At 41.8% G+C, this 56919-nt stretch carries 59 protein-coding genes, 1 tRNA gene and 1 pseudogene (1 of these 61 only partly in view); 12 read left to right on the top strand and 49 right to left on the bottom strand.

Annotated features, from left to right (window positions below):
* Positions 1–849, bottom strand: the 5' portion of a protein-coding gene (locus ACKVDP_RS06325; protein WP_409227969.1) for a patatin-like phospholipase family protein. It extends 348 nt beyond the left edge of the window; the window shows 849 of its 1197 coding nt (coding positions 1–849); the start codon lies at positions 847–849; its stop codon lies off the left edge, out of view.
* 127 nt (positions 850–976) lie between these two features.
* Between ACKVDP_RS06325 and ACKVDP_RS06320 the strand changes: the two genes are divergently transcribed.
* Positions 977–1405 carry a deoxycytidylate deaminase gene (locus ACKVDP_RS06320; RefSeq protein WP_409227968.1) on the top strand — a complete coding sequence of 143 codons (429 nt, stop codon included), beginning with the start codon at positions 977–979 and terminating at the stop codon, positions 1403–1405.
* Here the strand turns inward: ACKVDP_RS06320 and ACKVDP_RS06315 are convergent.
* Positions 1402–2004, bottom strand: coding sequence for a ribonuclease H1 domain-containing protein (locus ACKVDP_RS06315; protein ID WP_409227967.1), 603 nt, complete (start codon positions 2002–2004; stop codon positions 1402–1404). The genes ACKVDP_RS06320 and ACKVDP_RS06315 overlap by 4 nt on opposite strands.
* A gap of 417 nt (positions 2005–2421) precedes the next feature.
* On the opposite strand from ACKVDP_RS06315, the gene ACKVDP_RS06310 reads away from it, so the two are divergent.
* The gene (locus ACKVDP_RS06310; RefSeq protein ID WP_409227966.1) at positions 2422–3777 is read left to right on the top strand and encodes an alanine/glycine:cation symporter family protein; all 1356 of its coding nucleotides are present in this window, start codon (positions 2422–2424) and stop codon (positions 3775–3777) included.
* 46 nt (positions 3778–3823) lie between these two features.
* Here the strand turns inward: ACKVDP_RS06310 and ACKVDP_RS06305 are convergent, their stop codons facing one another.
* Entirely contained in the window at positions 3824–4333 is a 510-nt protein-coding gene (locus ACKVDP_RS06305) for a phosphatidylglycerophosphatase A family protein (RefSeq protein WP_409227965.1), read from the bottom strand.
* Between the two features lie 138 nt (positions 4334–4471).
* Here ACKVDP_RS06305 and ACKVDP_RS06300 point away from each other — a divergent pair, with 138 nt between their 5' ends.
* Positions 4472–4828, top strand: coding sequence for an FMN-binding protein (locus ACKVDP_RS06300; RefSeq protein WP_409227964.1), 357 nt, complete (start codon positions 4472–4474; stop codon positions 4826–4828).
* An 83-nt stretch (positions 4829–4911) separates the two neighbouring features.
* Here ACKVDP_RS06300 and tatC read toward each other — a convergent pair whose 3' ends face one another.
* From tatC to ACKVDP_RS06260, 8 genes are all read right to left on the bottom strand, one after another.
* Positions 4912–5646 (bottom strand): twin-arginine translocase subunit TatC, encoded by a 735-nt coding sequence (tatC, locus tag ACKVDP_RS06295; RefSeq protein WP_409227963.1) that lies wholly within the window; start codon positions 5644–5646, stop codon positions 4912–4914.
* Positions 5627–5812 (bottom strand): twin-arginine translocase TatA/TatE family subunit, encoded by a 186-nt coding sequence (gene tatA / locus ACKVDP_RS06290; protein ID WP_409227962.1) that lies wholly within the window; start codon positions 5810–5812, stop codon positions 5627–5629. The genes tatC and tatA overlap by 20 nt, the downstream gene beginning before the upstream one ends.
* 120 nt (positions 5813–5932) lie before the next feature.
* Positions 5933–6601, bottom strand: a complete 669-nt coding sequence (locus ACKVDP_RS06285; RefSeq protein ID WP_409227961.1) for a sortase family protein — start codon at positions 6599–6601, stop codon at positions 5933–5935.
* A gap of 30 nt (positions 6602–6631) precedes the next feature.
* Positions 6632–7336, bottom strand: a complete 705-nt coding sequence (cuyB, locus tag ACKVDP_RS06280) for a cysteate racemase (protein ID WP_409227960.1) — start codon at positions 7334–7336, stop codon at positions 6632–6634.
* Position 7337: 1 nt separating this feature from the next.
* A complete protein-coding gene (gene ndk, locus ACKVDP_RS06275; RefSeq protein WP_409227959.1) occupies positions 7338–7742 on the bottom strand; it encodes a nucleoside-diphosphate kinase in 405 nt (134 codons plus the stop codon).
* Positions 7743–7767: 25 nt separating this feature from the next.
* Positions 7768–8847, bottom strand: coding sequence for an FAD:protein FMN transferase (locus ACKVDP_RS06270; protein ID WP_409227958.1), 1080 nt, complete (start codon positions 8845–8847; stop codon positions 7768–7770).
* A gap of 82 nt (positions 8848–8929) precedes the next feature.
* Entirely contained in the window at positions 8930–10009 is a 1080-nt protein-coding gene (locus ACKVDP_RS06265) for a hypothetical protein (RefSeq protein WP_409227957.1), read from the bottom strand.
* Between the two features lie 147 nt (positions 10010–10156).
* Entirely contained in the window at positions 10157–10354 is a 198-nt protein-coding gene (locus ACKVDP_RS06260) for a helix-turn-helix domain-containing protein (protein ID WP_409227956.1), read from the bottom strand.
* A 118-nt stretch (positions 10355–10472) separates the two neighbouring features.
* On the opposite strand from ACKVDP_RS06260, the gene ACKVDP_RS06255 reads away from it, so the two are divergent.
* Positions 10473–10835: a helix-turn-helix domain-containing protein gene (locus tag ACKVDP_RS06255; RefSeq protein ID WP_409227955.1), complete on the top strand. Its 363-nt coding sequence runs from the start codon at positions 10473–10475 to the stop codon at positions 10833–10835.
* Positions 10836–10982: 147 nt separating this feature from the next.
* Here ACKVDP_RS06255 and glmS read toward each other — a convergent pair whose 3' ends face one another.
* From glmS to ACKVDP_RS06170, 17 genes are all read right to left on the bottom strand, one after another.
* Positions 10983–12812, bottom strand: a complete 1830-nt coding sequence (gene glmS / locus ACKVDP_RS06250; RefSeq protein ID WP_409227954.1) for a glutamine--fructose-6-phosphate transaminase (isomerizing) — start codon at positions 12810–12812, stop codon at positions 10983–10985.
* A gap of 55 nt (positions 12813–12867) precedes the next feature.
* Positions 12868–13380 (bottom strand): adenine phosphoribosyltransferase, encoded by a 513-nt coding sequence (locus tag ACKVDP_RS06245; protein WP_409227953.1) that lies wholly within the window; start codon positions 13378–13380, stop codon positions 12868–12870.
* 80 nt (positions 13381–13460) lie between these two features.
* A complete protein-coding gene (locus ACKVDP_RS06240; RefSeq protein WP_409227952.1) occupies positions 13461–15017 on the bottom strand; it encodes a Mur ligase family protein in 1557 nt (518 codons plus the stop codon).
* A 9-nt stretch (positions 15018–15026) separates the two neighbouring features.
* Complete coding sequence (locus ACKVDP_RS06235) at positions 15027–16208, bottom strand: carboxylate--amine ligase (RefSeq protein WP_409227951.1); 1182 nt, start codon at positions 16206–16208, stop codon at positions 15027–15029.
* A gap of 89 nt (positions 16209–16297) precedes the next feature.
* Positions 16298–16849 carry a DUF5317 domain-containing protein gene (locus ACKVDP_RS06230; RefSeq protein ID WP_409227950.1) on the bottom strand — a complete coding sequence of 184 codons (552 nt, stop codon included), beginning with the start codon at positions 16847–16849 and terminating at the stop codon, positions 16298–16300.
* An 8-nt stretch (positions 16850–16857) separates the two neighbouring features.
* Positions 16858–18099: an HD-GYP domain-containing protein gene (locus ACKVDP_RS06225; protein WP_409227949.1), complete on the bottom strand. Its 1242-nt coding sequence runs from the start codon at positions 18097–18099 to the stop codon at positions 16858–16860.
* A 232-nt stretch (positions 18100–18331) separates the two neighbouring features.
* Positions 18332–18946, bottom strand: coding sequence for a hypothetical protein (locus ACKVDP_RS06220; RefSeq protein WP_409227948.1), 615 nt, complete (start codon positions 18944–18946; stop codon positions 18332–18334).
* Positions 18947–19104: 158 nt separating this feature from the next.
* Positions 19105–20133 carry a LacI family DNA-binding transcriptional regulator gene (locus tag ACKVDP_RS06215; RefSeq protein WP_409227947.1) on the bottom strand — a complete coding sequence of 343 codons (1029 nt, stop codon included), beginning with the start codon at positions 20131–20133 and terminating at the stop codon, positions 19105–19107.
* Positions 20134–20146: 13 nt separating this feature from the next.
* Positions 20147–21235, bottom strand: coding sequence for an ABC transporter ATP-binding protein (locus ACKVDP_RS06210; RefSeq protein ID WP_409227946.1), 1089 nt, complete (start codon positions 21233–21235; stop codon positions 20147–20149).
* Positions 21236–21246: 11 nt separating this feature from the next.
* Positions 21247–22152, bottom strand: coding sequence for a sugar ABC transporter permease (locus ACKVDP_RS06205; protein WP_409227945.1), 906 nt, complete (start codon positions 22150–22152; stop codon positions 21247–21249).
* On the bottom strand, positions 22152–24248 hold the full coding sequence (locus ACKVDP_RS06200) for a carbohydrate ABC transporter permease (protein ID WP_409227944.1): 2097 nt from the start codon (positions 24246–24248) through the stop codon (positions 22152–22154). Before ACKVDP_RS06200 ends, ACKVDP_RS06205 begins: the two co-directional genes overlap by 1 nt.
* Complete coding sequence (locus ACKVDP_RS06195; RefSeq protein ID WP_409227943.1) at positions 24249–24704, bottom strand: hypothetical protein; 456 nt, start codon at positions 24702–24704, stop codon at positions 24249–24251. It abuts the gene before it with no gap.
* Between the two features lie 66 nt (positions 24705–24770).
* Entirely contained in the window at positions 24771–26114 is a 1344-nt protein-coding gene (locus ACKVDP_RS06190) for a sugar ABC transporter substrate-binding protein (RefSeq protein ID WP_409227942.1), read from the bottom strand.
* A 126-nt stretch (positions 26115–26240) separates the two neighbouring features.
* Positions 26241–28604 carry a glycogen/starch/alpha-glucan phosphorylase gene (locus ACKVDP_RS06185; protein ID WP_409227941.1) on the bottom strand — a complete coding sequence of 788 codons (2364 nt, stop codon included), beginning with the start codon at positions 28602–28604 and terminating at the stop codon, positions 26241–26243.
* A gap of 1 nt (position 28605) precedes the next feature.
* Entirely contained in the window at positions 28606–30090 is a 1485-nt protein-coding gene (malQ, locus tag ACKVDP_RS06180) for a 4-alpha-glucanotransferase (protein ID WP_409227940.1), read from the bottom strand.
* Between the two features lie 151 nt (positions 30091–30241).
* Positions 30242–31084: a sulfurtransferase gene (locus ACKVDP_RS06175; RefSeq protein ID WP_409227939.1), complete on the bottom strand. Its 843-nt coding sequence runs from the start codon at positions 31082–31084 to the stop codon at positions 30242–30244.
* Between the two features lie 86 nt (positions 31085–31170).
* Positions 31171–32319 (bottom strand): baeRF7 domain-containing protein, encoded by a 1149-nt coding sequence (locus ACKVDP_RS06170; RefSeq protein WP_409227938.1) that lies wholly within the window; start codon positions 32317–32319, stop codon positions 31171–31173.
* Positions 32320–32612: 293 nt separating this feature from the next.
* On the opposite strand from ACKVDP_RS06170, the gene ACKVDP_RS06165 reads away from it, so the two are divergent.
* A complete protein-coding gene (locus tag ACKVDP_RS06165) occupies positions 32613–32840 on the top strand; it encodes a hypothetical protein (protein WP_409227937.1) in 228 nt (75 codons plus the stop codon).
* A 22-nt stretch (positions 32841–32862) separates the two neighbouring features.
* On the opposite strand, the gene ACKVDP_RS06160 is transcribed toward ACKVDP_RS06165, so the two are convergent.
* A complete protein-coding gene (locus ACKVDP_RS06160) occupies positions 32863–34590 on the bottom strand; it encodes a sigma-54 interaction domain-containing protein (protein WP_409227936.1) in 1728 nt (575 codons plus the stop codon).
* A gap of 225 nt (positions 34591–34815) precedes the next feature.
* On the opposite strand from ACKVDP_RS06160, the gene ACKVDP_RS06155 reads away from it, so the two are divergent.
* The gene (locus ACKVDP_RS06155; protein WP_409227935.1) at positions 34816–36102 is read left to right on the top strand and encodes an L-cysteine desulfidase family protein; all 1287 of its coding nucleotides are present in this window, start codon (positions 34816–34818) and stop codon (positions 36100–36102) included.
* A gap of 16 nt (positions 36103–36118) precedes the next feature.
* Here the strand turns inward: ACKVDP_RS06155 and ACKVDP_RS06150 are convergent, their stop codons facing one another.
* The 3 genes from ACKVDP_RS06150 to ACKVDP_RS06140 form a co-directional block, all read right to left on the bottom strand.
* Positions 36119–36589 carry a methylated-DNA--[protein]-cysteine S-methyltransferase gene (locus ACKVDP_RS06150; RefSeq protein ID WP_409227934.1) on the bottom strand — a complete coding sequence of 157 codons (471 nt, stop codon included), beginning with the start codon at positions 36587–36589 and terminating at the stop codon, positions 36119–36121.
* 39 nt (positions 36590–36628) lie between these two features.
* A complete protein-coding gene (locus ACKVDP_RS06145; protein WP_409227933.1) occupies positions 36629–37405 on the bottom strand; it encodes a J domain-containing protein in 777 nt (258 codons plus the stop codon).
* A 200-nt stretch (positions 37406–37605) separates the two neighbouring features.
* A complete protein-coding gene (locus ACKVDP_RS06140; protein WP_409227932.1) occupies positions 37606–37902 on the bottom strand; it encodes a hypothetical protein in 297 nt (98 codons plus the stop codon).
* A gap of 150 nt (positions 37903–38052) precedes the next feature.
* On the opposite strand from ACKVDP_RS06140, the gene ACKVDP_RS06135 reads away from it, so the two are divergent.
* Complete coding sequence (locus ACKVDP_RS06135; RefSeq protein ID WP_409227931.1) at positions 38053–39579, top strand: hypothetical protein; 1527 nt, start codon at positions 38053–38055, stop codon at positions 39577–39579.
* 39 nt (positions 39580–39618) lie between these two features.
* Here the strand turns inward: ACKVDP_RS06135 and ACKVDP_RS06130 are convergent, their stop codons facing one another.
* From ACKVDP_RS06130 to ACKVDP_RS06085, 10 genes and pseudogenes are all read right to left on the bottom strand, one after another.
* On the bottom strand, positions 39619–40566 hold the full coding sequence (locus ACKVDP_RS06130; protein WP_409227930.1) for a YbgA family protein: 948 nt from the start codon (positions 40564–40566) through the stop codon (positions 39619–39621).
* A gap of 29 nt (positions 40567–40595) precedes the next feature.
* Positions 40596–41366 (bottom strand): DUF1295 domain-containing protein, encoded by a 771-nt coding sequence (locus ACKVDP_RS06125; protein ID WP_409227929.1) that lies wholly within the window; start codon positions 41364–41366, stop codon positions 40596–40598.
* 12 nt (positions 41367–41378) lie between these two features.
* On the bottom strand, positions 41379–43166 hold the full coding sequence (locus ACKVDP_RS06120; protein WP_409227928.1) for a DAK2 domain-containing protein: 1788 nt from the start codon (positions 43164–43166) through the stop codon (positions 41379–41381).
* A 17-nt stretch (positions 43167–43183) separates the two neighbouring features.
* Positions 43184–43565, bottom strand: a pseudogene (locus ACKVDP_RS06115) (DUF2177 family protein).
* A 101-nt stretch (positions 43566–43666) separates the two neighbouring features.
* Complete coding sequence (locus tag ACKVDP_RS06110) at positions 43667–44476, bottom strand: hypothetical protein (RefSeq protein ID WP_409227927.1); 810 nt, start codon at positions 44474–44476, stop codon at positions 43667–43669.
* A 27-nt stretch (positions 44477–44503) separates the two neighbouring features.
* Positions 44504–44962, bottom strand: a complete 459-nt coding sequence (locus tag ACKVDP_RS06105; RefSeq protein WP_409227926.1) for a CBS domain-containing protein — start codon at positions 44960–44962, stop codon at positions 44504–44506.
* 113 nt (positions 44963–45075) lie between these two features.
* The gene (locus ACKVDP_RS06100; RefSeq protein WP_409227925.1) at positions 45076–45399 is read right to left on the bottom strand and encodes a thioredoxin family protein; all 324 of its coding nucleotides are present in this window, start codon (positions 45397–45399) and stop codon (positions 45076–45078) included.
* Positions 45400–45458: 59 nt separating this feature from the next.
* Complete coding sequence (locus tag ACKVDP_RS06095) at positions 45459–46010, bottom strand: isochorismatase family protein (RefSeq protein ID WP_409227924.1); 552 nt, start codon at positions 46008–46010, stop codon at positions 45459–45461.
* Between the two features lie 47 nt (positions 46011–46057).
* Positions 46058–46543, bottom strand: coding sequence for a ferritin-like domain-containing protein (locus tag ACKVDP_RS06090; RefSeq protein WP_409227923.1), 486 nt, complete (start codon positions 46541–46543; stop codon positions 46058–46060).
* A gap of 93 nt (positions 46544–46636) precedes the next feature.
* Complete coding sequence (locus tag ACKVDP_RS06085; protein ID WP_409227922.1) at positions 46637–47686, bottom strand: NADH:flavin oxidoreductase; 1050 nt, start codon at positions 47684–47686, stop codon at positions 46637–46639.
* Positions 47687–47837: 151 nt separating this feature from the next.
* On the opposite strand from ACKVDP_RS06085, the gene ACKVDP_RS06080 reads away from it, so the two are divergent.
* Both ACKVDP_RS06080 and truA read left to right on the top strand, forming a co-directional pair.
* Entirely contained in the window at positions 47838–48680 is an 843-nt protein-coding gene (locus ACKVDP_RS06080) for a YitT family protein (RefSeq protein WP_409227921.1), read from the top strand.
* Between the two features lie 11 nt (positions 48681–48691).
* Complete coding sequence (gene truA / locus ACKVDP_RS06075) at positions 48692–49429, top strand: tRNA pseudouridine(38-40) synthase TruA (protein ID WP_409227920.1); 738 nt, start codon at positions 48692–48694, stop codon at positions 49427–49429.
* Here the strand turns inward: truA and ACKVDP_RS06070 are convergent.
* The 5 genes from ACKVDP_RS06070 to ACKVDP_RS06050 form a co-directional block, all read right to left on the bottom strand.
* Entirely contained in the window at positions 49403–49909 is a 507-nt protein-coding gene (locus tag ACKVDP_RS06070; protein ID WP_409227919.1) for a GNAT family N-acetyltransferase, read from the bottom strand. The genes truA and ACKVDP_RS06070 overlap by 27 nt on opposite strands.
* Before the next feature lie 116 nt (positions 49910–50025).
* Entirely contained in the window at positions 50026–50625 is a 600-nt protein-coding gene (locus ACKVDP_RS06065) for an acetate uptake transporter (protein WP_409227918.1), read from the bottom strand.
* 103 nt (positions 50626–50728) lie between these two features.
* Positions 50729–51790 (bottom strand): AI-2E family transporter, encoded by a 1062-nt coding sequence (locus tag ACKVDP_RS06060; protein ID WP_409227917.1) that lies wholly within the window; start codon positions 51788–51790, stop codon positions 50729–50731.
* A gap of 55 nt (positions 51791–51845) precedes the next feature.
* A complete protein-coding gene (locus ACKVDP_RS06055; protein ID WP_409227916.1) occupies positions 51846–52157 on the bottom strand; it encodes a YbjQ family protein in 312 nt (103 codons plus the stop codon).
* Positions 52138–52359: a hypothetical protein gene (locus tag ACKVDP_RS06050; RefSeq protein WP_409227915.1), complete on the bottom strand. Its 222-nt coding sequence runs from the start codon at positions 52357–52359 to the stop codon at positions 52138–52140. Before ACKVDP_RS06050 ends, ACKVDP_RS06055 begins: the two co-directional genes overlap by 20 nt.
* A gap of 121 nt (positions 52360–52480) precedes the next feature.
* Between ACKVDP_RS06050 and ACKVDP_RS06045 the strand changes: the two genes are divergently transcribed.
* The 3 genes from ACKVDP_RS06045 (at position 52481) to ACKVDP_RS06035 (ending at position 55475) form a co-directional block, all read left to right on the top strand.
* Positions 52481–52556: transfer RNA gene (locus ACKVDP_RS06045), tRNA-Ala, on the top strand.
* Between the two features lie 67 nt (positions 52557–52623).
* Positions 52624–53736 (top strand): tRNA 2-thiouridine(34) synthase MnmA, encoded by a 1113-nt coding sequence (mnmA, locus tag ACKVDP_RS06040; protein ID WP_409227914.1) that lies wholly within the window; start codon positions 52624–52626, stop codon positions 53734–53736.
* 140 nt (positions 53737–53876) lie between these two features.
* On the top strand, positions 53877–55475 hold the full coding sequence (locus ACKVDP_RS06035; protein ID WP_409227913.1) for an amidohydrolase: 1599 nt from the start codon (positions 53877–53879) through the stop codon (positions 55473–55475).
* A 47-nt stretch (positions 55476–55522) separates the two neighbouring features.
* On the opposite strand, the gene ACKVDP_RS06030 is transcribed toward ACKVDP_RS06035, so the two are convergent.
* Together ACKVDP_RS06030 and ACKVDP_RS06025 are read right to left on the bottom strand one after the other, a co-directional pair.
* On the bottom strand, positions 55523–55693 hold the full coding sequence (locus ACKVDP_RS06030; RefSeq protein ID WP_409227912.1) for a hypothetical protein: 171 nt from the start codon (positions 55691–55693) through the stop codon (positions 55523–55525).
* A gap of 467 nt (positions 55694–56160) precedes the next feature.
* Positions 56161–56850 carry a hypothetical protein gene (locus ACKVDP_RS06025; protein WP_409227911.1) on the bottom strand — a complete coding sequence of 230 codons (690 nt, stop codon included), beginning with the start codon at positions 56848–56850 and terminating at the stop codon, positions 56161–56163.
* Between the last annotated feature and the right edge of the window lie 69 nt (positions 56851–56919).

The raw sequence follows: 56919 nt of genomic DNA, 5'->3' as shown, positions 1-56919 counted from the left end.
CTTGTGTTCTCCCATGTCTGCAAGATACTGGAAATAAAAGTCTTCATCTTTAGGAAAAATGTAATATCTTTTACCAACCAGGCCCTTTATTTCTCTTGATGCATCCAGATAGCCCATTTTCATGTTTTTTCTTATTCTCGCGCCATCAAGGTCAAAGGTTCTGCCCAAATCCTCACTAGGTGAAATTATCATTGGGTTAAGGCCACTTAATTCATCCAAATCTCCTGGCTCCATTTGATGTGTCCTAAGTATGATAAGATTTTCATAGCCTCTTTGGAGGAGCATATGATAAGGCAGGTTGTCTGAAAACCATCCATCCAAAAGGGTCTTGCCCCCAATTTTCTCCAGTTTGAAAAATGGCATGTAAGCTGATGCCAGTAGGTAGTCCTTCATTTCTCCCTCTGGTATATCCTCCTTGAAAAGTTCCATGGAGGTCCTGTCCGTAAGGTTGTAGGTTGATATTCCAAATTCAATTGACGAACTTCTAATGGCCTCTTCATTTACATGCTTTGCAATCATCTCCTTGAAGGGGGAAATATCAAAGCCCTTGTTCCATATAACTCCCCGCAACTTATCAGCAACCACCTTGACGGTGTGCCTGTCAGGCCTTGCATGCAGGAGTCTGTTTATCTCCTGGTCATTATCCCGGATAATATCCGAGTATCTAATGTCATTCCACAGATTTATGCAGGTCTCAAACTCACCCTGGACAATCATTGCCCCATTCAAGGCTCCGATGGATGTCCCTGCCACAGCTGATATCCCAAGACCATTTTCACTTATTGCCTTATAGGCACCTGCCTGATAGGATCCCTTTGCTCCACCACCTTCAAGCACAATACCATACATGGACCTCCACCTCCTTGAAGATAGAATAATTGAATTTCACATCTTATTATATACCCAGATATTTGGATGCTCCATCTAATCTCCTTGTGGTATAATAAATCTATCAAACCACACGAGGAGGAATCACATGTCCCGAAGAATGAGTTGGAACAAGTATTTTATGGAAATAACTGAGCTGGTTGCAAGCAGGTCCACCTGCGACAGAGCCTGGGTGGGCTGCGTCATAGTAAATGACAGCAACAGAATTGTATCCACAGGGTACAACGGTTCCGTTTCAGGCAATCCCCATTGCGACGATGTCGGTCATACAATGAGGGACGGACATTGCATTGCAACCATACACGCAGAAATGAATGCGCTTCTATACTGTGCAAAAGAAGGCATCCCTGTTAGCAACTGTGTTGCATATGTCACCCATTTCCCTTGCCTGAATTGTACAAAATCCCTTATACAGGCAGGCATCAAAAAAATTTATTACAAAAATGACTACCGAGTGGATGATTATGCTGTGGAGCTTCTGGAAAGAAACAATATCGGCTATGAAAAAATCACCTAGAGAATGGCATCCTTAGCAAGCTGATCAGCCTCATCATTAAGCTCATTGCCCGAGTGTGCCTTAACCTTGATGAATTTTACCTCCAACCTGTCCTTGATGGAGTCATAATATTTCTTATAGTCCCTTGTACCATCCCTATTGGTTTTCCAATTACCCTTTGCCCAATTTTCTATTCCAGTGTAATCGTAATGGAGGTAAAGGGTTTTCTTCTTTTGTGCAAGAGCCCAGTCCATTGCCACCATGGCTCCCTTTAGCTCGCCTGCAACATTCCTCATTGATGCAAGCTGAGGATTCTCTTCCCTCCCGCTAAACCCATGCTTCTGTCCATCTGATATTATTACGACTCCATAGCTGTAGGTTCCGGTATCCAAATTGTAGCTTCCATCCACATAGGCTACAGCAGCCTCCACATCGTCAATTTCTTCGATTATCCTCTCAGATCTCTCATTGTCACCTAAAAACCCTTCCGCTTCCGACTTGCTATTGAATTTCTTGTAAACTGCTCCTGGAAATCCATGCACCTGATTTTTACATTCCTCCCAGCTATTATAAATTCCTGGAACCAAACCCTTTTTAACTGCATAATAGAATTTTGCCATGATTCACCCCTTAATCCCTTATTCTAAACTGATTATAACATATTTAGGATTATGAAGCTCAAACCGTGAAACTTGATATTGAAGCATCGTTAATTCTTTATCATTTTATCAAGGTCTCCCTTCCAAATTCAACACTCAGATTGACAATTTCTCTATATGTTAACCTGCTTTCTAGTGTATAGTTGTTATATGTTTGCCATTTTGTAACATTTGTCCATAATACTTTGTTATAATTTTATCTATTAATTGTATATTTCAAATTTTCTTTAAATTGTATTGAATTTCCATATTCTTTCTGTTAAAATTAAAGTTGGTTGTTTTTAAACGCATGGGGAAAACGTTTAACCTGCAACCATAGGCAATCCACCAATTGCTGAGTCAAAGGAACATTGAAAAAATAATACTAGGAGGTAATTTATGGATTTTATTATGAATCTTAACAGTGCCGTCAATAGCTTTGTATGGGGACCACCTATGCTATTCCTATTGGTAGGTACAGGCGTTTACTTAACCATTGGAACTAATTTCTTTTCTATTCTTAAGCTTGGTTACGTACTAAAAAACACATTACTTAAAATCTTCTCCAAGGATCAGTCAGGAGAAGGAGAAATCACGCCATTCCAGGCAGTTGCAACTGCACTTGCAGCAACTGTTGGTACTGGTAACATAGCCGGTGTTGCAACAGCGATAGCCCTTGGTGGACCAGGTGCAGTATTCTGGATGTGGGTATCAGCAATATTCGGTATGACAACAAAATTCGGCGAAGTTGTTCTTTCAATCAACTTCAGGGAGAAGACTGAGGACGGACGTTTCGTAGGAGGACCTATGTACTACATAGCAAACGGTCTTAACATGAAGTGGCTTGCTACAATTTTTGCCATATTTGGAGCTCTTGCAGCTTTCGGTATCGGTAATATGGTTCAGTCAAATTCTGTTGCAGCTTCACTTCAGGAATCATTCAACATTTCCCCACTTGTAACAGGTCTTGTTCTTGCAGTTCTTACTGCTCTTGTAATCCTTGGTGGTATCAAGAGAATCGGTTCTGTAACCGAGAAGCTTGTGCCTGGTATGGCAACAATCTATATCCTTGGTGCAATTTTTATTATCATTATGAACGGATCACATATTCCTGAAGCATTTGGTTTGATATTCGGAAATGCATTCACGGGAACAGCTGCCGTAGGTGGATTTGCAGGTTCAACACTTGCAATGGCAGTTAGATTCGGAGTTGCACGTGGAGTATTCTCAAACGAGGCAGGACTTGGTAGTGCACCTATAGCCCATGCCGCTTCAACCACTGACCACCCTGTAAGACAGGGACTTTGGGGAGTATTCGAGGTATTTATGGATACAATTGTAATCTGTACCCTTACAGCTCTTGCAATTCTTGTTTCAGGTCTTTGGAACACTGGAGCCACCGGTGCCGCACTAACAACTCAGGCATTTGACGAAGCGATACTAGGTGGAGGATACATTGTATCAATAGGTATCATGCTATTCGCTTTCTCAACCATACTTGGATGGTCATACTATGGTGAGAGATGTGCTGAGTACCTGTTTGGAGAGAAGGCAATCGTCCCTTACAGAGTAATCTGGATTCCATTTGTAGTTATCGGAGCAATTGGAGGATTGGAGTTTATTTGGGATCTTGCAGATACAATGAACGGTCTTATGGCTATACCAAACCTTATAGGTGTTCTTATGCTTAGTGGAACTATCATAAAGCTTACAAAGGAATTCTTTGCAAGCGAAAAAGAAAAAGGTAATATGTAATCATAACTGAAGCGAGGCATTTGCCTCGCTTCTTTTTTCTTATATTCTATCTTGAATGTGCAATCCTGCTTGCAGAAGCCGCTGCAATTGCAGCCACGATGTCATCAAGAAAAGTGTGGCATGCCTCTCCTTTTTTTGTGTCCAGCTCCTTTATTATGCCAACCTTCTCCTTGTCCAGATAACCGAAATTAGTCAGACCGATTGTTCCATAAACATTTACGATGGATAATGGAAGAATTTCATCTATTCCATACAGACCTTCATCTGCAGCAACTATGCTTTGCAAAGGCTCCGGCAGGAGTTTCTTCTCAGTGAGCTCATCAATTGCTATTCCAGTTATTATGGCATGGATTATCTCCCTCTTGCTAAGTACCGCATCAATATTCTCCAGGCAAATATCAATTGTGAGATCATCGTAATAATCCTTTTGAAGATCCATTACGATCTCTGCAATCTGTTCGAGCTGCACCCCTCTCCTGTTAAGCATCTCGATTGTCATTACCTTCAGCTCATCCATATCATACTTGTGACTGTATTTGTCCTTTCCTTTTGCCATGTGTGTACCCTCCTTTGAATTTACATTTGATGTATACCCATCATTACTCTCTGAACTCACAAGGGGTTTATGAAAACTTGATTTTTTAATAACGAGAGTGTATAATCTATAGGTACATTTAAAGGAAAGGAGATGAAAATGATGAAGAAATTTTTGGTTATCCTTTTGACACTTGCCATGGCAATGAGCCTTGCAGCATGTGGAGGAGGAGAAGAGCCAGCAGCTGAAGGTGGCGAGCCTGTAGTTCTTACTGGTGTAGGAGAAGGCTTTGGTGGAGACATCACCGTTGAGGTTACCCTTGAGGGAGAAGACATCACCAACGTGGTAGTTCTTGAGCACAGTGAGTCAGCCGGAATTAGCGACCCAGCAATAGAAGAGGTTCCTGCGGCAATCGTTGCAGCTGATTCAACTGATGTAGATACAGTATCTGGAGCTACATATACCAGCGATGGTATCATTGAAGCAGTTAACGCCGCTCTTGAAAGCGCTGAGTAATTCAAATAATAGATCTTAAAAAAACCCTTGTCGGTCTATCCGATAAGGGTTTTTTATTGATGATGAATCTTCAGATGCTTTTCTTAATCCTGATCTTCTTTTTTTGCAAATAATCCAGATAGGAATATTCCCAGTTCCATCAGCACCAGCATGGGTAGTCCCAGCAGAAGCTGCGATATAATGTCAGGCGGCGTTATTATTGCAGCCAGAACAAATATGCCTAAAACCATATATTTTCTGTTCTTCTTAATAAAGCTTACCTTAACTATTCCAAATCTCGTTAACAGTATCATCAGTATCGGCAATTCGAAAATTGCCCCAAAAGCAACTACTGTACTAAGTACAAAGCTCATGTAGCTATTGAAGCTTATCATTGGTGAGATTATATCCATCTGGAATCCCATGAAAAACACCAATACTATTGGTATTACCATAAAATATGCAAACAATGCTCCTGCTATGAAAAACAGCCCTCCCATTGATATGGCTGCAGCAACAAGCTTTCTTTCCTTAGCGTTGAGTCCTGGACTTACAAACAGCCATACCTGAATTATCAGGAAGGGTGCTGCTATTATTAGCCCTCCGATCATTGCCAGTTTTACATTTGCCAAAAGAAGCTCCGCAGGGGAAATAAACACAAATTCAATGTCTCCAGCCAAATCCACCATGTCCCTGATTATCCTCTCGGCAAAGCTATAGCATATAAGAGCTGCCGCTATGAAGAACACCGCAGAATAAATCAACCTCTTGCGAAGCTCCTCAAGATGCTCAGTCAATGTAAGGTTTTTACCATCGTTTTCACTTGTCTTCCTTCTCATCAGCTTCTTCCTTCTCTTTAGAATCATTATCTGCTCCAGCCTTGAACTCCTTTAGGGCCTTTCCTAAAGATTTTCCTATTTCAGGTAGCTTTGATGGCCCAAATATAACCAAGGCAATTGCCAAAATCAAAATCAGCTCAGGCATTCCCAATCTTCCAAATCCCATAACTCAACCTCCCATATCGATATATTTTTATCAATCCTCATGGACTGATTCTACCACTTCTCGGCCCATATTACAACTTCATTTTGAATATTATCTATATGTTCCTTAGAAACGGGACCTTTAGTCCACCATTTTTTGTCTGTAGGGATAGGTGTCCACCAGCTCACCCAGCGCAAAAAACCTCTTGCCATTCTTAGATGTGTAGTAGCAGGTCATCAGCGAAATAATTGGCTTTCCCCTTTCCTCGGCCTGCTCATGGTCCAGCATATATAGTGCTGTCTCCGGCACAAGGACAGTCTCATATATTTCGTATTCGTATACATTTATCTTATCGGTAATCCTGACATTCATACCTGGCTCTGCATTAAGGAGATTTCCAAACAGCAAACTTGGATCCTTCATGTAATGGGAAGCAAGGGAATAATTTCCTTCACCCATTGTTAAGTCTGGTACCATTGTTCCAGCTCCAGCCATGAGATTTGCGTCTGAAACACCTTTCAGTATGGGCAGGTTAATACCTAAATCATCTATGGTCAGGATTCCTATAACATTTTCATCCTTGAATTGTCTAACACCAGCAACTGCATTTGTGGTTGAGACATCCTCTATTGCGGTAAAATCATACTCAGCTTCACGTTGGTTATTCTCACGAATCTGCTCCTCAGTGATTTCTTGGACCACTGTTGCTCCTTTTTCAACCTGTCTCTTTATAAGAAGCTCAGGTAAAAACTGATAAGCAATCAGAACTGCTCCCATAATTATCAATAAAGTCGATATCCATCTTCTCATAGCATTCACCTCTAGTTATAGATACCCACGTTAGGTATTAATATCACATCCTGATTGAATAACGGCTTCTCTTGCAAGGACCCGAAGGGCATCCACATAGCTTACTTCCTCAGGCAATCCATACATGTCGTAGGCAACCGAAAGCTCTGTACAGCCTAATATTATTACTTTTGAACCCTGATCCTTCAATTCCCCTATGGCCTTGTTAAAACCTTTAAGGTCATTGTCATACATGCCCTTCTTGATATTGTAGATCAAGTCCATAACCGCATCCTGCTGAGCACCTGTAGGTATTGCATATTCAATACCCTGCTTTTCCAGTTCACTGCTGTAGACACCGGATGAAATCGTTCCGCTGGTGGACAACAGTCCCACCTTCATACCCGGAAAATCTTTTTTTATTGTACTAACTGTCTCACTGATCATATTGATAAAAGGTATATCTGCAGCACTCTTGAGTTCATCATAGAAATAATGCGCTGTGTTGCAAGGCATTACCAAAAAATCCGCTCCTGCCTCCTTAAGCCTTTTTACAGATTTTGTCAACTCCTCCATCGGACTTTCTCCTCCCTGGAGAATGTAGCTTGTCCTGTCAGGAATTTTAGTGTTGCTGTCAATTATTGTGTGAGGGTGATCCTGGTCCAGATCCGCCTTTGTGTAAAGTACAATTTTTTCAAAAAGCTTCGCAGTTGCCAAGGGACCCATTCCACCTATTATACCAATGGTCTTTTTCATGCTACACCTCTCCGAACCAGAGTTTAAGCTCGCGTTTTGCAGCCTCTTCAGAATCGGATGCATGTATCAGATTCTCCGTTTTGGAATTGGCAAAATCGCCTCTTACTGTTCCAGGAGAGGCACATGCGGGGTCTGTTTCCCCAATCAACTTCCTCATTATGCTTATGGAATCCTTTCCTCCCACCTGGATTGCCACCACCTTGCCGCTGGTCATAAATTGGATCAGGTCTTTATAAAACCCCTTCTCACAATGTTCTTTATAGTGCTCTTCCAGCATCTCTATTTCGGGCATTAACATTTCCAGTCTATTAATTAATAAACCTTTTTTTTCAATCCTTGACAGTATTTCACCAATGAGCTTTCTTCTAACTCCATCTGGCTTGATCATAACAAAAGTCTTCTCCATGAATCCTCCCCCTGACATAATCTAGTTAATCTGTGGCGATTGCTCCACCTGATCTTGAAATCGCCTTGAAACCATCCGTCATTTCTATGGTCCCATCTGCAAATACCCAGATGGCTTCAAGACCATCCACTGACTCTACAAAATCCCTGCTTTCCCCATAAGGTAATAGAAATACTTCTGTTGAGTAAAAATCAGCAAGACCTGAGTCCTCAATCACTACATTTACCGCCCTGTAATATGATGCCGGCATCAATGTTCCAGGGTCTATTATATGATGAATCCTTTGGTCATCGACCACATAATACCTCTGATAGTCTCCAGAGCTAACAACTGAAATGTCATTCATAAAAACTGTATCAAGTATGTTAGAGCCATCACCAAAAATATTCTTGTCGGGATTCTGTATTCCTATACCCCATTTATCCTTGGCAGGATCCTTTGGCTTGCCGACAGCCCGAATATTTCCTCCTGCACTCATTATCCATGAGTCAAAGCCTGCCTCCAACAGTTCCTGAACAACGATTTCAGTTGCAAATCCCTTGGCTACAGCTCCCACATCGAGACTCATCTCAGGATCTTCCAGATAGACAGTCATATTTTCCTGGTCTACAATCACCTTGTTGATATCAGTGTGTTTATTGGCTTCTTCCAAAATCCCTATGGGTGGAATCTTTGCATTGTTTGGGTCGAATTCAGCATCATCTCTGTATTCTGACCAGATTGAAAGAACAGCACCAAAAGCTATGTTTGTCTTCTGGTTTGAATTATTGTACATTTCCTTGGAAAAGGTTATAAGGTCAATTATCTCCTTATCAACTTTCACTGGCTCAATTCCAGCATTATCATTTATTGTCTTGATGTTGTTTATACCCTCATAATTGTTGTACTTGTCATACAGCTTATGAAGTTCCAGCATCCTGTCGTGAATCTGGGTCATGTACCCCTTAAATTCGTCCTCTGTCTTCGTATACCCTATTACTTGTGTTACCGTATCGAATGAATCAAAGAAGGTGTCATTATACCTGTTGTATGCGACTCCCTCTGAGCATCCTGACAGAATATTTATCAGGATTCCTATCATCAATATATAACTTATTTTTTTCATCTAAATCACCCTCACTAATCATACCAAAAATGGAGTTGCCAGGCAAACAAAAAAGGCTCCCAAAACGGGAGCCTTGATTACATTATTTTGCTATTTCGTATGCCTCTTCAACAACGTAGATGTAATCCTCTACACCAACTGTTACTGATGAAACCAAATCTTCTTCAGTGGTGTTTCCATCTTCCATTGACATTCCTGCTATTTCATCTACAGTTTTGCCAACCATCCAGTCAGCCAATGCAGCTGCCTGCTCATACCACTCTTTACCGATTTCAGAAGCTCTGATCATACCATAGTCTTCCTTAAGCTCGTTCTTGGTTTCAAGCTCAGCTTCCTTGTCAGTTTCAACTTTGCCTTCAAGGTCATACTGAATCTTAACCTGAGCTGTATCAATTACAGCGCCAGTCACTTTACCTTCTGCATCAAATGCAGTTGCTGCCAATACATTGTCAACTTGAGCCATTGCTCCTGCATCTTCAGTTGCATCCTTTGACTTGGCGATTGAAATCTTAACTCCAAGGCCTACAGTTTCTCCGCCTTCAGTGTCAATAGCCTCTGCCCATGCCTGCTCCAGTGCTGCAAGGTAAGCATCCACTCCAACAGTTACTGATGATACAAGATCTTCTTCAGCTGGAACTCCGTCTTCCAGAGCCATTCCTGTAATTTCTTCTACAGTCTTGCCAACCATCCATGCTTCAAGTGCTTGTGCTTGCTCGAACCATTCTTTGCCAATTTCAGAAGCCCTAATCATTCCATAGTCTTCTCCAAGCTCTTTCTTGGTTTTGAACTCGCCTTCCCTGTCAGTTGAAACTGCCATATTCTCGTCGAATGCAACTCTTGTTTGAGCTACATCAAGCTCAGCGCTTACAACTCTACCTTCTGCGTCAAATCCAACAGCAATAACTGTTACATCTGATTGTGCCTGTGCTGTCTTGTCTGCTTCTGCATCAGTTGACTTGGCAATTGAAATTACATGGCCAAGACCCAACTTTGCAATCGCTCCTGCCTCTGCTGGTTCTTCAGCAGGCTCTTCTGCAGGTTCTTCCACTGCTGGTTCTTCCACTGCTGGCTCTTCAGCAGGCTCCTCAGCAGGCTGTGTACATCCTGCAAGTAGACTCATACTAAGTACAAGTACCAATAATAATGATAATAATTTTTTCATTCTTCACCCTCCATGATTTTTTATAGGTTCAAACAACATGCTAATTATACCACATGGAAGATTTGTAATCAATACATATCGTTAAATTTATATTTATCAATGCGTTATGGGATTATGTCATTTTACTTCACACACCAATCCCTAAAATCAGCTCTTTTCACTTAGGTCAAGCACCTCGTTGATCTTTGGAATATACTTGTCACCAGACCTTTCACCGTACAGGATCATACTGAGGTATACTTCAGACGTTCCTATTTTTTCTGCCAGTTTCTTCTGGGTAAGGTTCATCTGGACAAGTCGCTTCTTGACCTTGTAACCAAAAGGTGTCAGGTTTCTTTTTCTCATTGAGATCACATCCTTAATTTTTTGTAGCATTTATGTATTCAGATATGGTAGAATATATATATTGTGACGTTAATGCGATAATATATTCATACTTATTGGTCAACACGGAGGTGATAATATGTCCACCATCGGACAAAGATTAAGAACTGCAAGAAAGTCAAAAAAACTTTCACTGCTTGATGTACGGGATCTTACAGGTCTTTCTACCGGAAACCTCAGTGATCTTGAAAACGATAAGTTTTCTCCCTCAGCTAATACACTGATCCAGCTGCGGCAGGTATTGAATGTTTCAATAGATTGGATGCTTACAGGCAACCTTCCTAAGGATGTTCCTTCAGAGGAAGTCATCAGAGAGAAAACTCCAGCATACCTTAGCAATGACGAAAAAATGCTGCTGGATATGTACCATAGACTTGACAGTGATGATAGAAAAAACATTATTGGCTATATGAATCTCATTGCAGGAAAAGAAAGAGGTTGATTTTTTTGTTCAAATGATTAATTATTAACCACTGTTACTTCCTAAAATATGGATATTACTTATCTACCCAGAAATTGTAGTAAAATAACATCAATTAAGAAAACAAAGCCGCATTCCAAGGAATGCGGCTTTTAAACTACTATTTTATTATTCAACTGTCACTGATTTTGCAAGATTTCTCGGCTTGTCCACATCATTACCCCTTAACAGTGATGTGTGATAGGACAGTAGCTGAGGGAACAGGACGGCAAGTAAAGGCATAAATATATCAAATGTCTCCTCAAGATAAATCACCTTGTCACATACCTCTTCCAAATCGGTATTGCTGCTTCTTGTAACCCCTATTACGTAAGCTCCACGTGCCTTCACTTCCTTTATGTTTGAGACCATCTTGTCGTAAAGTCTGGATTGTGTCGCCAATGCGATGACAGGAGTACCTTCCTCTATTAGTGCAATTGTTCCATGCTTAAGCTCTCCTGCAGGAAATGCCTCGGTATGGATATATGAAATCTCCTTTAGCTTCAGGGCACCTTCCATGGCAGTGAAGTAATCAAGTCCTCTTCCAAGATAGAAAAGGGAGTTTTTGTCCTTAATGAGCTCTCCAACAACCTTGGCGGTCTCATTGCTTCCCTCAAGGGAATTCTCCACCTTTCCTGACAGGCTCTTTAGCTCTGTAAGAATTTCAGTGTAGCATTCCTCAAGAAGTGTACCCTTCAGTCTACCAAAGTAAAGAGCAAGCATATAGAAGGCAACCAGCTGAGTGGTGTAGGCTTTGGTTGATGCCACTGCAATTTCAGGTCCGGCCCAGGTGTAGAATATGTCATCAGATTCCCTTGCCACTGAGCTACCCACCACATTGGTGATGGAAAGAATTCTTGCTCCTCTTGATTTCGCATCCTTGAGTGCTGCCAGAGTATCTGCCGTCTCACCTGACTGGCTTACAATGACAACAAGTGTCTTCTCGTCTATGAAGTGTTCTCCATATCTAAATTCTGAAGCAATGTCAGCAATAACGTTAATATTCATAAATGTCTGGAATAGGTACTTTCCAACAAGTCCTGCGTGATATGCGGTTCCACAGCCCACTATATATATCTTGTCAATTTCCTTTAGGGTCTTTTCATCTATTGCTATGTTCTCCAGGTAGATCTCACCTTTTTCATCAAGTCTTCTTTCAAGGGTGTCCTTGATGGCTGAAGGTTGCTGATAGATTTCCTTGAGCATGAAATGGTCAAATCCCTCCTTGGTTGCAGACTCAACATCCCACTGGATTTCCTTGATTTCCCTCATTACAGACTTTCTTCCAGTTGTGTAAATTTCATAGCCCTCTTCAGTCAGCCTCACAATGTCCCTATTCTCAAGATAGATAACCTTGTTTGTGTACTTTAGTATCGCAGGGATGTCTGAAGCCACAAAATGCTGATCTGATCCTATTCCCAGTATCAATGGGCTTTCATTTCTTACGGCAATTATTTCGTGGGGATTGCTCTTTGCCACAACCCCAAGTGCATATGCACCCTGAAGCCTCTCCTCAGCCAAGAAAACCGCTTCCAAAAGGTCTCCGCTGTAATAGGAATCTATCAGATGAGCGACTACCTCGGTGTCAGTTTCTGAAACAAAGGTGTAGCCCTTATCACGAAGCTCCTCCTTCAATGCTCTGTAGTTTTCAATGATACCATTGTGAACAACAGCTATGGATCCGTCGCTGTTAGTATGGGGATGGGAGTTCACATCAGATGGTGCTCCATGGGTTGCCCATCTTGTATGACCAATTCCAACATTTCCCCTTATTGGATTTTCCATTAGGCTGTCAACCAGATTGCTCAGCCTTCCAACATGCTTCCTGGTCTTAAGGGACCCCTCTTCTATCAAAGCAACCCCTGCAGAGTCATAGCCCCTGTATTCTAATTTTTCAAGTCCATCAAGCATTACACTTTGGGCATCCTTTCTGCCAATATATCCAACTATTCCACACATATTATTCCTCCTTATGTTTATTCACACCTAAAAAAAGACGCCAGCAAGCCGACGTCTAGTACTTCACCAGTGAATTTATATAGTGGTCCTTCAGCTTGTCTCTTCCATTCAAGAATGTAAGTTCTATTACAAATTCCAGTGCAACCACCTTACCACCCAAAGACTCTATAAGAGCTGTGGCAGCTGATACAGTTCCCGCAGTTGCCAGCAGGTCGTCAACTATCGCAACCCTGTCTCCCTCTTCAATTGACTCAGTGTGCATCTCCAATGTATTTGTACCATACTCCAGTTCGTATTCATAGCTTGTTGTTTCTCCTGGAAGCTTTCCTGGCTTTCTTATTGGCACAAAGCCAACTCCAAGTCCGTAGGCCACCGCAGCGCCAAATAGAAATCCTCTAGCCTCCGGTCCAACTATATAGTCAACATTCTTGTCCTTAAGGTCCTCCACCATAAGTGAAACAGCTGAAGTGAATGCCTCAGCATCTCTTGTCAAGGTTGTAATATCCTTAAAGCTCACACCTTCAATTGGAAAATCTTCAATTTCTCTAATTTTAGACTTAAGATCCAAAATTTTTCCTCCTCTGCAATACAGATTTTTCAACTCACATACTTAGTTTACCATATATGCTGCCATTAAAAAACATTTTTTTACAGCAGAAAGCCTCCCTCGGACACTCTCCTTTTCAAGGGTTTGAAAAGCTCCTCCTCATCTATTTGTGGATTGACTTCATGGATATATCCAAGCGCAACTCCAGCGCCCCTATCCATTCCCTGGCAGCCTGCAAGTAATACTATATCATCTTTCCCTGATTTTTCAAGAACGAGCCTTATTGCCTCCTCCAAGGTATCATAGATTGTATACTCCAGGCCTGCTTCATCCAGAACCTCTCTAAAAACCTTCTCTTCTTCCTCCGTTACCTGATCCTTCCAGGTGACACTTCCAATGCTTCTTGTGGCAACTATATGGTCTATACCCAGCTTATCCTTCCAATTAACCAAGGCCTGAGCATTTTCCCTGTTAACCGTCACCCCTCTGTTTCCTCTTATTGCATAGGCTATATGCACCTCGTTCCTGTGCATATCCGCAATTGTACCAAGGGTACTGTTTATGTTCTTAATATTTGCGAAATGGTCATCGATTATAGTGAACTGGTTTTCATAGATGAATTCAAACCTTCTTTCAACACCACCAAAGTCCTTCAAAGCATTAATTACCGTGGTTGTCTCCACTCCATCAACCATAGCAATGGCAAATGCCATCATGGCATTTTCAACTGAATGATATCCAGGTATTTTAAGCTCCACACGGAAGCTTCCCTTCTTTATGGTCCTTTTGGAAAGGACTATGTCATCAGGTATAACAACGTCAAAGACTCCTCTACCCTTTACAAGCTCAAGATTTGAGCATGATATCATTCCGCCCTCTCCATATACGGATATTGTAACCACCTCAGCATTTGTCCTATCAATTAGGCTGCCAATCCTTTCGTTATCAAGATTAAGGACAGCAACAGCCTCAGGTTTTGCATCTCTTATGAGTGATGACTTCACCTCCCAGTACCTTTCATAGCTTCCGTGCTGGTCAATGTGCTCTCTGCTGAAATTATTGAAGGATACAATGTCATAATCAATATCATTTACCCTGTACAACTCAAGTGCGGACGAGGATACCTCCATAACTGCCCTGTCCACCTTTTCTTCCGCCATCTCAGAGAATATCCTCTGTAGGTCAAGACTCTCCGGGGTGGTAAGACTTGCAAGTTCTGTCCGCCTTCCAGTCTTTGCAATAACACTTCCAATAAGACCGGTCCTGAGACCTGCCATTTCAAATATATGGTCCAGAATAAAGGTGGTTGTTGTTTTGCCATTGGTTGCTGTAACACCTATAACCTTCATCTTCCTTGAAGGATTCCCATAGTAGAGGCACCCAAGTCTTGATAAAGCCCTTCGGCTGTTATCCACCCTGATTTGGCACCCCTTCTCAAAGGCTTCATTGAATTCTTCAACAACAACTGCCACGGCACCCTCCTCCAGGGCCTGTCCAATGTACTTATGACCATCTGTTACATAGCCCTTTATTGCAACGTATACAAATCCAGACTTAACCCTTGCCGAATGATAGGCTATCCCTTGGATCTCCAGCTCTTTATCGAGATTTCTGGCTTCAATGAAATCAAGTGATTTCAATAATTCTTTAAGCTTCATAGTATCCTCCTACCTAAAAACCTTCTTCATTATCTTTCCCATAACAGTTGAAACATAATTAAAGCCTGGACCGGGATCATTGATGCTCCAAACTGCGGGGACCTTTTTCCTGAACAGCGATTTTATCACACCACCTAGGGTAAGCTGACCCTCCCTTATATAATCCCTGATTGCCAGGACATCTTCAAAGAGATATTGAAAGACAAGTCCGGTGCTCCACTCCACTGCCTTTGGCTCCAAAGGTTTGCCTATCATATCCCTGTAGGCTACATAGGTGAAGTTTATACCCGCCCTATACAGTAGTTCATTTAATGATGTGGTCCTTGTATTAATTTCTATAAGATAGAATTTTCCGGTCTCCGAATCCTTCTTGAACTCAATTTCACCAAAGCCTCTGTAGCCAATTTTTTCAACAAACGGAATGCCAATCTCCGCAAGCTCAGGTACGTGAACCTGCTCTGTATATACTGAAGCTCCAAAGTTTATTGGAAACTGTCTTAGCTTTCTGCAGGTCATCCAGTGGGTGACCTTTCCAGATCTGTCCACATAATAGTCAAAGGTGTACATATGATCGTCAAAGCCTGGAATTATCCTCTGCACAAACACCTCAAGGCCTTCCTCATTTGCCTTTTGGAGAGCTGTTTTCAGCTCTTCCTCATTCTGGCAGTAGAATATCTTTCTTCTGAAAACTGATACAAAGGCAGGTGAATCCGTAGGCTTAACAATGCAGGGATAACCCAGTTCCGCATTTACTCTCTCATAGAGGTTCTCTTCATCAGGCATAATTGTCTCTGGGACCAGCACACCATTTTCACGAGCCATCTGGTTCAGTGTTTCCTTTTTCATGACCTTTGTCCAAAGTCCCTGGTCCTCCATTGGTATCAAATAGTATTTCTTTAGGACCTCAAGATTTTCATCGACAAATTCAGCATAGGGATCCGCACTAGGAAAAAGCACTGGCTTTTCCTTTTCCGACATTCCTATCTCAATGAGTTTTTCCAGGTATTCTTTCCTATGCTTCTTGAAATCGGGCGCCATTATATGACTTCCAAGATATTTTGACTTTGACCCGTACAGGTCTTTGTCGGTATAGTCAACCGCTATGGTTTCTACTCCTTCATAACCCAGGGTCCTGATTATACTCAATCCTATGTAATAATTTGTTCCCAGTACAACCGCTTTATTTGCCATTTGACTTTCCTCCTTGAGAGCATTTGATCTTTTTCATTAAAAAAATCCCATTTACCAGTACTGATGACATAGTGATGGGATTTGGTCCGCTACCTGGGCTTCATTTCCTTCTGAAAAAACAGGAAGACTCCCACCATTATGAAAACATCTCCTATACTGAGTATTTTCGGAAGTGGATAAGGCCGTGGTATTAATATGATATCCGCAAGATAAACTAGTTTTGTATTTTGATTTACTCCAATATGCTTAATGTCACTTTCTCTTTCAGGAATTACTGACTCCTGATGCATTCCGGAGATTCCTGTCATGGATACGGGCATCTTCCCCTCATTTGCAGCTATTACAGCTGCGTTGAGCATTACTCCTATAAACAGGACCTTCATATAGTTCTTCTCAATGTTAAGTATGATTGCAATAAGTAAAAGTGTGTAGGATAGGACCATTACATAAATAAAATAGTCCTCAAGGAATATGTACAATCCTTCTATCTCAAATCTCTTGGCCAAAGAAAGGCTCGCCTGGGTCAATGCTGATAAAAACAACAGCACAACGCCTTCAATATGTACGTTCTCCAGGTTTCTTAGCTTGCCACCCCTAAGCTTTGCAATTATGATTGACAGTGTTGCCGGTTCAAGGAACATGGCATCACCTAATGATCCATAATGGAGACAAATACTTTCACAAGCTCGGGATGAAACTGTGTTCCGGCATTATTTTCTAGCTCACTCAGTGCCTCCTCAGGGGTCATGGCCTTTCTGTAGGGCCTGTCAGAGGTCATGGCATCGTAGGAATCAGCTATCATAAGTATGGCAGCCTCTATTGGGATATCCTCCCCAGAAAGTCCGTCTGGGTAGCCTTTGCCATCATATCTTTCGTGATGGTGTCTAACTATTGTGGTTATATCACTAAGGAAATTCACCTTGCTGATTATCTCCGCCCCAATTGCCGGGTGTCTCATGATTTCCTGGTACTCCTCCTGGGTAAGCCTTGATGCCTTGTTTAAAATTTCATCATGTATGCCAATCTTTCCAATATCGTGGAGTATTGATGCGGTCTTAAGGTTCTGGATGCTTTCAAAGGGCAGGTGATAGGCCTTGGCCAGATCCACTGCAAATTTTTCCACCCTGTTGGCGTGACCGCTTGTATAGGGATCCTTTGCCTCTACAGTCTTGTTAAGGGCTTGTATAGTTGAAAGGTAAAGATTTCTCATCTCTATATAGAGCTTGAATGAATATCTTGCCAGAAGCAATGGTCCAAAGAACAGGATAACCGCTCCATAACCATAGCCAATATATGCCAGGGCGATTATTATACCGATAGTTCCCACTGCCAATGCACTAGGTGAAAAACCTTTTATGTTTGATGTCCAAGTATCAACAAAATCAAGGTCATTTGATATTGAGATAAAACCGGAAATTATTGAAGTGTTAATAATTACTCCAACTAGTATAACTAAAATAGTTGTAAATAGAGTAAATTCACCAATTCTTCCCCCTAAGGACAAGTATATTAAACTCATAATTGCTGTAACAATAATACTCTGAGATACATTAAATACTGATTTATGAGGAGGTAAATTAAATATGTGGACATACCCCCTACCTTCAATTTTAGGGGCTCTTAGCAGGAATCCTAGTCCTGCAGTTGTAGTTGCCAACAATGGTCCACCAATAATTATAGTTGCGATATTGATTGCGTAACCAACTGAAACTCCAACTGTATTGTTGGGCATAGGGATTAATAAAGATTCAACTACTATTGCAAGCACAGCCCAGAACAAGAACATACCAATATTTTCTATTGAGAATTTTGATATTATTAAAATATATAGTGAAGATGCCAGAATAACCAAAAACCCTAAGAACAAATTAGTCTTATCCTTTACTCCCATCATTATGCCCCCTTTCTACTTATATTGTAAATGCCGGCTTTTGTTCTTAATTGAACTAGATTAGTGACATGTTAGCGCCTGCTGCTAGAGCTAGTGCCATTACGCTTAGTAGAACGCTTGCGATTTTTTTCATCGAATATAGCCTCCTTTTAGAGTACTATGCCGTTCGCTAGTTTGGCATGCTATATTCGCTTCGCTAAGTAAAAAATTGTGGTTCAGCCGGCATTTATCACTATTTTGTGATAAATCTGTTTACGGCGTCAAGTGTCGCCTTGACAACCGCCTTATCATAATCATTCCTTACTACGCTTGCTCCACAAAGTCTATGTTCCGTTCCGGAAATCACTCCAGTCACGCAAATTACAATTATATTTGTACCTGCAACTGGAACCTGTCTTATATCGTCAAAGAGGAATATGTCTTCAAAGCCGCTTGCTTCCTGAACAACATCCAGGGTGGTCTCTACAAGCATCCTATCTGTATTTCTTGAGGAATTTACACCTGTCCTGGAACTGGTATACTCCTCCCCATCAAGGGATACCGAAACCTTTATTGTAGCTCTTGAATCACGTGACTCCCTAAGTACTCCCTCAAGTCTTACCCTGCTGGACCTTCTCTTCAGGGTATCATCGGGTATCTGCGCTATGCTGATCTTCTTGTGATCTACGTCAATATCGTAGCTAGCTAGAAGAACAGATTGGACATCTCTTGCTATTTGCTTGGGCCCTCTGTGACCGTTAGCTACAAGATGTATTTCATCGATGTTGCCTCCATCGCCGAAAACAATTTTACTTGAAACTACGGATTCAATTTTTTGTAAATTATCCTCCATTAGCTTATGGTCCATAATATCCCTCGCAGTACAGAATTATTTAGCGGACTGATCCACTATAATAAGATATTACCACTATTTGGCTGCTCTTTCAATTAAAAAATAGCTGATTCATCAAAATAAAGCGTCAAATTTCAAAAAATTGAGAAAATCTGACAAGTTAATGCCAGATTCTATTCAAATGTTGATTTTCTCTTGTAGATTGTATGGGGAACTATTCTCTTTTCTTGTCGTTCTCCTTTGATTATATTCTCAAGTATCACATCCACCGCCTGGGCACCAAGAAGGTCTGCATGGATCTCAACGGAGGTTATTGGAACAGTGCATTGTCTGGACAGGAGACTGTTGTTGAAGCCGGCCACCATTATGTCCTGGGGCACCCTTAATCCATCCTCCATGAAAGCAGAAACGACACCATAGGCAACCACATCGTCAGTTGCAACCACTGCGTCGAACTCCTTGCCTGACTGCATTATTCTCCTTGCATACTTTTTGCCCGTCTCCTCGTTGAACTCTCCGACAAAGATAACTCCATCTTCTTTCTTTATTCCATTATCCTTAAGAGCATTTTTAAAGCCTCTTATCCTCTCCTCAGTCACAGTCAGAAATCTCCCACCTGTTATGAGGGCGAATCTTCTGCATCCCTTTTTAACAAGATATGTGGTCAGTTCATAGGACGCTTCCATATTGTCATTGTCAACATGATTGGAATCATCAGAATCTTCATAGGGAGACCCAATAACCGAAAATGGAAACTCCATCTCCCTTAGATATTGTATAGACTTGTTTTCAACCTTACTGGTCATCAGAAGAATTCCATCGACCTTTGCAGTGGATACCAGCTCTTTTACGTTTATTAAGTCATCTGCTCCCGGTGGTGTGGATGAAAGCAGGATGTCGTAGGATGACTTGGTTGCAGCCTTTATGATTCCCCGGAGAGCCTCTGGGAAAAAAGGATTCAAGAGCGCTTCCCCTGGTCTGTTAGGCATGATAAGACCGATTGTCCTGGATGAATTCCTTGCCAGATTTCTGGCTATGGCGTTTGGATGGTAGCCAAGCCTTCTCATGTGAGCCAGGACGTTTTCTGTGGTCTTTCTGCTTATTCTGGGATTGTTGGATATTACCCTGGAAACAGTTGATGGGGAAACTCCTGCTTCCTTGGCCACATCCTTTATTGTTACCCTTTGTCTTTTCTTGACCATATTTACACTCCCATCAGCGGTTTATTCTCTCGCCTGTTTCACTGTCAAAATAATGAATGGCCTTAATATCAAATCCGAAGGTATGAGTTTCCCCTTCCTTATAATCATAATGTCCCGGAGTGGAAATTACAAGGTCAGAACCATCCTTTAATGTTGCAAACAGGGTCTTTTCCTTGCCCAACATCTCGATTACGTCTATGGTTGCTTCAAAGGTGTCACCAAACTCGCCACCGCTTTCAAATCTTTCAGGTCTTATCCCTATTGATATTTCCTTTCCTTCAAAATCCTTCAGGTACTCAGCATCCTCCTTTGACGGAGTCAATGCTATAGTGTCGGTTTCAGAAACAAATTTCCCACCCTTGTATTTCCCCTTAATGATGTTTATTGTTGGAGATCCGATAAACCTTGCAACAAAAATATTTTCAGGCTTGTTGTAGAACTCTTCAGGCTTTCCAACCTGCTGAATCTTACCGTCATCCAACAGGATTATTTTTGTTGCCATTGTCATGGCCTCAGTCTGATCGTGAGTTACATAAATCGAGGTGGTTCCCAGGCTCTTGTGAAGCCTGACAAGCTCAACTCTCATGTGCTCCCTCAGCTTTGCATCAAGGTTTGAAAGGGGCTCATCCATGAGAAATACACTTGGATTCCTTACAATTGCCCTCCCCAGCGCGACTCTCTGTCTCTGCCCACCAGAAATATCCGCAGGCTTTGCATAAAGGTACTCCTCAATCTGCAGCAGCTTAGCCGCCTCCTTGACCCTTTCATCTATCAGCTTCTTCCTTTCCTTTCTCATAACAAGGGAGAATGCCATGTTGTCGTATACTGTCATATGGGGATAAAGTGCATATGACTGAAAAACCATTGCAATGTCCCTGTCCTTTGGGGGGATTGTATTGACCCTTCGTTCATCGAAGTAAAGGTCTCCCTCGGTTATGGAGTTCAAGCCCGCTATCATCCTTAAAAGCGTGGTCTTTCCGCATCCTGATGGACCGAGAATTACACAGAAATCCTGATCGTCGATTTCCAAGTTTATGTTCCTCAAGGTGAAGTTTTCACGTCCTTCATATTTTTCCCCTAGATTCTTCATTATTACCTTCATGGAATTCCCTCCTATCCTTTAACAGATCCACTTGTCAATCCAGACACCAGCTGCTTCTGCAATACTACAAACATTATTACAATCGGTATTGCAGTCAGAAGTCCACCTGCAGCAAAAGCCGGCTGATTCATGGTCCTGAAATCACTTATCAGGGTGAACAGTCCAACAGCCAATGTATATGTGCTTGGGCTTGTGAGTAGAACCTTTGCCAGCAGATAATCCATGAAGGGACCGATAAACGACCAAAGCGCAATAATTGTAAGCATGGGCCTTGCAATTGGCATTATGATGAGCCTGTATATGTCAAAATTTGAACACCCGTCAATCTTTGCCGCATCGTCAAGCTCAGTGGAAACGGAATCGATATATCCTTTTAGTATAAATGTATTGGATGCTATTGCAGGTCCTGCATAAATCAGTATAAGCATCATCTGTCTGCTAAATGCAGGAATCACAGAAGACACAATTGAATGCATCGTAAAGAATGCAGTTATTCCAGCAAATGTTGGAATGGTTTGAATAAGCATTATTGCCATAAGGGATGCCTTTCTTCCCTTGAATCTGTACCTGGAGTAGGCATAACCAGTGAAGGATACCATGACAAGAGTCAAAAGAGCGGTGCTGATGGCTATGAATAGGGTATTCCTTACCCATGTCAGGTAGTAGGTCTCATTATAGAGAAATTCAAAGTGCCTGAGGGAAAACTCAAAGTTTTCATTACCCATTATATATTGCTGCTGCCTTCCGTTAAATGCGGACACCACCATTTGGAATAGTGGCCATACAATTGCCAGAACCCAGGCAAACAGAATGGTGTAGGACATCACAAGCCCTATGATTCCCGCAACTGTCAAGGGAGGCTTGTCAGAGAGGTACAATCCTTTTTCCTTTTTATTTTTTTTGCTGAAAAGTGCCATTATAATCTCCCCTCCTTAAATCCTTTTGACCGCCTGAAGCCCAGGAAGGCAAAGAACATTACACCTAGTGAAATAAATATTGTGATGGCTGCAGCAATGGCCTGGTACTGGTTGACAAAAGCCAGCTTGTAGACATAAGATATCAAAAGGTCTGAAGATCCTGCCAAATTTCCGTACCTTTGGGGATCAAATGGCCCCCCGCTGTTGAACAGGAATATTACAGAGAAGTTGTTGAAGTTAAATGTATACTGGGTTACCAAAAGGGGTGCTATCTGGAACAATACCAGAGGTACAGTAATCCTTCGAAGCTTCTCAAAGGATGATGCTCCATCTATATCTGCCGCCTCGTAAAGATCTCCGGGGATTGCCTGAAGAACTCCAGTGGTTAGAAGGAATACATATGCGCTTCCAAGCCACCCCTGTATAAGAATCAGCGCTGCTCTAGTTAGGACTGTGTCGTTCTTTATCTCTATCCTTGAATTGAAGATGGAGTTTAGAATTTCAGTTATTACCCCACCAGGAGCCACCATTATGCTGAAAAACATTATGGTTATGAATGCTGGGACAGCCCATGGAAGGATATATATTGTTCTGAAAAACTTTTTACCCTTGATTCTGTCGTTGTTTACCAGTAGGGCCAAAAAGAATCCCAAGAGTATGGCCAAAGTGGTTGCAACAAGTGTCCAAATTATGGTCCAGATGAATATCAGCCAGAACACGCTTCCCGCAAGGCCTTCGCCCAGTGCAATCAACTTGTAGTTATCCACCCCCACCCATGTGAACTTTGACTGGTTCTGGGGATTCATATTTGTAAAGGATAATAGAAATGTAGTTATTACAGGCACGAGTACGATGAATATGATTACCAGCATCGCCGGGAAGGATGTCACATATGGAAAGCCCTCCTGGAATATTGTCCTTTTGGTTTCAAACCAGTTTGTTGGACGAATTCCCCTGATCATTCTCCTTTCAGTTTTCAATACATCCCTGAAGGAAGCATAAAAGAGTCCAATTGCAATCAGCACAAGAAATATTGCAACTACGCCCTCTATCATAAATATCAGGGACTTGTCTACCCTTGCTCCTCCTTCTGCCAGGGATATCAGCCCCGCAACTCCCTCACCCTGATAATTCCCATAGCCAAGGGCGTAGGGTATGGCGATGAAATAGCTAAAAAGAGTGGCAAGAATGAAAAACAAGGCCTTTCTTCTTTGACCATTTATGAGCTGCCCTACTCCAGGAAGCAGGATTGTGGCATAGGCAACTACGGGTCTGCTCTTTTCAAACTCGACTGGAATCTTCCTCCTGGTATCTGCCACATCGGCCTTTAGTACCTTTTCACTCCTTCTGATTCCGTTTGCGAGTTCTCTTTTCTTGCTTCTGATAAAATCCTTGTTTTCCTTCGAAGGAATTTTATATTCCTGAAGCTTTACCTGGTTTTTATATTCCCTCTTTACCTCCTTTATTGCATTGGTTTCAGCCTTGCTTGAGATGATACCCTCTTTTCTTCTTTCCTTGACCTTCTGGATTTCCTTGTCTCTCTTCTCCTTGGCTTCCTTCTTGAAGGATTTCAGGTCTTCCTTCATTCTTGCATCATCCTTGGGGTCTAAGTTGTCCTTTGCCTCTATTGCCTGGAACAGTTCCGCTTCTATACCCTCGATGAAATCTATTATCTCTGGTATCTGTTCCACATGGATTTTGCTTTCCCTGTACTTGAAGTCTGCCTCGTAGGTAAGCTCACTATACTCCTTGTAAAAATCGATCCTCTTCTCATGATGATACATTCTGGTTTTAAGATTCTTTACCTGGTTGTTGGTTTTTTCCGAAAGAGTTTTTTTGTATTCAGCCACATTTGATTTAAGGGAATTCAGGAATTCACCTTCCTTTTTCCTGAACTCCTCCAGCCTGATGTTGTGAGGATGCTTTTTCTTGTTGGAAACAAGGCTCTTCCTTTCCTTCAGAAGTTCCGTCTTTTTATTGCTGTCCGCCTCCTGCTTGATTTTTTCGTCAAGCTGGGCAAGCTGGAGGAGATACTTGTTCTTTCTTTCGTACTTGTTCCCAATATCGTCCTTTAAATGCACGCTGTAGGTTGCCATCTAATTCTCACCCCCGATGTTATCTCTTGATATGCCCACCGCGAAATAAATATATAGAATAAGTGCCGTATAGATCAATCCATTCAAATAAAAGAAAACCGATTGGAAGTTCATATCCGCCGTTGTATATGCCAAGCCCCCAAAGGATAATATCACCCAGATATATACAACCAGTGGTGAGAATTCAGCCTTTGTATGAGTAACAAACGCCATAACCGCTATTGTTGAAGGGATTACAACCTTTAGAAAGTATATGGCAAGATTTGAGGATACATATTGAGTGAATAACAGGTTGTCAGGGGTGGTGTCTGGAAAGTTTTCAGCTGCCCACTGAATAAACAGGCTTCCATCCTTGACCACAATTAGAGCTTCCAATGACGCAATCAAGACCAGCATGCTGGTCAAAGCCAATATTATGTAAAATTTCTTTAGTGGCAGATGTCTTTTTTCACTCATCTTATTCTCCTTGCCTATTGGATAATTTTTTTGGGAATAGAGCCTAGGCTCTATTCCCAAAATTATTTAGTAGTTCATCATCATGGCTTCAAATGAAGCTTTCATTGCGTCATAAGCCTCTTCAACCGTTCCTGGGTTTACAGAAGACCATGAAAGAAGTCCGTTCTTCCAAGTATCCCATACTGATCCCCACTCTGTGAAAAGAGGTCTTGCCGGGGCTGCATCATAGGATTCAAGTACTGCGGATATTACTTTCTTGTCAGTCTCTGAAAGGTCTGAATTCAGATATTCATCTGCTGGTACGTTTTCCATGATCTTACCTGTTGCCTTGAAAAAGTCAACAGCATGGTCGGTGTTCATGATTTCTTCAATCATTGCCTGTGATAGTGCCATCTTGTCTGCATCCATCTCATTTCTTGAGTTTATTGCCAGTCCCCAACCACCTTTCCAGTGTGCAAGAGGATATCCCTCAACAAGAACCTGGTTTATTGGGATAATATCAAGGTCTTCGCCATCTCCAGCAAGTGCTGAAAGACTTCCCGTTGACCAAGGGCCTTCAAGTCTTATTACATTCTGTCCACCTGTTGAGAATTCAGTGTCCATGTAGCCCCATGCTGCATTTTCATCCCAAAGTGGTGTTCCTGCATTGTCATGTGCATTCCAATAGTTGTAAAGTGCTGTGAAAACTGCTTGTTGCTGCTCGTTAAGTTCTGAGAAGTCCTTGGTCAAGTCTGAATAAAGTTGACCTGATTCATCATGTCCAAGTAGCTCCATTCCACCTGCATTGGCGAAGGAAACTCCAAACCAAGCATCAAATGCCGGTATTAGCATATCAACATGTCCAAGGTCAGTGAACTCGATCTCACTTTCAAGATCGATTCCTTTGGCTTCAGCATTGGCTGTGTTTACAAAGTTTACAAGGGTTTCAATATTCATAGGAAATGCCAGATAGTCTCCATCAATATTGAAGTTTCCGCCCAGTCCTTCATCATAATTGTCAAATCCGCCAACATTTTCAGCCATTGCCATTGCATCCATAGGTGCAAGTGCTTCATTATTTGACAATCCATAGATCCTGTCTGCTGGAATTGCGAATACGTCAGCTACATCCTCGTTGGTGACATCAGTTGCATCAAGAACGTCCAGATGGTCGAATGAGCCTGTTTCAATCAGCTCAATTGTTGCATCAGGATGCTTCTCCATAACTCTTGCAACTGCATCTTCGTAGTACTCTCTCCAACTTGACTCAACCTGTACTGATATACTAGCTGAAATGCCCTCAGCAGGCGCCTCACCTGATGGTTCCTCTGGTGGAGCTGCAGGCTCTTCTTCTGCTCCAGGTGAACATGCAGTCACTGTCAGTACCAACACAAGGAACATCACCAAGAATAAATTCTTTTTCATTTTCATCTTTTCTTCCCCCTAATCTTTTTTGTGCATACGCTTGCATAGAATGCAAAAATATATAATTTAATCCATCCACTTTTGGAGGAATTAAATTCCAGTTTATTTAGACAAGGGGCTTAGCCCCTTGACCTAAATCTTTTCAATATCCCAAATTTCCTGGGCGTATTGCTCAATAGTTCTGTCTGAACTAAATTTACCCGAATTTGACATATTTAACCAACATTTTCTCGCCCAGCCCAGTCTGTCCACATAATCTGCATCAGCTTTTTCGTGGGCTTTCCTGTACTCATGGAAGTCCTTAAGAACAAAATAATTGTCTGCCCTGTGCCAGTTGGCTCCATACAGAAGTGAATTGTGAAGCTCCCTATAAGAACCGTCCTTGTCTTCGAAGGTTCCATCTATTAGTGTATCAACCACTCTTCTGAGCTTAGGATCTTTTTGGTAAATCTCCTCTGGGTTGTAGGAGTCTCTGATTTTCTCAATCTCCTCAACTTTCAACCCGAAAATATAGTTGTTGGCATCTCCAGCCTCTTCCACTATCTCTATATTGGCTCCATCATAGGTTCCAATTGTCGGTGCTCCGTTTAGCATGAACTTCATGTTTCCAGTACCTGAAGCCTCCTTGCCGGCAGTTGAAATCTGCTCGGATAGGTCAGCTGCCGGGAATAGTTTTTCCCCATAGGATACTCTGTAATTCTGAACAAATACAACCTTAAGTTTGCCCTCCATGGCCGGGTCACCATTAACCAGCTCTGCAATATTGTTGATAAATCTAATGATGGCCTTTGCCCTTACATAGCCCGGAGCGGCCTTTGCTCCAAATATGAATGTTCTTGGCACCCTTTTAAGATCAGGGTTCTCCTTTAGCTCATAATACAGGAACAGTATGTGGAAGGCATTCAGTAGCTGCCTTTTGTATTCATGAAGTCTCTTTATCTGAATGTCAAACAGGGAATCCGGATCTATTTCCTCCCCTTCCTCCTGGAGTATATAGTCTGAAAGCTGTTTCTTTTTAGTCCACTTGATTTGGAGGAACCTCTCCATTATTTCAGGGACATCTGCATAGGATTCAAGGTTCTTGAGCATCTTCAGATCTGTTATCCAATCCTCTGAACCCAAGAGCTCTGTAATCAGCTCCGAAAGCTCAGGATTTGACTGCAGCAGCCATCTTCTCTGTGTAATGCCGTTTGTTTTGTTGTTGAATTTTTCTGGATACAACCTATACCAGTCATTCAGCTCCTGATTAATAAGCAGATCCGTATGAAGCCTTGCTACGCCATTAATTGATTTGGATCCAAAGATTGACATCCAAGCCATTCTGATGTTCCCATTGTGGATTATTTCATATCTGTTAAGGTCGTGATCCTGTATTCCTTTGCCCTTTAGCTCATCAATAAGCATTTGGTGTATCCTCAAGATTACCTTGTACACCTGCGGAATCAGCTCCTGATAGTATCTTTCAGGCCACTGCTCCAAAGCTTCTGCAAGTAGTGTATGGTTTGTATAGGCAAAGGTTGCAGTTGTTATTCTCCACGCCTTGTCCCATTCTACGTCTTCCTTTCTTGTCAACAGCCTCATAAGCTCAGGTATCGCCACCGCTGGGTGGGTGTCATTAAGCTGTATGGAGTGGTACTTGGGGAAATCCTCAAAGTCAAGATTCTTGCTTTTGAATCTCCTTATCATATCCTGAAGGGATGCAGAAACAAAGAAGTACTGCTGCTTCAATCTCAGCTTCTTCCCTTCTTCATAGGAATCATTTGGATACAGGACCTTGGCGATGTTTTCAGCATCGTTTTTGGCCTTGACGGCAAGATCGTAGTTCTGGTCATTGAAGGCTCTGAAATCAAACTCATCAAGTGACTCAGCCTTCCAAAGCCTAAGTGTGTTTATCAGCTTATTGTCATAGCCAATTACAGGATAATCGTAGGGGATGGCATATATCTCACCACCCTTAAAGGTTACCCTTACCTTTTCACTGATTTTTCTGATTCCCCAGGGATCTCCATATTTGGTCCAGTTGTCAGCCACCTCAACCTGCTCTCCATCGACAATCTTCTGCTTGAAAAGGCCAAAATCATATCTGATCCCATATCCGTCCATGGGGTAACCCAGAGTTGCTGCAGAGTCCAGAAAGCATGCTGCAAGCCTTCCCAGACCTCCATTTCCAAGGGCGGGATCTTCTTCGGACTCCTCCACCTGATTATAGTCGACTCCCATGTTCTTAAGGATTTCCTTCACCTCATCCTTAGTGTCCATGGCAATCAGATTGTTTGTAAGAAATCTCCCCATTAGGTATTCCGACGAGAGATAATAAGCTTTTTTCATGGTTTCAGTATTCTTTCTGGATTGGTTCCAGTGCGGCAGAATCGTCTCCATCATTGCCTTGGACAATACTACGTATTTTTCAGAGTCCAGGAGATCCTTGAAATCACCTCCAAAGGTGGTCATGGCATACAAATCTATTCTCTTTTTCAAACTTTCGTGATTCAACAAATTAACCCCTCCTGTAAGTCCTGGTCAGTTCCGCAATTCTTTTGGACAATTTCTGATTCAGTTCTGACTTCTTAACTCTCCATGTCCAGTTGTTCCCCAATGTTGCGGGAGTATTCATTCTGGACTCCTCACCCAAATCCAGAAAATCCTGCATCTGAGCCACTGCCATATAAGCTCCGGAGCACCATGCTCCCCTAATCAGTCCCCAATTATACCCCTCATCCTCATCGTCCAGCTTAAGATACTTGATTGCAAATTTCTTTTCCTTTTCAGGTGCCGTATCTATCCAGTCCCTAACAGTCTTATTGTCATGGGTTCCTGTATATACAACTGAGTTTCTCTCGTGATTATGGGGAAGATAATCGCTGTCACCCTCCGGGTCAAACGCAAACTGGAGTATTTTCATTCCTGGAAAGCCAGTGTCATTTATCAGCTTTACGACCTGTTCTGTCTGAAATCCCAGGTCCTCCGCAATTATGTCCAGCTCTCCCAGTTCTTCTCTTATTTTATTGAAAAGTTTCATTCCAGGTCCCTTTACCCACCTTCCATTTACCGCATTTACAGATCCTGCAGGAACCTCCCAGAATGATTCAAATCCCCTAAAATGATCTATTCTCAGTGTATCGTACAGCCTGAAGCTATGCTTGATTCTTCTTACCCAGAAGCTGTAATTATCCTCCTCCACGGTATCCCAATCATATACGGGGTTGCCCCAAAGCTGACCGGTGGCTGTAAAGTAATCAGGTGGTACTCCTGCAACTGTAGTTGGCTCAAGGTTTTTATCAAGCTTGAAAAGTGATGGATTTGCCCAAAGATCCGAGCTGTCCGCCGATACGTATATGGGCAGGTCACCTATTATCCTTATCCCCTTCCTATTTGCATATTTCTTCAGCTCCTCCCATTGCTTCAGGAAGAAAAATTGTGTGAATATCCAAAAGTAAAACCTTTCCCTTTCAACATTTTCAATCTCATCCACCCTTTTGCCATTGAAGTCCCTTAAAGCTTTATCCCAAAGCTGCCATGCCTTGTTTCCCTGGGTCTCCTTGATGGTCATAAACAGCGAAAATTCCCTTAGCCAGGTTCTGTTCTCCCCGTAGAAGGACTCCAGCTGTGGCCAAAGGTCATGCTTCGCTCTTTCGTAGGCAAGTCTAAGGAGCTTGTATTTGCCGTGATACTGCCTGCCGTAATCCACCTTCTCAGAGTCGGAGTTCAAATTCTCCTGGAGTATCTCTTCCTTTGACAAGTAGCCCTTTTGGACCAGCTCATCAAGATCAATGAAATAGGGGTTCCCTGCGAAGGAAGATATGCATTGGTAGGGTGAATCCCCATAGCCTGTGACTCCCAGAGGGAGGATCTGCCAATACCGTTGTCTCGCGTGATGTAGGAAATCAACAAATTTATATGCTTCCTTTCCAAAATCTCCTATCCCATATTCTCCAGGTAGAGAAGAAATGGAAAGCAATATGCCGCTCTCTCTTTTTTTCAAACTTTCTCACCTTCTTTCATGGTATTGAATTTATTTGTGCAACCGTTTGAACATAGTACTATATTACCCCAAACAGGACTCCTTGTAAACAATCAAGAAACCATACCCTCAATCAGAAATCCCCTTCCTGATGGCATGGTCATAAATCTCTTTATTCCACATCCTCCGCTTCCCTTACTATTTCATTTTCTTCATAACTGATCCAATCACTGTAGCCTCCAAGGTAAAGCACTGGCTGAAGACCAATCTCATCCATAAACATAATATTTACCGTACCGGTAATCCCTGAACCACAGTGTACAAGTATCTTGTCATATTTGCCAAGTCTACTGTAATGAGCGGTGAGTTTTTCACCGTCAACAGCTCCAATGTCATCGACCAAATCTGTCCAAGGATAGTTGACTGCTGAGGGTATGTGTCCTGGTATTCTGTCGATTGGCTCAATCTCTCCTCTGTACCTATCAGGAGTCCTTGAATCCACAATGATCTGATCATCTTTTCCCATGGCTCTTCTTACATCCTCAACATCTGCAATCATTTCATCCTTTATTCTGGTTGTTAGTGCTACTCCCTTGACCGGCTCCACTTCCTTTGTCGACAAGCCAAAGCCTTTTTCCTTCCACTCGGATATGCCACCCTTAAGTATAAAAACATCATCCTTGCCAATGTATCTAAGCATCCACCAAAGTCTACCAGCCATTGCAAGCTCTCCATCGTCATATGCAACTACGATTTTACCATTTTCGACCCCAAGGTTTTTCATATTGGTTGTAAAGTCATTCAGATCAGGCAAGGGATGTCTTCCACCGTGCTCCCTTACCTCTCCAGTCAGGATGTCCTCCATTGGTACAAAAACGGCTCCATCTATGTGCCCCTTCTTATATTCCTCAAGTCCGTAGCCTTCGTTGCCCAACTGGTATCGAACATCAAAGACCACAATGTTTTCACCATTCAAATTGTCCTTCAGCCAATCTGTTGTAACAAAATTTTTCATAATCCATTCCTCCGCATTTTGTATTTTTAATCAAAAATTATAAGGGTACACAAGATTTTCAGTGTACCCCTATTGGTTTCAGGTCTCTAGAATCTCAATACTGCTGCAATGGGTTTTCCAGATGGCATCTTGTCCCTTTGGAGAACATGAACAGTTCCACCACTTGAAAGAGTAAGCATAGCCGCCTTGTCCATTAGATCCACATGCCCGACATCCTCCTTGTTGTTCACATCAAGGCTGTTGTCTTCTTCGTTGAATACTCCCCATTTCTGTACATCCTCAGCAATGAAAAGGGTATCAACTCCACCATTGTTGGACGAAAGCACAATTCTTTCTATGCTATCTGTGCCAAGCTTGGAATCTGTATTTAGCAGAGTCATGAATTTTTCAATTTCCTTCTCAAGTCTCTTCTCAACCCTTGGTTTAAAAACATCCACGGCTTTCTGGTGGATTTCCTTTTCACCTACACCTTCAGGACTTCCCTTTATGGATTCCTCCATTAGATTGGGATATGAGCTTACCTCCCGATACATTGGATAGATGTAATCCACTGAATACACTATCAAGGGGTGCTTTGTATCCTTGAGAACCTTGTTGACTTCCTTGTCTATGCTTCTAAGATGTTTGGATATTTCATTCTTCTCGGTCTTGCTCATTTCATTGTACCCGTGCATTCCTGGTCCGCCTCCAGATGCGGCTCCCTTTGGACTTGTTGCTTCCTGATGCAGCTCGTTGGCAGGTATATAGTTTTCTACCAATTCATCTATTTCAGGAACTTCTATTTTTTTAATTCCATATGGATTTGCTTCAAAAAGCTTCACCTCAGCCTGGCTAAGGGTCAATACATTGAAGTTTTCTATTGAGGTAAACAGCTTAAGCAATGGTCTTATATAAAATCGATTTGAAACGATCGCCAACTCCTCCACCTCAAATGGTAGCTTGTAGTATCTCATTTCTTCAGGCGAAAGAAATATTCCAAGACCCAGCTCTTGGTTTTGCCAGAATATGGTCTCATCCAACAGTTTGGTGGCTGGCTTGAGCAAGGCTAAGGCTACCTTCTCCGAGAATCCATTTTCAACAAGACTTTCCTCGGCATCCCTTATTAGATTCTTTAATCTTATCCTGCTCTGATTTGCCTCTTGCCCTTGTTTGAAAGTAGGTAAGTAAATGGAGACGAGTCCATTTAAATCCATCTGTGACAATTCCTTTAGTACATCAAGGTCTAATTTTTCCATAGATAAACCCCTTTCATTGTTATTTCCACACGACAAGTTAATCGCCGCGTTAAGATCATTCAATCTCTCTGTTACTATACTATTACCACTATTGAATAATTCAAAACAATTGGAAAGGGTATTCTGAAAAATGTATCAAGTAGGATTTGTCCCTTGGACGATTTTATGTTAATATAATATTAAAACTATACCCCCTGTGGGTTTGGAGGTGTCCTATGAAGGAAAAACTCATGAGCGTAACATCCATTTTCTCAGCAGTGGCAGCATCCCTTTGCTGAAGCGGAGGCCTTATTTTGGCATCCCTGGGTCTGGGATCTGTAGGTACTGCATATTTTGCAAACTTAACTAAATACAAGCCAATCTTTGTCATTATCACAGGATTTCTTCTGTATAAATCCTATAGTCTTATAGAAAAAAACAATGCCGGGAAAACCACAAAAATAATATTCTGGATTTCCGCAGCACTGGCAATATTGGCACTATATTATCCAACCATACTTGGATTCTTCTACGCCTCTTAAGAGGCGTATTTTTTTGTCTTGGTCAGTCCATTTTCCTATAAAGTGTAGCAAGACTTATCCCCAGTTTTTTCGCAAGGGTCTTTTTGGATTCAACATCATCCCCCAGCATCTGAATTCTTGACTTTATAAGCTCCCGTTCGTACTCCCTGGTGAGTTCATTTAAGGTTCTGGCTTCCTCAATTAGATTTATTGGAATCTTCTCCTTTAAGTGCTCAGAGGTTACCTTTGATCCCGTGGAGAAGATTACGGCATATTCCATAAGATTTTTGAGCTCCCTGATGTTTCCTGGGAACCTGTATTTAAGCAAGAGATTTTCCGCATCAGAGCTAAAGCCCACCAAATCCTTACCATAGATGCTTCCAAAATGATCAAGAAAGTATTTCCCAAGGATCAATACGTCATAGCCTCTCTCCCTCAAAGGTGGAATTTGTATGGGGACTATATTTAACCTGTAGAAAAGGTCCTCCCTGAAGGTTCCTTCCCTGGCCATTACAGCTATGTTTCTATGGGTGGCTGAGATTATTCTGGGATTCACCTTGATACCCCTACTGCCACCAATTCTTGTTATTTCCTTTTCCTCCAGTGCCCTCAGAAGTTTTACCTGCATCAGATAAGGGAGTTCTCCTATTTCATCCAGAAATAGAGTCCCCTTTGTAGCAACCTCAAAGTACCCCTGCCTTCCGGCTTTGCTTGCTCCAGTAAAGGAGCCCTGCTCGTAGCCGAAAAGCTCACTTTCAATAAGGTTCTCAGGTATAGCTCCGCAATTCAAGGCCATAAACACCTGGTCTCCCCTTTGACCTCCGTGATGAATGGCTCTTGCAAATACTTCCTTTCCAGTTCCCGTTTCACCAATTATCATTACTGAGGCTTCACTGTCAGCAACCTGTACCGCTTGTCTCCTCGCCTGCTTGATTGCTTCACTTTCTCCCAGTATATGGTCAAAGGTAACAACGTCCTTGTCCTTGTGTGACTTGAGAACGGACTTCTTCATCTTGTTGAAGTCGCTGAAAATCAATACATAACCCTGCTTTATACCATTACCCTCTATGGGGTTGCTTTGAATTATGAAGTTACCATCTCCCACCGAGACCGGCCCCACCTCGCCATTGAAGTCCTTTTCGGCCAATTGGTTCAATGTGGTCAGCGGAAGTATTTCCCCTAGCTGGGAAATTTCAAACCTTATGTTGAGCCTATCCCTTATGTAGTTGTTCATCGATGCAATTTCTTTGTTGTTATCAAGGATCAGGACCCCTTCATTCAAAGAGTTTATAAGGGTAAACATTTCATTTGACCTGTATTCAAGAAGCTGTCCATAGTCCTTTTCCTTCAGCATCGTATTGATTATTCCCGTCAGTTGAGTTTCAAAGGTTCTGTAGCCATCGGTATTTGTCAGGAGATTTGCCCTTGCAGTCTCATCAAAGGCGCAAAGGCCAAGCACTCCTATCCTTTGGTTCCGGTACTCAATGGGCAGGCATATCTCAACAAGCTCACCGCAGTTTTCCTTGTTTTCACAATCCCTGCAAATGGCTTCTTCCCTTGGATTTTCTATGAGATAGTGCTCTCCTGTTGTTATGCACTTGTGGAAGGCGGAGTTCAAGGGTGCCATCATTCCTATGGCGTTTCCGTGAACCCCTGTTCCAACAACCCTTTTAAGGTCATGATCCACTATTGTTATATCCACATTTGTAACTGAATACATTGCTTCCACAATATGCTGCAGCTCCGGTCTTATGCTGTTCAATAAACTCATGACATCACCTTTCTCATTTTTGATAATCTATTCTTATTTATGAGAATAAACGTACTTGCCAATATATCTTATTTTAACCTATTCCATAATAAAAGATTATCATTATTGAGAAATTATTACAATCTGTATTTTTATATCAAAACAAACAAATGCCTAAAATGGCCATCTAAGCTACAGGTGCTTTTTGGCACAGAAATTGCAACTGTAAAATTCAGAGGTGATATGATGATAAAGGATGACATGCTAATTGAAATTTTAAAGGATCAGGTTAAACCGGCTCTGGGATGTACCGAGCCTGCAGCGGTAGCTTTGGCTGTGGCCCGAGCTAAGGAGTTGATGACGGAACAGGTGACTAACCTACATATAAAAGTTAACAACAACATACTTAAGAATGGTATGAGTGTTGGAATTCCAGGAACAGAGGAGAGGGGACTGGATTTTGCGGCTGCCCTTGCAATCTATGCAGGCAAGTCCGAGTATGGTCTTGAGGTGTTCAAGGATGTGGACCAGAAAAGCATTTCAGAGGCATTGAGCCTTGTTAAGAGCGGCAGGATAAGGGTTGAACTTGATAAGTCAAAATCTGCCCTGTTTATTCAGGTGACGGCCAAGGGAGAAACGGAAATCTCGACTGTTATTATTGAAAATGCACACACAAACATTGTATTGGAATCCCTAAATGATGAAATAATTCTGGATTCGAGAAATGGCTTGAAATCAGTTGAAGAAAACAGTAATGGCTCCAGTGATCTGAAGTTAAAAATTTTGGACTATACAGTCAGGGAACTTGTCGATTTTGTAGATAAAGTCCCTGCAGAGAATCTTGAGTTCATACAGACTGGTATCGATATGAACCTTAAGCTGGCCCAGGTTGGATTGTTTGAGGATTTGGGCCTTGGTATGGGTAAGCACTACATGGAAAAGGCAAATGACATTGACAAGAAAGCAAAGGCCTATACAGTGGCAGCGTCAGAAGCAAGGATGACAGGCTATCCATTGCCAGTGATGAGCAGTGCTGGATCTGGAAACCATGGTCTGGTTGCAATAATTCCACTTTCCATCATGGGTTCGGAGCTTGGTTACACAAGTGAAAAAATCAGGCGTGCGGTGGCTTTGAGTCATCTTATTACAATATTTGTTAAGGTTCAATTAGGAGCCTTGAGTCCTGTTTGCGGATGCGCTGTGGCTGCAGGCCTGGGATGTAGCGCTGGTATAACATACCTTAAGGACGGTACTGTTGAACAGATAGAAAGCTCTATTGTAAACATGATAGCAGGAGTATCAGGCATGTTCTGTGATGGAGCAAAAATAGGCTGTGCCTACAAGCTGGGCATTTCCGTTGACGCAGCGGTTGACGCATCCTCCATGGCAATGCAGGGAATGAGATTCCCTGCTGACAATGGTATACTGGGAGGCTCTGCCGAGAAATCAATTGAAAATCTTGCCAGGGTTTCCACCGAGGGTATGAGCAATACTGATCCGGTTATACTGGATATAATGATGAACAAATGCTAAATAAGACGACCACCTCTTAAAGTAGGTGGTCGTTGTTTTTCTCCAATTCTATCAGGCTTCTCTTTATGTCCAATCCTCCGCCAAATCCCGCCAAATCACCATTGGCCGCAATAACCCTATGTCAGGGTATAATTATCGAAATGGGATTTTTGTTGTTGGCATTGCCGACTGCCCTGTAGGATTTAGGATTATCAATCATCTCAGCAATGTCCTTGTAGCTTCTTGTCTCACCATAGGGTACTTCCTTCAATGCGTTCCATACCTTCATCTGGAATTCGGTGCCGGATATATGTAAGGGAAGCTGAAAATCCTTTCTGCCACCACCAAGATATTCCCTTATCTGCCGTATGGCCTCACTGATCAAAGGCGTCTCCTCCTCCAGCCCTTCTGAATGAGGCACCTTTCCAAATTCAACTCCTGTAATAGTCTCCTCGTTTTCAGATATGGTCAGATAACCAACCTGGCTCATGTAGCTGAAATATTTCAAGCGACTCATCCTCCTTTTATGTATTATATAGACGTACTATCAGCTCATACTTTTGTATCTTTCTATATTTTCCTCGCTTAAGAACTCATATGCATCATTGATCTCCTGGAATTTTCTTGTTGCATCAGGTGACTTGTTTATATCCGGATGATATTCCTTTGCCTTTTTCCTATATCCCAGCTTAACCTGGTACTTGTCTGTATCATAAGGTAAATCCAGTATGTCACAGCTTTTCTTGTATTTCTGCTTGAACTCTGTCATTGGGTTTGCATAGGTTTGCTGGCCTGTGTAGCCTCCTTGCCCCTGCCACTGCTGTCCACCCTGTCTTTGGTAGCTCTGCCACTGTCTGAATCTTTCTTCCCATTCCTTTTGCTGTTGCTGCTGCCTTCTTTCCCTTTCCTGTCTGATCCTTTCCTCCTCCATCTTCTGATACTTATGTCCGTACTCAGAGAAGGATTTATGTTCTCCTTTTCCATCCATCAGATAGCTTCCCAGGTCAAACAGGTATTCAGTTATTATGTACCTCCAATATTTCAGAAAGGATATGAACTTTTGCCCAAGAATCGGAAATATGATGAAAAAAAGAATCACCAATATTGTAACGGGGTTTAACAATACAACCAGTCCAAAGGGGCCAAAAAGCAGAAACAGTATCAGACAACCTCCCATTCCAATCAAGGCTGCAAAGCCCCTTGCAATTCCGATTACTAGGCTTACGGTCACCTGAGCTATTCCGATTATCAAATCAAAAACAAAGGACAGGACCTGTCCAGTTCCATATATTACTTTCCCTGCTGCTTTTTTCATCAAGGTCATCTTATTTCTCCAATCATCGACGTTTAGTTTCAAGTAATATTGTAGTTTCTTTTAAGCCTGTTGTCAATTTTGGATACAGACCATACACCTATTCTTATCTTTGAGGAATTCTTTCAACAATCACTTTGTCATATGAAAAAACGAATCCGATCCTTTCCATGTGAAGTAAGAACCTCTGGATTTTTTAATTCCAGAGGTTCTTACTCAACGCTCAATCTTCTCCCAAAGCTTTTTTTCAAGGCTTGAATCAGAACGTCCAAATCAGTTTCAGGAGATATACATCCAAAATAATATGCTCCTGTTGTTATTATTTCAAACTCGATCCTGCCTCCCGGAAACCTTATAAAACCAAGCTCCAGAACATCCTCGTTCTTAATTGCGATTAAATCAAAGCCTTCTGGTAGCTCTGGTCTTAAGATCAGCTGATCCTCCTCAATTGACATTCTATACCTCAGCGTCTTGAAGAAACCTGATTTTAGTTTAACCTGATAGCTCATGAAAAACACCTCTTATAGGTTATATACCACTGTATTGCAAAAACAACTCCAGCCATCCCTATTGTCATTGTCAAATTTTGGTCAATATTCGTGACAAAACATTGCCAATGATCATTCAGCTTGCTATAATCGACTAAAGGGGTGATGAAATTGAAGTTCAACGAAAAACTAGATTTTCTTATGAATCTTACAGGTACAAGCAACAGTGATTTAGCCAAGCAGACTTCGCTTGACCCCTCTTTCATAAGCCGCCTAAGGTCAGGATCCAGAAGGCCTTCAAGAAATGAAAACTACATATCAAAAATGGCAACAATCCTCTCAAAAAGATGCAGGGAGGATTACCAGCTTCAAGGTCTTCTAAGCAAGCTTCAGTCTGAAAATGTCTCCTTCTCAAGGGATTCCTTGAATGTTGAAACAGTTGTTGAGGAATGGCTTAAAAGCAGCCCACCTGAACCCCAAAGCAAAGTTGGGACCTTTGTCAGGGAGCTTGATGATTTCAGCTTCAAGAAGAGGGCAACAGTAAATGGCGAAATGGATAAACCTTACTTTGAGGAGCCCAAGAAGGATGTGTATAATGGCATCCAAGGCAAGAGATCCGCTGTACTTAGATTTCTAAATGAAGTCCTCCATTCCGACAGAAAGCATACCCTTTACCTGTATAGCGACGAAGACCTGTCATGGATAATTGATGACCCGCTTTTCACACTAGAATGGTCCAAGGTTTTTCTTCAGGTTCTTCAAAAGGGAAACAAGGTTAAGATAGTCCATACGATAAACAGGTCACTGGATGAGATGTTCTCTGCAATTAAGGAATGGATGCCATTTTATCTTACTGGAAACATTGAACCCTTCTACTATCCAAGGACCAGGGATTCCAATTTCAGAAGAACAATTTTTATTGCCCCTGGACTGTGTGCAGTTACTTCCAATTCAATCGGCAGAAACCTAGAGAACAATCTTAACTTCTACCTGACAGAAACGGAAACCATAAAGACATTGCTGATGGAATTTGAGGATTTTCTGAAGCTGTGCAGACCATTGATGAAGATATTCAATCCCTCCTCAAGCAATTCCTTGATGGATACACTAAATGAATTTGAGGAAGAAAAGGGAAATTGCATCCTCAAAACCAGAGCTGTTTCATCAGTGACAATTCCTCTATTTACGTTGGAGAAATTTCTTAAAATCTATCCAAGGGAAGACAGGGAAAAGCTGTTCAATTTCCATAAGAGGAGACAGCGCTCTCTAGTTGAGCTACTTGAAACGGAGAGCTTTACAGAAATCATTCAACTCCCAGATTACAACGAGCTTCTTGAAAGAAAAATCCCTGTGGGCTTTACTGTATTTACTGGTAGTTCAGTATTCTACGATACACACACCTTTAAGGCACAGCTTGAAAATATAATTAGCCTAATGAAGCATTACCCCAACTATAACGTATTGATCCAGGAAGCCAGAAGCGATGAGCTTACCATCTATGGAAAGGAGAATGTAGGCCTTATTATCATGAAATATACCCAGCCCTGCATAAGCTTTGCCATAAACGAGCCCTACATGACCCAGGCCTTCTTGGATTACCTGAAGATTGGTCTCCCACAAGGGACTGCTTCAGCTGCTTCAAGGAATCAAACAATTGAGAGGATAAATGAATACATAAAAGAGCTCAAGGATATCTAGCCTATCCTTGAGCTTTTTTATGTACCCTAATTTTTAGTTTTACTTCCCCGTATCGCTTATATCCAGCATGTCCTCTGGAAATGGCTCCCATATGTACTGGGAAAGAATATATTCCTGCCTGTACTTAATGGCGTAGCTTCTAAGTATCCCCACAGGAACACCCAGATGAGTTTTCCGCTTCTTATACTTTTCAAGGCTACCTAAAAGATACTCCTTCTCCTCTCTAGACAGCTGATCGGAAAAGTATCCCATGATATGCATCAGTGTATTCACATGATTTGTTGGTTTTGGAGGGTTCTCCAAGGCCATTCCTAGATAGTCCCTGTATTCATTGTAAAGGTCTTCGTACTTCTTGTTCTGGTGGTTGGCAACAATCTTACCCATGGCTTTCAGCTCCTTTTGGCTGTAGGCCATAAGTATATACTTGTGACGGGTATGAAAGTCAACCAGATCCCTTAGCTTTCCCTCCCTTATACTTCTAAAGCGAAGATTTGTATATAGCTTGGTCAGAAAATGCTCCCTGATCCCCATGTTTGTCAATCGACCCTCCTCTTCAATGGCCGCAAAGGGAAATTTTTCGAACACCTTTTCTGCAAACCTTCCAACACCTTTTTCAGAGCTGGCACCCTTAACCATGGACTGGTAGTACTTCACATCCTTGATTCCACAAGATGGTGATCTGCCCTTGAGTATGAAGCCATCCACCTGGTCCAGAGAAGACAAAAGTTTTTCAGAGTACTCATCCATTTCCTTTGTCACATATCGGTCCTGCCCTGGCTGATAAAGCTCTGCCTTGCCATTTACTTTCACCAGCTTTACGGAATCCCTTGGCACCCCAAGGCCAATATCCACCTCAGGGCAAACCTTGATATAGTCAACATATGATTCCAGAGCCTTGACAAACTTATCGTTTATTACCTGTCCATCATACCTGCAGTTGCAAAAGCCCAGACAATTACTTACAACAATTACCGGTTTATCCTTCATCCTATCAACCTCCGTCAAAATCTCCATGATCAGTTCTTTGGTGGCATCGGTACGAATTTACTTGTTTTTCTCGCATATTCATCCCATTCCGGGTGATCCTTGTATTTCTTTTCAAGAAGTGGAACTCCTGATACAAACAACAGCAGAAATGTTATGGTAACAGGGCTTATGAGCCCGAGCAACGAACCCGGCACGGAAAGCGAAATAAGGAATATCCCCCACCACATGGTTGCCTCACCAAAATAGTTGGGGTGTCTGGTATATTTCCACAGACCGTACTTCATTAGCTTGCCCTTGTTCTCCGGCTGACTAATGAATCTCTTAAGCTGTGCATCTCCAACAACCTCAAAATAGTACCCTATAATCCATATCCCCATGCCTATGAAATCAAGCGGGCCCAAACCACCTGAGCTGTTGAAGTTGGTAATCATAATGGGGGTGGCAATGATAAAGCAAAGTACCATCTGGGACATGAATACCCTTGTGTAGGCCATGACCGCATGGTTTTTCGATCCCCATCGCTCCCTCATGGCAACGTATCTGTAATCTTCCTTCTTGTTCCAGTTTCTCTTGAATAGATGCCAGGACAGTCTCAAGCCCCACAGGAGAACCAGGATGGTTATGACAGTACCCCTTAATGTGAATTGAGATGAAATCAGGTAGCTGGTTACAGCAACAACCACAAATCCAAAGCCCCATGCAATGTCAATCAAACCATTGTTCCTTTTGGATTGTGCAATTGCAAATACAATATTAAAGTATATGAACAAAACCAATAGGGTTACAAGATAATTTTCCATTATTTCCCCCTTTTAGTTGCTTATAAGAGCAACTGCTACAGTTCCTATTCCAGCACTCATTGCAACAATTGTTGAGATATCCATGATATACTCAGGCTCCATGCCCAGCATTTCCACCAAATGCTTCTCATATTCCTTGGCCCTTTCGAAAGCATTTGCATGGACGATTGCATACCTCTCAATACCCTTTTCCTTGTGAATCTGCTCAATTAGAGAGTAAATCTTCCTGGTGTTTGAATCCACTGAAAAGGACTTCCCTATTATCGAGCCATGGCCTTCCTTGTCAATTGAAACCACCGGCTTAAAGTTCAAGGTGTTCGCCGCAAATCCGACATACTTGCTTATTCTTCCAGACTTAACCATGTATTTCAGGTCAGTTACACTGACAAATATCTCACTTTTTTCAATTATCCCATCCAGTTTCTCAACAATTTCCTCAAAATTCATCCCTTGGTGAATCATTTCAGCTGCCTTCATGACAACAAGACCCTCTGCACCAGAGTTCCTCCGTGAATCTATCAAAGCAACGCTGCCATCTTCTATTCCAAGCTTTTCAAGAGCTTTTCTGAAGGTGTTCAAGGTCCCGCTCATCTTGTCAGATACGGTTATGATTATGATTTTGGAATAATGCTCCCTTAAGAATCGGATGTAATCCTCTGCTACTGCCATGGTAGGCTGAGAGGAGGATGGATATTCATCTATTTCATCCATAAGACTATAGAAGTACTCAGAGGAAATTGTAGTCTTGTCAAGGTAATTGCTTCCATCAGCTATCAGGTTCAATGGAACCATATGAATCTGGTACCTGTCCATTATATCCCTGGGAAGGTCTGCAATGGAGTCTGTTAAAAGTGCGATCGGATATTCCCTGGAATGTGTTGCCTCAAACTGTCGCTTCATGTCATCAGCCTTCTGTTGGATGATTCGACCATGCTTCCGGAGTCTTCTGAAAAGCTCCTCCGGCTGGGCTGCATGAATGTGGACCCTAACCTTCTTTTTGTTGCCTGCTATTACAAGAGAGTTCCCAATGTCCTCAACGTCCTTCTTTATTTCATCGACATCCAGATTATCTCCCTGAATAAGGGCCTCCGTGCAGAATCTGTAATATAGGTCCATATTATCCATGACATGCATGTCTTCAGTCTGGATCAAGATCTCGGAATAATCCTTCTCAAATTTAACCCTTTCATTTGTCTTGATGAACTTTATAAATCCCTCAAGAAAATGCACAAATCCCTTGGCCCCTGAATCAACCACATGAGCGTCCTTGAGAACCTTGAGCATTTCAGGGGTCCTTTTCAGTGATTCTGCTGCAGCCTGGAGAGATTCACCCATAAGCTCTCCGAAATCAGTCGCCTTTTCCCGGTATAGCTGAAGTGATTGGGCCCAGTCCTTGATTACGGTGATCATTGTTCCTTCAACAGGCTGGGATATGGATTTGTAGGCATATTCCACCGCATTGTTTGCAAGATTTGTAAACCCTTCAACTGTAACGTCGTCTTCCTCAGGCATTTCCATGTACATGCCGTTAATATACTGGGCAAAAATTATACCCGAATTTCCTCTTGCACCATTTAAAGCAGCCTCAGCAATGGATTCCATGGTCTCCTTGACTGTGTGCTTGATCCTGGCCTCCTCCACAATGGTATACATCGTGTATGCAAGATTGGACCCTGTATCTCCGTCGGGAACAGGAAAAACATTGATTCTATTCAGTTCATATTTCTGCTTGATCACCTCATTTGCACCTGACAAGAAGGCGTAATAAAGTGCCTCGCCATTTAGCCTGCTGATTGTCATCTACATCCCCTCCAGAATCAGATTCCTATTGCTTTTAGGATTATAAAGCTTATTGAAGCTGTGAGTCCACACAGGACCGTACCCCATATGATGTCAACAACTGTTATGAACACTGGCCAATCCCTCAGGGTTGCCAGGTTTGTCATATCATAGGTAGCATAGGTTATAAACCCAAAAAAAGCACCCACAAATGCTGCATAGACTATCCCTTTCAATTGCCGGTGCCAATGCGAAAAAGATAAGTCCTGCGATATAAAAGATATAAAAACCAATTGCAGCCACCCAGTTTACGCTTGGGCTCATGATGTAGCCCAGATGCTCCCTGTAAAGATTTTTTGCGATAATCCCTAGCCAAAAAAGATCAATGGCAAAAAAAACAGTGAAAGAAACTCCATACATTTTTAAAAGACTCATCTTTTCACCTCTTTTTGTAGTTGTTACATTTGTGTTCTCACTTTAATTCGTTATGAATATTGGTATATCTACCCCCTGTAGCCTCTTTAAAACCCTGAATTAACGTTAAACATGTACTTTTTTCTCCTTGATGCCAAAAAAATTATGGAGATGAATATTCCAATTGATATTCCTGTAGTTACAATGACTGCAGGGTATCTTCCATCAAATCCATCCTGGGATATATGCTTTAAAAGTATCCCCATGTAAGCCCATACCATAACAGCACCATAAGCCTTGTCCTGTAGTCTCCAGATTGTAGTTCCTCCAATCAGAAGACCCACAGCAAGAACAGCGACAGTCCAAATATTTTCTGGAATCCCGAATCCATCCCATCCCATATCCACCAGGAATGCGGTTATATTTGCAATTGTAGCAATTGTTATCCAACCAAAATATACACTGAATGGTAGTCTTGCCCACAGCATCCTATCCCCTGTTGTGGTCATTGACCTTAGTGTCAAAACGATAACAATCAATGATGCCAAAATGACAAGCATAAGTACAAGTGTCAATCCTATGTTTCCATGATGCCAGTTATATATCCATACACTGTTTGCAATTGAAGACAGGATATAGAACTGATTTACCCTCTTCAGGGAAAAGCTGTCCCTATATCCGCGGTTTATATATACAAGCACATATACTGAGTAGACTCCCAGTAATACATATATTACACCCCAAATTGAAAAAGTGATCCCCGCAGGTGCGAAGAGGTTTGGTATGTTGTCGGAAACCTCACCTGTGGTGATTCCATTTATGGGCAAAATATTTGCCAGAGCATTTGTGCCCACCATCACCAGGTACATTGCCAGCGCCATCAATCCAGTCAAAAAACCTTCCCTTTTTCTAACCATCCATATCCCCCTTTACTTGTAGGTTCATTATTTCTGTTCCGGGAAAAGATAACTCATAATATCTCGTCTTGACACGATTCCAACAAGCTCTCCTTTTTTATCTACAACTGGCAGACGCTTGACCTTCTTTTCCACCAACAACGTTGCACCCTCTTCAATTGTCTGCTCAGGATCTATTGTTACTACCTTTTTGGTCATAACATCTCCAGCCTTCTGACCCATTGAGTTCTTAAGCTCGTCCATGAATTTTTTCGGGCTGTCCAGATATATCAGGCCCCCTAAAACTTCAAGAACAGCAGGCCCCTTAATTCTAGAGGCTCTTCTTATAAGGTCTCCCTCGGTTACAATTCCCACAAGCTTACCAGATTCATCCAGTACCGGCAGTCCGCTCAAATTGTGCTTGATCAGCAACGATGCACATTTTTCAACATTATCATCCATTGTAACGGTTATTACATCCTTGGTCATGATATCCTTGATATACATAGAAACTCCTCCAATTCTGTGATTTTCCTTCTATCTGGATGATACCCAATTATTGGATTTCCGAACAAAAAAGGCATCCATCAAGTGAAGATGGAGGCCTTTTTTGTCAATTACTATGATAGGAGGATATTAAGAGTTCTGCCAAGCTTATCGAAGTCAATAAATCTGCTTTCTCTTGCAACTTCCTTTCCCTCGTTGAAAACAAGAATGGTCGGTATTGAAAATATAAGGTGCTGACCGGCCAGCTTCACATTCTTGTTGACATCTATCCTACCGATTTCTATGTCGTATTCCGATGTCATATCCACCAGTCTTGGAAAAACCGAATGACATACATTACAGTTTTCTGAGCTGAAGTAAAGGATGTGGACCTCCTTCTTGGAGAACTCCTCAAGCTCCTCATCCGAGTTTAAATATACTACCTTCTGTGTGTTCAAGCTATTCCTCCTTAAAATATAAATCAACTTAAATCTCTTGCTGCTTCCCACTGTTATGGTTATATTATCCGGACTCCACGTTCCATCAGGTCCTGAAGATTCTTAAGGTGATCTTCAGAATCGACATATCCCAGTCCATCCTTCAGAATCTCCACCATGTGCCCAGCCTCCAGAAGTTCAAGAACAGTTTCCCTAACGCAATACTCACTGGCTATACCTGCTACTATTACCTCATCCTCCAAGGCGTCCTTAAGACTCAACTTCTGGCTATTTTCTGCATTGTAGGCAGAATACTCCTCAACCTCATCATCAATACCCTTATAGAACACATTATCTTCCTTTGGTCTTTTTACATCCTTTTCCACATGCTTGTAAAAGTCCTCATGTAGCCTGGCACCTCTTTCTCCCTGGACACAGTGTACAGGCCAAACTCCACCGTTGTCCTTAAAGCTTCCGTTGTGGATGGAATGCCAGTCCTTTGAATAATGAACCTTGATGTCGTTGCTGTTAATATATTTGATTATACTGTTGACAGCATTTTCTGCATTTTCACAGGCAAGTGTTCCATCTATAAAATCATACTGACAATCTACAACTATCAAACTTTTCATTTTTTCACCCCTGAATCAAGCAAGGCAGCCAACAGGCCGCCTTTAGTCTAATAAGTATCTCTTTTTCCGAATCTGGCATCCTCAACCCATTCCTCAGCTTTTCTAAGGTGATTTACCATGTCATCAAAAATTCTGTAGTGATATTCTTCCTGTCTTACCAGATAATCAAACAGCTTCTTTCCTTTTTCGGAGTCAGCCTCATCCTTCATCTTCTTGTAAAGGTCTATACTTTCCTGCTCCTTCTTAAGGGCCAATCTATATGCATCAAGCTGATTTGGATCAACCTTCACATCAACCTTGAAATCAGATTCATTCTTGAATACATTCTCAAACTCAACAAAAGCATTGTCTTCGTCTAGATTGTAGTCAACAGCCTCAGCATATTTCCTTACCAGGTCAGCATGCTTTTTCTCGTCATCAGCAAGATTCAGGAATACCTTCTCAAGAGCATTTCCCTTGTTCTTCTCTGCCTGTTCTCTGTAGTAATTCTCGCCGTCAACCTCCATTTGGATTGCAAATTCAACGTAGTTCATCAGTCAGCCTCCTTATTAATATTATCTTGAGTTCCTATAATTATATACCCCGTTAGTGGGCCTATAACCTATTAATTCGAACAAATCAACAATTCACATATGTCTTGGGCATTTTGTTCCATCACTAAACCATTTACAGGGGCTGCATTCAAGGCAGGTAACTATTTCACCATCACCAGTCATGTGCTCTATGAAATCATGGTCCGCAAGCTGTGCCCTTCCTATGGCAACCAGGTCAAGGAGTTGGTTTTCCAGAAGATAATCCACCTGCTTTCTGGTGAGGATCTTGTTTACTCCTATTACAGGTATTTCTACATTTTTCTTGATCAGGGTCCCTCCGTATACTATCCAGTTGCAAGGGAATTCCTCTGGAATCTCAGCTTCAATTTGTGTATTGTCAAAGCCTGTAGACACGTGAAGATAGTCGTACCCGTTTTTTTCCAAGTATTTGGCCCTTTCTATGCTCTCTTCAATAGTGTCGTCATTTGAGCCCATCCTTATTCCCAGAATGAAATCCTCTCCTGTCTCTTTTCGTATTTCGTCATGAATTTTTTTAGCAATCCTGTTTCGGTTTTCGTGGCTTCCTCCATATTCATCCGTTCTGGCATTAACCTTTTTGGAAAAAAACTGAGTAAGGAGATATCCGTGGGCTCCGTGGATCTCCACTCCATCAAAGCCTGCCATCTGTGCTCTCTTGGCAGCCTTGGAGAAATCTTCAATTGTCTTTTCCACCTGGTCCTTTGTCATCCCCTTTGATACTCTTCCCTTCTGCTCAAAGTCCCATGAGGTCAGGGGTGTTTCAGTCACATCAGCCTTTGCCCTCAGCCCTGCATGATGGAGCTGGATTATTGCAATTGCACCATTTTTATGTATAACTGAAGAAAGTCTCTTCAGTCCTTCCACATAGGAATCATCCCAGATGGCCAGCTGGTCAATTGAAAGTCTCCCCTCTGGATTTATGCAGGTTGCCTCAACTATTACCAAGCCTGCGCCATTCTTTGATATCCTGTCATAGTGTTCAATGTTTCTTTCTGATACATATCCATTGTCATCTGCAAATCCAAATGCGACCATTGATGGAAGCACCAATGGATTCTTAAGCTTCAGTTTTCCAAAATCTCTTTCTCCATATAGATTTTTCATCTAATCAACCCTTCCAATTTTTATACTGTGCTCTCATCATTATTCTATTTGTATAATGTACCATTGTAAACCGATATTCCAAATTTACCTTGAATTTATTGCTCTTATCTACTATAATATCTTGATTGCTACAATTTAGGAGGAGATAACTATGAAATTCAACATAAAAAGATTTATGCTAATTAATTTAGGGCTACTTGTCATGACAATGGGGATGTATTTTTTCCTTATACCATCCAATCTTGCTGTGGGAGGTGCAACCGGTCTTGCAATGATACTTAGCTATTTAATTCCCTCAATACCAATGGGAGTGATACTTGCAATTCTAAACATCATCCTGTTCATCACAGCATTTATAGTTCTTGGAAGGGAGTTTGGAGGCTATACAGTCTATGCTTCTCTTGCCCTGTCAGGCATGATCGGGCTCTTTGAGCTGATTATACCCATGACAGCCCCCTTTACGGATGACCTGTTCATTAATCTGATATTCGGGATTCTAATAAACGGTGTAGGCATGGGGATAGTCTTCAATCAAAACGCTTCCACAGGCGGTACGGATATAATTGCGAAAATCATAAACAAATATACCCACATGGACATTGGAAAGTCCCTGCTTGCCTCAGATTTTTTCATTACAATATTTGCAGGTCTTGTATTTGGAGCCAGACTTGGTATGTACGCTCTACTTGGAATAGTAATCAACTCTCTTGTAATCGATAAGATGATTGCTGGTTTCAACGTAAAGATCAACATGCTTATAATTTCGTCCGAGCTTGATTCAATAAATGGGTATATACTTTCTGATATAGGAAGAGGAACCACCATTTACCATGGGGAAGGTGGATTTTCAAATGAGGATAAGAGAATCATAAACACCATTGTTTCCAGAAGTGAGTACATCAAGATCAGAGACTTCATCAGAAACATAGATAAAAAGGCTTTTGTATCCGTTTCATACGTAACCGAGGTCGAAGGTGAAGGCTTCACATACTAGGAGATGATACCTTGAGAAACTACAAAATGACCATTCAGTACGACGGGGGTAGATATTTGGGTTGGCAGAAATTGCCAAAGTCAGATAGGACCATCCAGGGAAAGCTTGAAAAAGTAATAGGTGAGATGTGTAAAGGGGATATGAAGATAATCGGATCCGGCAGGACCGATGCAGGTGTACATGCCCTTGGTCAGGTTGCAAACTTTAAAGCTGATTTGGATATGTCTCCTCATGAAATTCAGGAATATATCAATCACTATCTACCCAATGATATAATTGTAGCTGATATAGAACAGGTGGATGATCGGTTTCATAGCAGATACAACGTAAAAACCAAGGATTACGAATACCATATATACACAGGCGAATTCCAGTCTCCCTTCTACAGAAAGTATTCATGGCACATAAAGGAATCCCTGGATATGGATGCCATAGACCTTGCAATAGAGATACTCCAGGGAACACATGACTTTCTGGGCTTTTCGTCAGTAAAAAAATCAAAGAAGTCAACAGTGAGGACCCTCCATTCAATTAGCTACAAGCAGGAAGGTCCATTACTCACCTTTGTCTTTACCGGGGATGGCTTTCTACACAACATGGTACGTATTCTCATGGGTACGCTTGTTGAGGTAGGCCAGCACAAAATGAGCCCCCAGGACGTTAAGAATGTTCTTGGAACAAAGGTACGGGCTGATGCAGGTATTACATGTCCCCCACATGGATTATTCCTCAGCGCCGTCCATTACTAAGTCCCATCTTTCCTCTACCAGATCTTTCCCCCATATCCTGTGGGGGACTTTTTCTTCTATGCTAAAGCCATGCTTGCCATAGAGATGTCTTGCAGCATCCAGGATGCTTACGGTCCACAGAATTATCTTCCCGTAGCCTGCCTTCCTTGAAAAATCCAACGCCATTTCCATAAGCCTGTTTCCAAGTCCCTTCCCCCTCTCCTCCTCCAGGAGAAGAAACCATCTTAACTGAGCCGTATAATCATCCACATATGCTATCGCTATTACCCCTACCTTTTTTTCATCCCTTTCAGCTATCCATATCTGCTCCCTGTTAGCTTTTCTTGAATTGTGAAATTTCTCAAGGGGCTCACTGACATAGCTGGGTAATGTATTGTCAAAACCATATTCTCTCTTGTACATTTCCCCGTGAGTGTCAACAATCCACTTAAGATCATCCTCAGTGTATTCTCTTATTATGTACTCCTTGAATTTCTCCATTAAACACCCTCCTATTTGTCGCTTTAAAGTATTTTATCACAAAGATTCTTTTCTCACAATTGAAAAAAACAACCTCCCCTTGGCTCGCCATGGGGAGGAATTTCTCCTGTAAGTATTTACTTCTTAACTTCACCAAGTGGTAGGATAACCCTTCCATTCACTTCGTTGATGACCTGAGCCAATCCAGTGTATATAGCTGAGAAACCACAGAATATTCCTTCATAGCCTGCTATGTTTATCAAAGCATGGTTACCAGTGAAGTCACCGATTGCAAGTAGCATAAAGAGGACAGTAAGTGTTCCAAAGACCACCTGCAGTGCCCTGCTTATCCTTAAGGTTCCTATGAACATTACAAAGGTGAATAGACCCCACATAAAGAGGTATGCTGCAAGAGCCTTTCCAGTTGGTGCTTCAGCCCATCCAAGTACAGGGAATAGCTTGATTGCTACGAAGGTGCCCCAGAACATTCCATAGGATATAAATGCAGTGCCTGCAAAGGTGTTGTTCTTTTTCCACTCCATTATCCCCGCAATGACCTGAGCAAGTCCACCATAAAAAATTCCCATAGCAAGGATCATTGCACTCATCTCTATTAGCCCCGCATTGTGAAGATTAAGTAGAACAGTGGTCATTCCAAAGCCCAAAAGACCAAGGGGTGCTGGATTTCCAGTTGACTCTTTCAATACCGATGTTACAATTCCATTGTTTTCCGACATATTACCCTCCAAAATATTGTTATTTTATTGTCATTATGTACGATGACTATTATATCCTGAAAATATCTGGAAGGCAATGCACTTGTTAAAATTTCATATTTTACTACGTGTTTTCCGATCTGATCCCCTGCCGAACCTCCTTTAGGTAGCCAAACAGGATTTTAAGGACTCCCATCAAGGGTACACCTATAATCATCCCCGCTATTCCAAACATGCTCCCAAAGAACAAAACCGAAAACATAACCAATAGGGGATGCATTCCCACTGAATGGGACATGATCTGTGGTGAAAGAAAAGCAGCTTCTATCTGCTGGATCACCACTATTAGAATAACAACCCAAAGGGCCATAATGGGCTTTTCCATAAAGCCCAGGACAACCGGCAGAACTCCCCCTAGCCATGGTCCAAAATAGGGAATAATATTTGTTATTCCAGCTACAAGTCCCACAGTTAAGGCATAGGGTACTCCTATGAACCAGCATCCCACCCCTGTAAGTATTCCTACAAAGGCAGCCACCGCGATCTGCCCCTTGATAAATCCCCCTAGTACCTTGTCCATATCCCCGGCTAGCTCCTTTATTTTACTGTAGACAGAATCGGGTATATCCTGAGTAAATGCCTTTATTATCTTGTCCTTATCCTTTAGATAGTAAAATGTTATTATTGGTGTAATTATTATATCCAGAAGCGTACCTGTTGAATTCACAAGAGCATCGAATATACCTCGGAATGCATTCCTCAAATATTCCCCTGCCCTACTCATCTCCTCCTCCACATTTAAGAAGTCACGGAATTCCTCCGGTATGAACGTGATTTCCCCTGCACGCAATTCACTGATAACTCTCTCAACAAATTTAACAATATTTGGGATGTCCTCTATAAATCCACTCAAATCTCCTGTCAATCTTGGAATAATGGTTGCAAATGCAATACCTATTATTGCAAACAGTAATATAAATACCATAAGTATCGCCCATATACGCTTAATTTTTCTTTTTTCAAGCGCTTTGACCAGAGGATTTAAAATATAGGCTAGCACAAGGGCATATACAAATGGATTGATGATATTCCCCAGGGGTTTATATACAATTGCAGCTAGGATAACTGCTAGTAGAACAAGTCCAATATCAAATAGTTTTTTCTTGCCAGGCATGGCAACTTTCATCTAATCACTCCATTCCCTGAATACCCAATCATTTTCTATTGCAAATATGCTATGGCTATTTAAACTTAACAGCCGTTCCATATACCATGACCTCTGCAGCTCCCTGCATGACCGCAGCTGAAACATATCTTATGTTGACTATCCCATCAGCTCCAAGATCCTCAGCCTCCTGTACCATCCTCTTTGTAGCAAGGGCTCTGGCATTGTTCATCATCTCGTTGTAGGCCTTCAGTTCTCCTCCAACAAGGGTTTTAAAGCCTTGGGTTATGTCTCTTCCCACGTTTCTGCTTTGAATGGTGGATCCCTTCACAAGACCCATTGTTTCTAGATTTTTACCGCTGATATAATCAGTATTTACCAAGATCATCCTCATCACCACTCCTTATTTCCTTTATTCTCTCTATCAGTACAAATACACTCACTCCCATAAGACCCAATGGAACTATTAGCCACAGGATTCTTATACCCACTGATTCTGGAATTCTTATTAGGTTAAGCAAAATAAAACCATAATACAATAAAAGTAAAAGCGTTATGAAAATAGGTGCAATCAGCTTCTTGAGATACATACCTGCTCCCTCCAATCCTGTTTATAGTTTAACACGTTGCTCTTCTGTAGCCAACCACTAATTGAGAGCCTTAAAAGTCCTTGCAAAAACGATTTTCAAATGCTATCATATTATTATATTTGGGGGTATGGCGCAGTTGGGAGCGCGTCTGAATGGCATTCAGAAGGCCAGGGGTTCGAATCCCCTTATCTCCACCACCTACAGTCACTTCATCGGTATACACTGAAGTGACTTTTTTATGAGATTTGAAAGGAATTGATATATATGGCAAAAAAAGTGATACTGGGTATGAGCGGAGGGGTGGATTCCTCGGTTTCAGCCGTCCTTCTTAAGAAGGCTGGCTATGATGTTGTCGGTCTATTCATGAAAAACTGGGAAGAAAAAAACGAGGATGGTGTGTGTACATCAGCGCAGGATGCGGAGGATGCAAAGAGGGTTGCAGCTGAGCTGGGTTTTCCCTGCTACACCATAAACTTTGAAAAGGAATACTGGGACAGGGTTTTCAGCTACTTTCTTGATGAATACAAGAAAGGGCGAACACCCAATCCTGATGTAATGTGCAATCAGGAAATCAAATTCAATGCATTTCTTGATTATGCACTTAAGCTTGATGCAGATTACATTGCAATGGGACACTATGCCCAGGTGGAGGAAAGGGATGGAAAGTACCTGCTTCTAAGGGGCAAGGACAACAACAAGGACCAAAGCTACTTCCTGTCAAGAATTGGTCAGAAGGCACTTTCAAGAACCCTATTCCCTATAGGTCATCTTGAAAAATCAGAGGTTAGGGAAATTGCCCAGGAGTATGATCTCTATACAGCTGCAAAAAAAGATTCCACTGGAATATGCTTTATAGGCGAAAGGGACTTTGATGAATTTCTGGACAGGTACCTGCTTTCAAAGCCTGGAGACATAATTGACGTTGACGGTGGTGTTATCGGTGAACATACAGGTCTGATCCACTATACCCTGGGACAGAGAAAGGGAATAGGTATAGGCGGGGTAGGCACTGGTGAGCCTTGGTTTGTGGTTGGCAAGAGCCTAAAAAACAACAAACTCTACGTTGCCCAGGGAGCAAAGCATCCGGCACTATTTTCCACGTCCCTTGTTGGTGAGGACCCTGCATGGATAGTCGAGGAAGAACCTGAGCTTCCCATGAAATGTACAGCAAAGTTCAGGTATAGACAGAAGGATATTCCTGTTACAGTATCAAAAAATGATGATGGTACCCTTCTTGTTGTCTATGATGATCCCGTAAAGGCTGTAACACCTGGTCAGGTGGCGGTTTTCTACCAGGACGAGGTTTGCCTGGGAAGCGCAATCATCAAGTCAATCGAGCAACTTGATAAAAAATACAATTATATAAACATTGACTAGTGATGCCTGGGTTTTAGCCCAGGCATTTTTATCTTCTTGGTGTTGTACTTTGTGTGATATAATTATATCATTGAAAAAGCTGCTCAAGTGATCATTCTTTTGGTGATTTCTGGGTAGAATAATAATCAGGAGGTTTTATTATGAGTAGAATATATAATAACGGTAAAATTTATATTGAAAAGGACCATTTTGCGGAGGCAATCCTCATCTCTGATGGAACAATCAAGGCTGTGGGATCCAATGAAGATATTCTTAAGCACTCTCACGACGAAGTGATCGACCTTGAAGGAAAAACCGTTCTTCCAGGCCTTAACGACAGTCACCTCCACATCAACATGATAGGTTCGAATATGAACTCTTGCATGCTGACATCTGCCAGATCCATAGATGACATAGTCACACTGGGAAGGGAGTTCCTGGCTGAGCATCCAGATACTAAAGTGCTGGTTGGCAAGGGGTGGAACCAGGACAACTTTGTCGAGGGTGAGAAAAGACTTTTGAACAAGCATGACCTTGACAGGATTTCAACTGAAATACCCCTTGTCTTTGACAGGGTGTGCATCCACGTAACAGTTGGTAACAGCAAGGCCCTGGAGGTGCTTGGAGTGACCAGCGACACCAGGGTTGAAGGCGGAGAAATCCAGCTTGGCCCTGATGGGGAACCCAATGGTGTCTTCAACGAGAATGCTGTCAGATACCTTCAGACAATAATACCCCTAAAGACCAAGGAGGATATTGAGAAGGATTTTCTTATGGCCATGGACTATGCCGTAAGCGTAGGACTTACTTCGGTTCAGTCCTGCGACATTATGAGCAAGGACTACAAGAAGGTCTTTGAGACTATCCAGGGAATTGCTGACACTGGCAAGCTTAAGTTCAGGTATGGCCACCAGTTCAATTTCCAGGAGATAGATGATTTCAAGGACTACCTAAATACGGAGCATATACACGGAAGATATAACGAGAAATTCTACTCCAAGGGTGCACTTAAGCTATTTAAAGACGGTTCCCTGGGAGCACGGACAGCCCTGATGCAGAATGAATACAACGATGCACCAGGTGAAAAGGGTGTTGAAGCTTTAAGTGACGACCAGCTCTATGATCTCTGCAGACTGGCTGCAGATAAGGATATCAGGGTTATAACCCACGCAATAGGTGACGGGGCCATACAAAGTGTAATTGATACCTATTCCAGAATTATGGATGACGGAGAGAATACCCTGAGACACGGGATTGTCCACAACCAGATCACCACAAGGGACCAGCTGGAAAGGATCGCTGAGCTTAGAATACCCGTCATGTATCAGCCAATCTTTCTGCAGTCCGATATACCCATAATAAATGACAGGATCGGAGATGAGCTGGCAGAAACATCATATGCCTTCAATACCCTCTACAAGCTGGGAGCACCTGTCAGCCTCAGTACAGACAGCCCTGTGGAGGACTGCAATCCATTCGAGAACATCTATCTTGCAGTAAACAGGAAAAGGCTGGACGGAACGCCTGAGGAAGGCTATTACCCAGAGGAGAACATGTCACTGGAGGATGCCATTGACGGCTATACAATAATGAGCGCCTACAACGAATTCAAGGAGGACTGGAAGGGAAGGTTAAAGCCTGGATTTGTTGCGGATATGATAGTTCTGGACAGGGATATATTCACAATACCCTCCATGGAAATCAAGGATGTGAAGGTGGACCAGACCATTGTGGATGGCAAGGTGGTTTACAGCAGATAAAAAAATTAGGGGGGAAGCTTCAAACTGAAGCTGCCCCCTTAATCAGATTACAGAAATTCATTTATTTTTTTGTAGGAGTTTTTATATGAATCCGTACCTTTGACAACTCCTGTAATCCCTATCCCCAGTTCACTGCATTTCTTGACTATATTCCCGGCGTTCTCTCCAAGATGTTTCAGATTTATTTCCATTACTGGATAACTATTTGATTTTATCATTTTCTAATTATTCCATCCCTTAACAATTGGACAACACTGTCCAAGAACAAAATATCATAATAGACTAACATAGGCAAGACAAATCAGCAGGCTAACTCTTCCTGCTACTTTGTAAGACAGTGTTCCTGTCCCTCGTTTAACACAAACATCCTATCCTGTCTTAAAATAAAAATATTGTATAAGTAATGTATGCAAGATAAATATAATAATCAAAATTCTTTCCCTTTTAATGATTTCCTTTCTCTTTAAAAAAAGTGTAAAAACTGAGGATATGTTTACAATTATGCTGCTTAAGACCATTATCGTAAAAATAGTTGAATTGCTAATTTTATCACCTAGATTAATATGTGTAATTATCGCTGTTACCATCATATAGACTATTACCACTAGATAGTAATTACGATAATTTAACTTTTGAAAAATATATTTCATGTTTCCCATAATTTTGCATTCTATTCGTTTATTCATTACAATACCGCTACATGTTTAACGTTCTTAATTTTTGTTACATAGTAATAATACGTCACCCCACCTCGTACGCTCGATCTTTCTACTTCCCATTCCTCAAATTTAATTCCTCCATTTGGGTAAGCTAAATCAAAAGCTCCAGCTGTCATATATCCTATTCCAGATAAAATGGCTATTATTAATGTTACTCCTGCAGATCCAGGTACATTCTTGTACGCTAATGCAGCAGATGCCATTGTAGCAATTTTCCCAGCTGATCCAACAAGATACACTATAACTTCATATGATACCTCGTGATTATCTATAAATATATCTCCGCCTGATCTTAGGGAATTTATTTCTTTATCTTTCATAGAATAACCAAGATTTACTGTTTTACCTGTAATACTTGAATAGATTGTTCCTTTAACTTCATCTCTTAAAAAGTAATCCTCGCTGCCTGTTTCTAAATCTTTCAAAAATGTTACTGTTTCATTTTTATCTTCTTTCACTTTTACTAAAAGAGTCTCCTCATTTTCAGTAATTATATAACTTGTATCACTAAGAAGTTGAATTCTTATTTGGGAATCGTCCGCTAATGCAACAGTACTTGTCCCAGTATCAGCAAAACTAGGAACTACGCTACTCATAAGCAAAAGCAATACTAAGGAAAACAAACTCAAAAACCTACCACTCCACTTTTTACACATTAATATTCCTCCTCTAAATTATTAGTTAACGTAAACCAACTTGTATTATTTTTTAACTCTGTTTTATCA

The sequence above is a fragment of the Gudongella ferriphila genome (assembly GCF_046224405.1).
GTDB lineage: Bacteria > Bacillota > Clostridia > Tissierellales > Tissierellaceae > Gudongella.
Note: the sequence above shows the minus strand (reverse complement) of the source record. Positions and strands in the feature narration are given on the sequence as shown.

What these genes read in the sequence shown, in the direction of transcription:
- ACKVDP_RS06260 (WP_409227956.1), bottom strand. Translation starts at nt 10,354, where the DNA reads ATGAGAAAAAGAAACCTGACACCTTTTGGTTACAAGGTCAAGAAGCGA.
- ACKVDP_RS06220 (WP_409227948.1), bottom strand. Translation starts at nt 18,946, where the DNA reads ATGGACCATAAGCTAATGGAGGATAATTTACAAAAAATTGAATCCGTA.
- ACKVDP_RS06195 (WP_409227943.1), bottom strand. Translation starts at nt 24,704, where the DNA reads ATGAGTGAAAAAAGACATCTGCCACTAAAGAAATTTTACATAATATTG.
- ACKVDP_RS06055 (WP_409227916.1), bottom strand. Translation starts at nt 52,157, where the DNA reads ATGATCTTGGTAAATACTGATTATATCAGCGGTAAAAATCTAGAAACA.
- ACKVDP_RS06080 (WP_409227921.1), top strand. Translation starts at nt 47,838, where the DNA reads ATGAAATTCAACATAAAAAGATTTATGCTAATTAATTTAGGGCTACTT.
- tatA (WP_409227962.1), bottom strand. Translation starts at nt 5,812, where the DNA reads ATGGGATTTGGAAGATTGGGAATGCCTGAGCTGATTTTGATTTTGGCA.
- cuyB (WP_409227960.1), bottom strand. Translation starts at nt 7,336, where the DNA reads ATGAAAAAGACCATTGGTATAATAGGTGGAATGGGTCCCTTGGCAACT.
- ACKVDP_RS06240 (WP_409227952.1), bottom strand. Translation starts at nt 15,017, where the DNA reads ATGAAGCTTAAAGAATTATTGAAATCACTTGATTTCATTGAAGCCAGA.
- ACKVDP_RS06215 (WP_409227947.1), bottom strand. Translation starts at nt 20,133, where the DNA reads ATGGTCAAGAAAAGACAAAGGGTAACAATAAAGGATGTGGCCAAGGAA.
- ACKVDP_RS06160 (WP_409227936.1), bottom strand. Translation starts at nt 34,590, where the DNA reads ATGAGTTTATTGAACAGCATAAGACCGGAGCTGCAGCATATTGTGGAA.
- ACKVDP_RS06065 (WP_409227918.1), bottom strand. Translation starts at nt 50,625, where the DNA reads ATGTCGGAAAACAATGGAATTGTAACATCGGTATTGAAAGAGTCAACT.
- ACKVDP_RS06110 (WP_409227927.1), bottom strand. Translation starts at nt 44,476, where the DNA reads ATGGTTAGAAAAAGGGAAGGTTTTTTGACTGGATTGATGGCGCTGGCA.
- ACKVDP_RS06190 (WP_409227942.1), bottom strand. Translation starts at nt 26,114, where the DNA reads ATGAAAATGAAAAAGAATTTATTCTTGGTGATGTTCCTTGTGTTGGTA.
- ACKVDP_RS06255 (WP_409227955.1), top strand. Translation starts at nt 10,473, where the DNA reads ATGTCCACCATCGGACAAAGATTAAGAACTGCAAGAAAGTCAAAAAAA.
- ACKVDP_RS06060 (WP_409227917.1), bottom strand. Translation starts at nt 51,790, where the DNA reads ATGAAAGTTGCCATGCCTGGCAAGAAAAAACTATTTGATATTGGACTT.
- ACKVDP_RS06270 (WP_409227958.1), bottom strand. Translation starts at nt 8,847, where the DNA reads ATGAAAAAAATAAGTTATATATTGATGATAGGAATCCTGATAAATATT.
- ACKVDP_RS06225 (WP_409227949.1), bottom strand. Translation starts at nt 18,099, where the DNA reads ATGGGAGTAAAGGATAAGACTAATTTGTTCTTAGGGTTTTTGGTTATT.
- ACKVDP_RS06320 (WP_409227968.1), top strand. Translation starts at nt 977, where the DNA reads ATGTCCCGAAGAATGAGTTGGAACAAGTATTTTATGGAAATAACTGAG.
- tatC (WP_409227963.1), bottom strand. Translation starts at nt 5,646, where the DNA reads ATGAGAAGGAAGACAAGTGAAAACGATGGTAAAAACCTTACATTGACT.
- ACKVDP_RS06210 (WP_409227946.1), bottom strand. Translation starts at nt 21,235, where the DNA reads ATGAAGGTAATAATGAAGAATCTAGGGGAAAAATATGAAGGACGTGAA.
- ACKVDP_RS06300 (WP_409227964.1), top strand. Translation starts at nt 4,472, where the DNA reads ATGATGAAGAAATTTTTGGTTATCCTTTTGACACTTGCCATGGCAATG.
- ACKVDP_RS06120 (WP_409227928.1), bottom strand. Translation starts at nt 43,166, where the DNA reads ATGACAATCAGCAGGCTAAATGGCGAGGCACTTTATTACGCCTTCTTG.
- ACKVDP_RS06125 (WP_409227929.1), bottom strand. Translation starts at nt 41,366, where the DNA reads ATGGAAAATTATCTTGTAACCCTATTGGTTTTGTTCATATACTTTAAT.
- ACKVDP_RS06305 (WP_409227965.1), bottom strand. Translation starts at nt 4,333, where the DNA reads ATGGCAAAAGGAAAGGACAAATACAGTCACAAGTATGATATGGATGAG.
- ACKVDP_RS06030 (WP_409227912.1), bottom strand. Translation starts at nt 55,693, where the DNA reads ATGATAAAATCAAATAGTTATCCAGTAATGGAAATAAATCTGAAACAT.
- ACKVDP_RS06265 (WP_409227957.1), bottom strand. Translation starts at nt 10,009, where the DNA reads ATGAAAAAATTATTATCATTATTATTGGTACTTGTACTTAGTATGAGT.
- ACKVDP_RS06230 (WP_409227950.1), bottom strand. Translation starts at nt 16,849, where the DNA reads ATGTTCCTTGAACCGGCAACACTGTCAATCATAATTGCAAAGCTTAGG.
- ACKVDP_RS06145 (WP_409227933.1), bottom strand. Translation starts at nt 37,405, where the DNA reads ATGACCTTGATGAAAAAAGCAGCAGGGAAAGTAATATATGGAACTGGA.
- ACKVDP_RS06235 (WP_409227951.1), bottom strand. Translation starts at nt 16,208, where the DNA reads ATGGCAAATAAAGCGGTTGTACTGGGAACAAATTATTACATAGGATTG.
- ACKVDP_RS06070 (WP_409227919.1), bottom strand. Translation starts at nt 49,909, where the DNA reads ATGGAGAAATTCAAGGAGTACATAATAAGAGAATACACTGAGGATGAT.
- ACKVDP_RS06095 (WP_409227924.1), bottom strand. Translation starts at nt 46,010, where the DNA reads ATGAAAAGTTTGATAGTTGTAGATTGTCAGTATGATTTTATAGATGGA.
- ACKVDP_RS06315 (WP_409227967.1), bottom strand. Translation starts at nt 2,004, where the DNA reads ATGGCAAAATTCTATTATGCAGTTAAAAAGGGTTTGGTTCCAGGAATT.
- ACKVDP_RS06285 (WP_409227961.1), bottom strand. Translation starts at nt 6,601, where the DNA reads ATGAGAAGATGGATATCGACTTTATTGATAATTATGGGAGCAGTTCTG.
- ndk (WP_409227959.1), bottom strand. Translation starts at nt 7,742, where the DNA reads ATGGAGAAGACTTTTGTTATGATCAAGCCAGATGGAGTTAGAAGAAAG.
- ACKVDP_RS06130 (WP_409227930.1), bottom strand. Translation starts at nt 40,566, where the DNA reads ATGAAGGATAAACCGGTAATTGTTGTAAGTAATTGTCTGGGCTTTTGC.
- ACKVDP_RS06310 (WP_409227966.1), top strand. Translation starts at nt 2,422, where the DNA reads ATGGATTTTATTATGAATCTTAACAGTGCCGTCAATAGCTTTGTATGG.
- ACKVDP_RS06205 (WP_409227945.1), bottom strand. Translation starts at nt 22,152, where the DNA reads ATGGCACTTTTCAGCAAAAAAAATAAAAAGGAAAAAGGATTGTACCTC.
- mnmA (WP_409227914.1), top strand. Translation starts at nt 52,624, where the DNA reads ATGGCAAAAAAAGTGATACTGGGTATGAGCGGAGGGGTGGATTCCTCG.
- ACKVDP_RS06155 (WP_409227935.1), top strand. Translation starts at nt 34,816, where the DNA reads ATGATAAAGGATGACATGCTAATTGAAATTTTAAAGGATCAGGTTAAA.
- ACKVDP_RS06050 (WP_409227915.1), bottom strand. Translation starts at nt 52,359, where the DNA reads ATGTATCTCAAGAAGCTGATTGCACCTATTTTCATAACGCTTTTACTT.
- ACKVDP_RS06035 (WP_409227913.1), top strand. Translation starts at nt 53,877, where the DNA reads ATGAGTAGAATATATAATAACGGTAAAATTTATATTGAAAAGGACCAT.
- ACKVDP_RS06105 (WP_409227926.1), bottom strand. Translation starts at nt 44,962, where the DNA reads ATGTATATCAAGGATATCATGACCAAGGATGTAATAACCGTTACAATG.
- ACKVDP_RS06085 (WP_409227922.1), bottom strand. Translation starts at nt 47,686, where the DNA reads ATGAAAAATCTATATGGAGAAAGAGATTTTGGAAAACTGAAGCTTAAG.
- ACKVDP_RS06090 (WP_409227923.1), bottom strand. Translation starts at nt 46,543, where the DNA reads ATGAACTACGTTGAATTTGCAATCCAAATGGAGGTTGACGGCGAGAAT.
- glmS (WP_409227954.1), bottom strand. Translation starts at nt 12,812, where the DNA reads ATGTGTGGAATAGTTGGATATATTGGCAGAAAGGATGCCCAAAGTGTA.
- ACKVDP_RS06140 (WP_409227932.1), bottom strand. Translation starts at nt 37,902, where the DNA reads ATGAGCTATCAGGTTAAACTAAAATCAGGTTTCTTCAAGACGCTGAGG.
- ACKVDP_RS06025 (WP_409227911.1), bottom strand. Translation starts at nt 56,850, where the DNA reads ATGTGTAAAAAGTGGAGTGGTAGGTTTTTGAGTTTGTTTTCCTTAGTA.
- ACKVDP_RS06175 (WP_409227939.1), bottom strand. Translation starts at nt 31,084, where the DNA reads ATGAAAAATTTTGTTACAACAGATTGGCTGAAGGACAATTTGAATGGT.
- ACKVDP_RS06170 (WP_409227938.1), bottom strand. Translation starts at nt 32,319, where the DNA reads ATGGAAAAATTAGACCTTGATGTACTAAAGGAATTGTCACAGATGGAT.
- ACKVDP_RS06200 (WP_409227944.1), bottom strand. Translation starts at nt 24,248, where the DNA reads ATGGCAACCTACAGCGTGCATTTAAAGGACGATATTGGGAACAAGTAC.